The following is a 57,395-nucleotide window of genomic DNA, read 5'->3' as shown; positions in this document are numbered from 1 at the left end:
AACTTTTGTGGCTATGCATTTGTGGAACAGTCCAGTTCAGAACCTTTTGCACTTCAAATTCTCACACTCTTTTGGCATGTATTTTATGCTATTTCAGCAAATCTAGACATAGCTCATTTGTTTGATTTTTGGAGAACGATGGCTCTTTAAGGCGAAATCTCTCGCTTAGGATTAGCCGGATTCTATTAAACTGACTTGGCTTTTCCCACTATTTTTCATAGATGATGAATACGTCAAGTGCTGATTAAGTCAAACAGCAATTTAGACTGAAGGTTGGGTATCTAAACTCTTTTGAACGGCGGAGCAACCGAGGATATCCCTAACGTCGAATTAATAATTTTTTGTACGATGGCTCCAAGCTACTAGATACTCGGTCAAGCAAAATAGTAAAGGTTAGAGATTATCTCTGTAAGAAGAGTATCTCTAACCTTTTAGTTAAAAAGAATTAATTGTACGGAACGGGTAGCCCTCAATAAAATTGGGGTATGAAGCTATGCGTAGTGGTCAACAATCAAAGCTACAACGATTGCAAAACCAGTGATTCCTAGTGCGATCGCAGGGTGCTGGCCTTGGTTAACGGCAAAAGAAGTAATGACCCCTGCACCCAAGCCAGCAGTAACAGCAGCACTAACCCAATCCTTCTTTGATCTATCGTACATGTTCAAAGTTGATTAATGGTTCATGAGACATTAATCAACCTACCATTCCTGTTTTCCCCCTTTAGAGTGGTGTAGGAATTTTGTAATCAAGGTTCAGATTCGGTTAATGTTCTTAACAAGATGGCTGCGATTGATCTCTAGTTCAACCGTTCCGTGTTGCCTGATTTAACCCAACCTTCTAGGTTGCTTCCGGATAGCCGAACTTTTATCCATGCTCCATCAGAGCTTTCTTCCAGCACGACTACCTGCTCGTCATACCCTATACCCCCAATTTGCTCTGCATCCTGATTGGGTTCCTGCCGCACAATCAATCCTATAGGCTGTGTTACCTGAGCCTCGTAAGCACCAGGGGGGATAGCAGGGGTTGCTGATGGTGTAGGAGTAGGTTGAACTGCCTCAGTGAGGGGAGTGGCAGGAGGAGGCTCAGCAGGAGTTGTACTCTGAGGCCGAGCAGCTTCTGGCGGAGCTGGAGAAGGATCGTTAGGAAAGGTTGGTCTGGGTGGTGGTGTTGTAAATCGGGTGATTAAGTAACGCGTCGTGCTAACTCCTGCAAAAAACAGGACAGCGATCGCCAGCACAAACCCAGTGAAAAACTTTACAACTCCGGACCAACTCATCACAACGACTGGTGTTGAATACGACTACCTAAACTGCTTTGCCTGGAGGCCAGACGTGCTTTGCCTGCTGCTGCCCATTCCTGCAAAAGCTGGATTTGGTCTTGAGCGGTTCGGGCTAGAGGAATAATTTGACTGGCTGCCTCTAGCACATCATCGGTAGTAAAGTCCCGATTCTGGCTAAACCCAATATGCATCGCCTCAACCAAAATTTGTTCAATTTCAGCTCCAGAAAAATCTGGCGTTTCATACGCCAGACGGTCTAGATCATAACTCCTTAAATTATGAGGACGCAGGCGAGACAGGTGAACCGAAAAGATTGCTCTGCGCTCTTCCTGGTTTGGTAAGCCAACAAAGAAGATTTCGTCGAATCGCCCACGTCGCAACATTTCTGGTGGCAACATCTGAATGTTGTTAGCAGTGGCAACGACAAACACGGGAGATGATTTTTCAGCTAACCAGGTGATAAAAGTACCAAACACACGGCTCGTGGTGCCAGAGTCACCTCTGCCATCTAAGCCTGAGAAAGCTTTGTCGATTTCATCAATCCAAAGAATGCAGGGAGCCAAAGCCTCTGCAAGCTGAATCATTTGTCGGGTACGCGATTCAGATTCTCCAACGAGTCCAGCAAATAGCCGACCGACATCTAGACGCAGCAGTGGCAGATGCCAGTGGTGGGCGATCGCCTTTGCCGTCAACGATTTACCAGTTCCCTGAATGCCTACCAACAACAGCCCTCTGGGATGAGGTAATCCGTACTGTCTTGCTCGTTCAGAAAAAGCACTGCCTCGGCGCAATAACCAGTCTTTCAGGTTGTCTAAGCCGCCAATATCAGAAATTTGCTCCGTTGCTGGGTAAAAGTCAAGAATCTGGGTTTGGCGAATAGTTTGGCGCTTTTCTTCTAAAATCAGATCCACGTCTTCAGGTTGAAGCTTGCCGTGAGTGGCGATCGCCCGTGCCAAAACTCGGCGAATCCGTTCGATTGATAATCCCTGGCAAGAGCGCACCAAGTCATCTAAGGTCCGCCCGTCTAAAGACTGTCCTGTTGCGGCTGACAGCCGCTCAATCTCCACCTTGATCTCAGCCGTGCCAGGTAGAGGAAACTCCAGTACGGTCAACACTTCACTCAGGTCATCTGGGATGGATACTAGAGGCGAAATGATTACAACATTTTTGGGCTGAGACTTGAGCAAACGCGCTAGGTTTCGCAGCTTACGCGAAATGGCTACATCTTCCAAAAAACGATGGAAATCGCGCAAGATGAAGACTGCTGATGCAGAGGCAGGTAATTTTTCGATCAGTTCTAATGCCTGTAGCGGATTGCGTCGCCCAAAGCCAGCATCGTTTAAGTTGCCCTGATAACCATCCACAAAATCCCAGATGTAAACAGCGCGGTTGCCCTGCTGCTTAGCAGATGCAGTGATCGCCCCTTCTACTCGCTCTTCCTCTCGTGTAGGAATATAAATCAGTGGGTAGCGGGCACGCAACAGAAGTTCAAACTCGTCGCTAAAGCTCATTCAGAGGTGGAAGTTAAGGGTCAGTTGAAGATCGATTGAACGTCTGCCCAATCCTAAAAACCGAATTCTCAATTCAGTGGTTAGTTTGATATTTGCTTTCTCAATGCTTCTAGGGAAGCCCAGCGGCGATCGGTTGGCGGTTCGACATCTTGGGGATCAATTTGAATACCGGCACAGGCAGCATCACAAATTTGGCGCTGTGGAATTTCCAGACAAAGCTGCTCATAGAGCCACTCGTCTGGCTTAAAGTAGCCCTGCGGTGATATCGTCTCCACCAAATCTTCTAGTGGAACTTCGCGCTCAACCAAAAGCTCATCTTCGTCCTCATCTGGCTCTTCTAACCAAATTAGCTCAACCGGATCAATGGAAAGCCGATGGTTATATTGCTGAAGGCAGCGATCGCAAGTCAGGGTGACGATCGTCTCTACATGAGCAGAAACCTCCAGGTAATTTCCTCGATGAGTTACCTGCAAACTTCCCTGGACAGGAGTCAGGGTTTCTAAAGCTGGAAAATATTCCTTAACCTGAACGTGGTCTGTTTGCTCAGGCGCTTTAGCTAATTGTGGAATGTAAATTGTTTCCATGAGTGAGCGATCCTATAAGACCGCCTTTCGCTCAATCAACTATCAATCCTAACAGGTTCAGTCCATTGATGAAATCTAACTCCGCTCATACTTCTAGCAAAATTTCTAGAAAGATCTAAAAACGGAGCTTAACGGAGTTTTACGCTAGTGACTTCGGATTGCTCTATATGAAGTACTGCCTTAGCTTTGCGAACGGCGAACGACTAGGCGACGATCGGGTTCTCGTCCTCGACTGTAAGTTTCTAAATCCTCGAAGGGCTTGAGAAAAGTGTGGACTTGACGGCGCTCAGCAGAAGATAACGCAACCATCTCAAACTCTTCACCTGTTTCACGTACTTTAGCTGCCGCCTGCTCAGCCATTGCCTGTAGCTCGGCTTGCCTCTTAGCACGATAACCATTTAGCTCAACCGTGTAAGCACACTGCTGATCTTCTGGTTGACCTAGATTAAGGGTTGTGTTGGTCAGGTATTGAACTGCATCTAAAACAGATCCATCTGCACCAACCAGAGTTTCAATTTGCTCAGAAGTCAGAGGCGCAGAATCAATGACTAACCAATAGCTGCCCTCCTGCTGAATCTGCTCTGCATCCGTACCAACCGTAGCAGGCAAGCCAGCTAGCCCCAGCAATTTCTCCAACCACTCTTGTCCGCGCCGCAACTGACTCTCATCCATAAGCAATCATCACGCCTTTTTCTTAGAACGCTTTGGCTCAAACGGAAGAGATTCTCTACCATCGTCGCTATCGGAAGATTTGCCTGCTGCTTTTTCCTCAGCATCTACAATCTTCTGAAGGTTTTCAGGCAGAGGTTCTCGCGACAAGATAAACGTTTGCAGCGTTTGAAAAATGTTTGCAATCACCATGTACATCAGTACGCCAGCAGGCAGCGGGAAGAATAGGAACATTCCCGAAAACAGTACGGGCGTGACTTTGTTCACAGCCGTTTGCTGGGGATTGGAGCTAGCTCCTTGTCCAGAAAGCAGCTGGTTGACGTAGAGACTTAATCCAAAGAAGATCACCATACCGACGATATCCCAATGGATTGCTCCATCTTCGTCGAAGGCACCAACTCGACCCAGTGCATCAATAAACAGAAATCCTTTATTTGCAGCTAGACCGGGAACTGTACCTTGAAGGGTTACTTCACCTGGGCTGAGAGCTTCTAAGTTCCCGTTTTTGTCAAACCGAACTAGTTCTTCGCCTTTGGTAACTTTCCAAGCTGGCAAAATTTGCGTTTCAGGGTAATCATCCAAAAGCTGTTTGAGTGGTGTCCCTTCAGCAGTTTGAAATTCAATGCTGGTTTTCTCGCCTATCGCTAACCGGTTTCCTCCCGGAATTACCGCAGACACAGGAGCATGAATGCCGTCAGCAACGTATATGTTTTGTGGTTTAGTGACAAACGCTTGCGGCTGGATCTGCTCAATCTGCTCAGATGGGAAAATTTGCAGATTAACGGAATAGTTAATGTCAGAGAAGGGTGATCCACGCAGGGTTGCAAACAGAGCAAACAGGATGGGCATTTGTAAAAGAACTGGAAAACACCCTGCTAAGGGATTGCCAAATTCCTTGTAGACCTTGCTCATCTCCTCCTGCTGCTTAGCAGGTTCCTCTTTGTAGCGCTCCTGGATTTCTTTGACTCGCTTCTGCATCGCGGGCTGAGCGACACGCATCCGCCTCATGCTACGAATTGAGCCTGCGCTAAGAGGATAAAGGGCAAAACGAATGACTAATGTCAGAGCCACGATGGCTAGACCATAGCTCGGCACAATCCCGTAGAAAAAATCCAGGATCGGCAGCATCACATTGTTGGAAAGAAACCCGACACCAAAATCCATGTGCTCTATGTCAACCTACGTACTCTGAGTTACTTGAGTCTAATCTATCTGATTATTAATCAACCTGTAAGTCAATGGGCATACTGAACAAACACGCTGATTCACTTCAATGGGAGCGTTCAGAGGCAATTTTTGGAAAGGGTAATTGCCGTACATACCATCCCTAAGCGAACGTCTAAACCAACCCAGCTAGCAGGAAGTAAGGATGTGTTGTAAACCTATCTAGATCTACTGCTCTCGACTTACTTTCCTAGTGAACCGCTAACCTGCTGAGCCTTGGTTGACAGATGCTCATTAATGTAATCGTAGAGTTCCCGAAACCGAGGTATAGCTCTGAGTTCTAGGCGGCTACCGTCTTTGAGGGTTACAACCATATCGCCCCAAGCGCCCAGTCCGCGAGGAACAGTAACGACCTTAGTAATTTCGGAGTAGATCACATCAGAGCGATCGCGCCCTAGCCATCCCCCTATTACTGAGATTCGGCGGTCTGTGATCCGATAGCGCAGCCAAAGGGCACGAACAATTGCGCCAACTGTCAGTGGCAAGCATATAACTGTCAAGCCAAGCAGCAGATTAATTATTAGATCACCGATATGGGGACCACCCTCAAAGAACACCTCTTCCTTAATGCCCATCCACGACCTCAGTTTTTTTTAATAACTGTTCTAATTCTTGCAGAAGTTGCCCATAATCGCACTGAGTCGCAGGCGGTTTCACCACGATTACAATCTGCCAACCTTGAAGCATTTCAGGTAAAAGCTGCTGCATCGCTGACCGAATTCGTCGCTTAATTCGGTTACGGACAACGGCGCGCTTGCTAACTTTTTGGCTAATCGAAATACCAATTTGAGTGAATGGCACTTCCTTAGATTGCACAAAAGTCGCTTCGCCTTCGCAGTTTGCTTTGGGCGATCGCCGCTTTAACGCTATCAGGGTGAGGTGAGGAGTAGAACGCCGCAGACCCGATCGATAAACTGCGCCAAAATCTTGGCGATGTCGAAGTCGATGAACCTTGGGCAAAGCCACTTTTACACCACTTACGTTGCTTTAACGCAGGTTTGCACTGGACGCACAAATCCTAGCTGACTGAAAGTCTCAAGCGCCCTTTCCGCCGTCTTGCTTTGATAACGCGCCGCCCAGTTTGAGTGCGCATTCTGGCTCTAAATCCAGAAGTTCTTTTCCGCTTACGGCTAGTGCCGCCCAAGGTTCGCTTAGTCATACGAAACTACTCCAAACTTCTTCACAATCAAAAACTCACAGTCCACCATCATATCACCTCAGGCAACAGTGAAAACCCCTTTAAACTGAATCTAAGCTAGATATTGGAAAGCTAACTAACCCAAACAGCAAGAACCGCTAGAGCAATCTAGCGGTTTAAGGGGTGTCGTTAACGTGAGGCAGAACTGAACTATTAGATGCAATTCGTATGCTTGAAGAGACGTAACGAATTGCCTTTACACGAGCAGTACCCACAGCAGGTTAATTACGATCTGCCAATAGTCACGATCCAGGTGCCAACATAACGCAGTAGTGGTAGATCTCCGGGAGAACGAACTAGACAGTTGAAATAGTGAGTGCCAGAAAAATTAGGGTTTCGGACGTTAGAGAAGACTAACTCAACCCGTGTTCGAGAAGGAACAGGCTCTTCTGGATAAATCTCGATGACGCGATTTTCCTCATCCCAGGTGACTTCGCTGAGGGGAATGCTATCGCCGTCAATGCGAATCTCAATTTCGTCTGGATCAAATGTGCCCCTGTAGGTGTCGGGGTAGGTGATGGCGAATTGGGCCACCGCTAGCTCCATTTTGTCAGCAGGAACCCGAAGACGGTAACGATCAAAGCGGTTAGGTTCGCCATCATAATCAAGGCGATAGCCTAGCTGGTACTCTCGGTCAACTCCGCTAAAAATGGTCAGCCCTTGCGTACCTTGAGCTAGACCAACAGCAGAAACCCCCGCCACTAGACAGCTTGTGGCTGCAAAAACCGAGAGTAGACGACGGATGGATGAGCCTTTGGAAGACATGAACCTTACACCTGAATAATAATATTTAACGATCTGGATCACAGAACTTCACCAACTCTGACTTTAGCAGGCTTGGCATAGTATTTGGATAATTCACTAGCTGATCGACGCAATCGGGCAGAAAAAGTGCCGCGATCTAAACTTTGTCTAGCTACATCTAGTATGTCTCAATTTTTATGCTTAGCTTCTGTGCTCAAGCATGAGTAGTTCGGGTAATAGGAGCGATTGCCAGCGTATGACGAAATGTAGTCGAACGTAAATATTCTCATCAAGAAGTAATGCTGAAATGGTCAAAAGAATTTGATATTTTAATCCACTCTTGTTTCGGTCGAATTGTTTCTTGTTTGAGCACTTTTATAAAAAATTGAAGTATCAGCTTCCTTCAGAATTACCAAGGTTCCGTTAAACACGGGCTTACAGGGTATTTAGTGAAGACTCTCAGACTAAGTTAGGTTTAAAGGCAGCTTTTAGAGAATGAGGGCAGCAGTACAAAAGCCTGGAAGGCCCTGAAACGCTGGCTCCACAATTCTCCGGTTCGAAGAGTCTAGTCCTTCTATGAGTAGGAACTAAGGGCTATAGACACAAGAATTTACGTGATCTATAAGACAAGTTGAAGATATAGATTGACTTCAAAGAATCCATCTAAGATGCATAACGATCTGTACACATTATCCGCAACGGACATTGTTCAGATCTAAAAATCTACTTGGATCTCCATGAACAAAGTTCTCAGCTTAAATATTCGCCAGGTATTAATAAGTTGCGCTTACGAAACCGACTACATCTAGCTAGATCAATTACATTTAGATCAAGTAGAGCAGACAAGTTCGCAGGACTGGGAACAAAACGTTAAAGATGTGAGCGAGTCAATTAGTGCGAGTCAGTCAGTGTAATTCACAGCTACATCTCTTTTAAGTGAGAACTTCTAGCCAACGAGGTTGCTTAAGACTTTGCAAGTGAGCAAACAGAGGCAGCAGAGAGGCTTCAGGGGTAATTTGGCTCTGCTCCCTACTAGCTCTAAGGCATGAACTTTTTAAGAAGCATAAATTTAGGGCTATTTCGATAGCTCGTGCTTCTGGCAGCAGAGGCGGTCAGTTTCAGCCGCATAGTGCAGTGCGTTGAACAACAAAAATAACTGCTTCTGTTGATTGTTTGAATTCACAACATGATTAAGGAGAATTCATGAAGATAGCGATCGCTAAAGAAATTGAGGTTGGAGAGCGTCGGGTCGCTGTGATCCCCGATACGGTTGCTCGTTTGGTGAAGCAGGGCTTAGAGGTTTTGGTAGAGGCTGGGGCAGGAGAGCGAGCCTATTTTCCCGACGCTGACTATGAGGCGGCAGGCGCAAGAATTGTCCAAGATGCAGCTCAACTTTGGGGTGAAGCCGACATTTTGCTAAAAGTTGGACCACCCCAAGAGCGGGAGAACGGACAGCTTGAGGTTAATTTGTTGCGAGAAGGGGCTATTCTGATCAGTTTCCTAAATCCCTTGGGAACGCCCGAAGTAATTCAACACTTAGCCGAGCGCAAAGTAACAGCTTTCAGCATGGAGATGATCCCCCGTACCAGTCGGGCCCAAAGTATGGATGCCCTCTCTTCTCAGGCTGGGGTGGCAGGTTACAAAGCGACTTTGATCGCAGCAGCGGCCCTACCCAAGTTCTTCCCAATGCTGACAACCGCAGCCGGAACGATCGCTCCAGCAAAGGTGTTTGTCATGGGGGCTGGAGTCGCCGGATTGCAGGCGATCGCCACTGCCCGTCGTTTGGGCGCAGTGGTCGAAGCCTTTGATATTCGTCCTGCGGTGAAGGAAGAGGTGCAAAGTCTAGGTGCCAAATTTGTCGAGGTGAAGCTAGAGGAAGACACCGTTGCAGCAGGTGGCTATGCCAAAGAAGTTTCGGAAGCAGCTAAGCAGCGATCGCGCGAAGTCGTTACCGAACACGTTCGCCAATCTGATGTCGTAATCACAACAGCTCAGGTACCTGGGAAAAAAGCACCTCTGCTCGTCACCGAAGAAATGGTCAACCAGATGAAACCTGGCTCTGTAATCGTGGACCTGGCAGCAGATCAAGGTGGCAACTGCGCCTGCACTGAACCGGGCAAAGACGTAGTGCATCACAGCGTAACCATCATCGGGACGATCAACTTGCCTGCATCCATGCCGATTCATGCTAGCCAGATGTACGCCAAAAACTTGCTGACGTTGGTGCAGTACCTCGTCAAAGATGGCGCACTGCAACTCAACTTTGACGACGACATTGTAAACAGCGCTTGCGTTGTCCACGCTGGAGAAATTCGTAATCAACGGGTACGTGAAGCTCTGGGGGTCCCTAGTCCTCAACCTTCAGCGCTGTAAGAAGTTTGCGAGAAATGTGTTTGTAAGTAGGAATTTTTGACTTTATGGCAGCAGGATTACTGACTGGTCTGGTTGTATTTGTCTTAGCCTCGTTCGTTGGGTTTGAAGTGATCAATAAGGTGCCGCCAACCCTGCACACACCCCTGATGTCGGGTGCGAACGCGATCTCTGGAATTGCTGTAATTGGCGCAGTGCTAATTGCTGGAGCTCAAGAGTGGAACGTCACCGTCATTTTGGGCTTGATCGCAGTGGTTTTGGCAACCGTCAACGTTGTGGGCGGTTTTCTGGTGACCGATCGGATGTTGCAAATGTTTAAGAAGAAAGAGGTGAAGGCATGAACAGCGGGTTTACAGAGTTTTTGCCAACTGGAATTGAAATTACTTACTTGGTTGCAGCTTCCCTATTTATTGTTGGGTTAAAACAATTGGGTTCACCTGCCACTGCGCGTCGGGGAAACCTGATTGCAGCGATCGGGATGTTTCTAGCAGTTGTTGCCACCCTGCTGAATCAGTCGGTGTTGAATTACCAGATGATTTTGCTGGGTGTGGTGATTGGATCATTGGTCGGGGCGATCGCCGCTCAAAGAGTCGAAATGACCGCCATGCCTCAAATGGTGGGCTTGCTCAACGGCTTAGGCGGTGCAGCTTCTACCCTGATCGCAGTCGGTGAATATTGGCGGCTGATGGGTATCGGCGAAACCATTCCACTAGATGCCACCATCACGATTATTCTCAGCGTTTTGATCGGCAACATTACCCTCACGGGCAGCTTCCTGGCGTTCGCCAAATTGCAAGGTCTGGTCAGCGGTTCCCCAGTTACCTATCCGCTTCAGCAACCAATCAACGTTCTCTTGCTGATTGGCTTCCTGGCAGGTAGTGCCTACTTAGTTGCGACAGCCCCCGACCCAACTGTCTTCCTGGTCATTAATGGAATCTCTCTGCTTTTGGGAGTACTGTTTGTGCTGCCTATCGGTGGCGCAGATATGCCAGTCGTTATCTCGCTGTTGAACTCCTTCTCCGGCTTGGCAGCCAGTGCCGCAGGCTTTGTCCTGATGAACAACATGCTGATCATTGCAGGGGCACTGGTTGGCGCTTCAGGTATCATCCTGACGCAAATTATGTGTAAAGCGATGAACCGCTCCATTGCTAGCGTTTTGTTTGGCGCATTTGGTGGCGCTACCAAGGCGACTGGAGGAGCCAGCGGCACTCAGCAAGACAAAATTGTTCGTTCAATTGGAGCTGAGGAAGGCGCAATGATGTTGGGCTATGCCCGATCGGTAGTAATTGTGCCTGGATATGGCATGGCAGTTGCTCAGGCCCAGCACACCGTTAGAGAACTGGCAGACCAGCTAGAAAAGATGGGGGTCGAGGTCAAGTATGCAATTCACCCAGTTGCCGGACGAATGCCCGGTCATATGAACGTACTGTTAGCCGAGGCAAATGTTCCTTATCCTCAGCTTCATGACATGGATGACATCAACCCAGAATTTGAGCGTACTGATGTCGCCCTTGTAATTGGGGCAAACGATGTGGTGAATCCTGCTGCACGAAGTGATGCCAACAGCCCAATCTATGGAATGCCAATTCTAGAGGTAGACAAAGCTCAGCACACCATCGTAATTAAGCGGGGCATGAGCGCTGGTTTTGCGGGTGTTGAAAACGAGCTGTTTTATAAAGACAAAACCATGATGCTGTTTGGCGGTGCCAAAGACGTGGTGGCTCAGCTTGTGTCTGAGGTAAAGCAACTGTAAGCAAAAGCGCTTATGGAAGCTGAGACTCCTGAAGCAAATCGCTCTTAAAAGCGTGGCGTTCGGATTAAAACTAACGGCAGATAGCGCGTGAAGTTTGCCGGACGCCGCGCCTTTACGGTTTCGTTCAAATCAGACTTAACCTATGGAGCAGAAATAGGGAAGAACTTATAGTAAATAGCTAAATGTCGAGGGTTTAGTTATGAAGCTGGAACTCTCAGCGATGGGATATTTTGGGCGATCGCCATATTTATGATCATTTACTAATCTCGTTTGCTAAATAACGTTACGAGTCCTGTACTCGGTACTTCATTTTTGCCGGTTAGACTGCTGAGATGACTACAATCAAAAACAACCTGGAGGAGTAGTCTAGGGAAAATCTAGAGGAGTTCGCGGGTGAGATGATCCCGAAGCGAATGAATCTATGATGCGATCTGTTAGTGGCTGGTTGCGCGAGGAGTTGTCAATGTTGAGCTTTTGGGTTCGATTTGTCCACCGAGATTCACCTCGGGTCCGTTCCCTCGTTGGAACTTATCAGGCTATTAGCTCAGCATCAGTCGATGCGTTGTGGCAGAAAGTCGTCAATCTGGCGGATGTGTCTTGGCACCCGCTCCTCGCTAGCACCAATGCGCCTAAAGGATTGATCCCCAAACCAGGGCTAATTTATCAGGCGGTGACTCGGCGATTTCCAATTCCGATTCAGATTTTTGTGGAGCGAGTATCGCCCAGAGAGCTTTTGAGCGTCAGGATTTTAGCAATTCCTGGAGTTGAGGAACGGGTGACTTATAAGGTCGAATCTACCGTCTGTGGAACTCGTGTATCCTACTCTGTTACGCTCAAAGGCTGGCTCTCTCCAGTTGTATGGTCATTTATTCGCCCTTACGCTTCTAGAGTCGCGGCGGAACTGGCCCATGCAGTAGAGCAAGAAATTCAAGCGATGCGAAGCAGTTCCCCATCTGGGGTAATTGTTCCCTCTACCGCTCCTAAGCCAATCAACAACGGTTTTCAAGATCTTTTGAGCGTTGTGGCGTTAATTTGCGGAACTGGCTATTTAATGCACTAAGCAGGGGAAAGGGAAAAAGCAGCCAGATGTGAGTCTGTTTTTGCTGATTTGACTGCGTCAGCGCTGAATGGTGTTTTAGTGTTTGATGGCGATCGCTTACCTAGCCCAACCGTAAGTTGTCAGACAGCCCAGTTAACCTACACCTGCTAACGGTAAGATCAACTCGTAGGAAGAAATTACTAAACGACCCTGCACTTGAGACGGGTGGAGAATACGATGGCTAAAGTTCTTGATTCCAGTGCAGTGTTAGAAGTCCTCAAACCTGTGCAAGACCCTGAACTCCGCAAGAGTTTAGTAGAGCTAAATATGATTCGCAACGTCGAGATCGACAATGGCAATGTCAGCTTTACGCTGGTGCTGACTACGCCTGCTTGCCCGTTGCGTCAATTCATCGTCGAAGAATGTGAGCAAGCGATCAAGACGCTTCCTGGAGTAGAAAATATTTCCGTTGAAGTCACTGCGGAGACACCGCAGCAAAAATCTTTGCCCGATCGCACTGGAATTGAGGGAGTGAAAAACATTCTGGCAATCTCCAGCGGCAAGGGTGGCGTGGGCAAAAGTACCGTTGCAGTTAACGTCGCGGTTGCCCTGTCGCAAGCGGGCGCAAAGGTTGGATTAATTGACGCAGATATTTATGGACCAAACGCACCCACCATGCTAGGGCTAGCAGATGCCAAAATTGTGGTACAGCAGGGAGCACAGGGAGAAGTGCTGGAACCCGCTTTCAACTACGGAGTAAAGCTGGTTTCGATGGGCTTTTTGATTGATCCCGACCAGCCTGTAATCTGGCGTGGGCCAATGCTGAATGGAATTATTCGGCAGTTTCTCTATCAAGTCCGCTGGGGCGAATTGGACTATTTGATTGTAGATATGCCACCTGGAACGGGGGATGCTCAGTTGACGATGGCTCAAGCGGTGCCAATGGCAGGCGCAGTCATTGTTACGACTCCGCAGACGGTGGCGCTGCTCGATTCCCGTCGAGGCTTGCGGATGTTCCAGCAAATGCAGGTGCCCGTTTTAGGAATTGTTGAAAATATGAGCTACTTCATTCCACCCGATGCACCAGACAAGCAATATGACATTTTTGGATCAGGTGGTGGTGAAAAAACCTCTAAAGAGCTAAATCTGCCCCTGCTGGGCTGCATCCCCTTGGAAATGTCTTTGCGGCAAGGGGGCGATCGCGGCGTTCCAATCGTGGTTGAATCCCCGGATTCTGCTTCGGCACAGGCGTTGAAGGCGATCGCCCAACAAATTGCAGCACGAGTCTCCGTCGCTGCTCTCGCCTAACCCCTATATCCCACACCCCATACCCTATACCGTCCCGTATGCTGCAACGCTCCGTAGTCCGTTTAAGCTGGAGAACTCTCCTCCAACCCTGGCAAGAAGTAGACTGGCTGATGTTTTTCGTGCCCGTCGCACTCACCGTCATTGGCGGCATTTTTATTCGTAGTACGGAACTCAATCGGGGAGCCAGCGATTTTTGGTGGCAGCACTGGTTAGTGGGTGGCATTGGGCTAGTAATGGCGCTGGTAATTGCCCGCTCTCGCTACGAAATTTTAGTGCAGTGGCGCTGGATTATCTACGGTATCACCAACCTCTCTTTGCTAATAGTGATCCTGGCTGGTACAGATGCCAACGGTGCTCAAAGCTGGCTAGAGATTGGCAGTTTCAACGTGCAGCCCTCTGAGTTTGCCAAAGTTGGACTGATTGTTACCCTGGCAGCCATAATGCAGGAGCGAACTGCCTCCACGATTTCCGCAATGCTAAAAGTGTTGCTGATTACAGCTGTTCCTTGGATTCTGATTTTGCTTCAGCCAGACTTAGGAACTTCTCTCGTATTTGGGGCAATTACATTAGGGATGCTCTACTGGGGCAATGCCAATCCGGGCTGGCTGATTTTGCTAGTTTCCCCGCTAGTTTCTGCCATTCTGTTTGGTGTGTACCTGCCTGCCTGGTTAGGTTGGGTTGCACTGATGATTGTGATTGCATGGCGCACCCTTCCCTGGAGTTGGTATGGAGCGTTGGGTGCAGCAGCAGTCAACCTGCTTTCTGGCGGATTAGGTCACGTTCTGTGGGGGTTGCTGCAGGACTATCAGAAGGACAGACTAATTCTTTTCCTAGATCCGGACAAAGACCCTACAGGAGGCGGATATCACCTGATTCAATCAAGAATTGCGATCGGAGCAGGTCAACTTTGGGGACGCGGGCTCAATCACGGCACCCAAACTCAACTTAACTTCATTCCAGAACAGCATACTGACTTTATTTTTTCAGCCATTGGAGAAGAGCTCGGGTTCGTTGGCTGTATCGCAATTATTCTTGCATTTTGGCTGATTTGTCTGCGGCTAGTGATTATTGCTCAGAACGCTAAAGATAATTTTGGGTCTTTGCTGGCGATCGGCGTTCTATCGATGATTGTGTTTCAAGTTTTAGTCAACATCGGCATGACTATTGGTCTGGCACCAATTACAGGAATCCCTTTACCCTGGCTTAGTCATGGGAAAGCAGCGCTGTTGACTAATTTCGTTGCGATCGGACTGGTTGAGTCAGTCGCCAACCATCGCCATCGATTGAGGTTTTAGACAGCAGAGAGTTAGACAACAGAGAAACAGGATAAGCTTCAATATCCGTTTAAGGGGAAAGGGAGAAAAGGGAAACACTGAGGTATTTCTTTTTTCTCCCTTTCCCTTTTGTCTCCTAAAAAGGATTGAGATAAACTTCTAAATAAAGTTACTGTTCGTTAGCCAAAGACAAGCCATGATTTTGCCAGGTTCAGCCGTTCGAGTCAAAAATGTGGATGATATCTACTATGCCTTTCAGGGTTTAGTGCAGCGAGTCAGCGACGGCAAAGCAGCCGTTTTATTTGAGGGTGGTAACTGGGATAAGCTAATTACCTTTCGCTTATCAGAGTTAGAGCTTGTTGATGCAACTGCTGGGCGTAGCAAAAAATAGCCCAAATTGTGTCTTAAGCAAGGCATTTTTGGGTTATGTATAGATCAGCACAGATCCATTAACACCACACTCTGTCTATAGGGTGTGGTGTTTGAGTAAATTCAGTCCTTCAATTGACTTGATTGATTAGTTCAGCCAGAGCTGGTGCCTCTGTCTTCAAGTAGAGATTCCCATTCAACTTCAAACAGATTTAAAGCTGCCCCTATGCGCCTTCCTCTGCCTCAGTTCTCTAGCCAAAACCGCCATCCTAGCTACATTGCAGAGGTAATTGAAACTGCAACTACAGAGTTTTTGGCGCAATGTTTGGAGCCTGAGGATTTAAGCTTTGCGGCGATGCCACCCTTTGGCAGTTGGGTGAAGGCGGTCGACGAAGAGTCAGGAAATCAAATTTATGGGGTGGTTTATCATGTGACGACCAGCCCGATTGATTCGGTGCATCGGGCTAGAGCTTTGGGCTTGTCTCTGCAAGATTTGCGAGAGCAGCAACCGCAAATTTTTGCCATGCTCAAGACTGAGTTTCGGGCGGCGATCGCTGGCTTTCAACCGCGTCGCACATCTACCAATGGCTACCGGAATGGCAATCAGTTGAGTGACACCATTCACCAACACTTGCCGCCCCGCCCACCCCAAATTCATCAAGCGGTCTACTACTGTGACCCGGAAGAGGTGATTCGTTTTAGTGAAAAGCTAGATTTTTTGCGAACGCTGCTTCAGGTTAGAAATGCTCCAGTTGAGAGCCTTGCTGCCGCAGCCATACGAGAAATTTACCAGTTGCGACAGGGCGATCGCACTTGGCTAGTGCAGGCAGGGCGATCGCTCAGCATTTTGCTTAAAGATGACTACGATCGGCTACGCGTCATCCTTGACCAAATCTACCTCTAAGCCTCAACCTCACTATCCATACATGACTCGGTTATTCTGGTGTGGATTGTTATCCCCCTGTTCGTCATCTACCTTAGAGGACTTGTCCCAAGCCTATGCATATAGAACCAGTTGTTTCCTTTGCCATCCTGCTGGCAGTGATTTTGATTGTCCCCATCTTTTTCGAGCGGCTGCGGCTGCCCGGACTTGTGGGTTTGCTAGCCGCAGGAGTCGTGTTGGGTCCAAATGGCTTGAACCTGTTTCAGACAGATTCTGAAACCATCCGATTACTCTCTGACATTGGGTTAATTTACCTGCTGTTTATGTCAGGGTTAGAGGTTGACATTGAGCAGTTTCAAGCGACCAAACATCGTTCGGCTGGCTTTGGTTTTTTCACCTTCATCGTGCCTTTGATCTTTGGCACGATCGTGGGACGTTTTTTTGACTTTGGATGGAATCCGGCAATTTTAATTGGTTCTTTATTTGCCTCTCACACGCTGCTGGCTTACCCTATCGTCAGCCGCATGGGAGTAGTCACGAACGAAGCCGTGACTGTGACCATTGGGGCGACTATTTTCACTGATATTGGGGCGCTGCTGGTTTTGGCAGTTTGTATTGGTATTCATGGGGGCGATTTTGACACCTTTAGCCTGGTTAGGTTGCTGCTGTCGATTGCGATTTATTCTGCCCTCGTCCTGTTTGGATTTAACTGGTTGGGTAAAGAGTTCTTCCGTCGGTCTGGCGATGAAGAAGGCAACCAATTTCTATTTATTCTCCTGGCAGTCTTTGTTGCCGCAGTTGGTGCAGAGGTGATTGGGGTTGAAAAAATCGTTGGAGCGTTTTTGGCAGGTTTAGCCGTCAATAGTGCAGTTGGGGAAGGCCCGGTCAAAGAAAAAGTACTGTTTGTCGGCACAGTGCTATTTGTACCGATTTTCTTTATTGACTTGGGTTTATTGGTTGATATTCCTGCTTTTATCAGCAGTCTAGGTGCAATTCGGCTGACCATAGCGATTGTGGTGGGGTTGATTAGCAGCAAGTTTCTAGCTGCCTTTTTCGCCAAGCTAGCTTATCGCTATACTACCCGCGAAATGATCACGATGTGGTCGCTGTCGATGCCTCAAGTGGCTGCAACGCTGGCAGCTACGTTAGTGGGAGTGCGGGCAGGGCTGCTAACAGACGATGTGTTGAATTCAGTTATTGTTTTAATGCTGGTAACAGCGACTCTAGGTCCGCTGATTACCGCTCGTAGTGCTGCCGGACTAATTCCAACAGAGAGCAACTTAGAACCTGGCTCTACTGCTGCTGTCTGGGGAGAAAATTCGCCTAGTCGGGCTTTAACTGTGGTTGTGCCAGTTTACAACCCCCAAACTGAGCGTTACTTAATTGAGATGGCAGCTTTGCTGGTTAAGCATGAGTCAGGTAAAGTTGTGCCGCTCTCGATCACGGCTGCTCACGCTCACATGGATGCACCTGAGCTAAGGAAAGCGTTGCAGGGAAGCGATTTGTTGCTGGATCGAGCCACCGAAATGAGTCGGGGGTTTGGAGTAGAGGCTGAATCTCTGCTGCGGATTGATGACAGCATTGCTCAAGGAATTAGTCGAGCCAGCCGGGAGGAAGACGCCAACCTGATCATCATGGGTTGGGGAAGAACAACCGGATTGCGGGCGCGATTGTTTGGCAATGTGATTGATAGCGTCCTTTGGGCTTCTCACTGTCCGGTTGCGGTGACTCGTTTACTCGATTCACCCACTAATATTCGACGCATCCTGGTACCGATTGAAAACCTGACTCAGCAAGCAGTGAGAATGGTGCGGTTTGCTGAAATTTTGGCGGACGAAAATCAGGCCCAGGTGACACTGCTGCATGTGTGCGATCGCCATGCTTCTCCCAATCGAGTTACCTGGATGGAGTCACAGTTAAGGCTGCTATTGGCTAAATGCTCTCCGAATAGCAATTCTGAAATTCGCATTGTCCCCAACGACGATGTTGTTGGCGCAATTTTGCAGGAGTCCAAATCTTATGATCTGGTGGTGATCCGATCGCTGCGTCGACGGATTAGCGTGGGTGAACTTGCAATCAGCGATGTCACAACTCAAGTTGTGAAGCAACTGACCTGTTCTCTAGTGATGTTAGGGGAACCTCAGCGTCAGAGCAGTACTGTGTTGTTTGGTAGCAACTCTGGTATTCCAGTAGCTAACCTTTCTGGTCCGCCGGAGCCTGCAATTGAGGGATAGATAGTTTTTCTGTAATCTTTTGGTTGTTGAAATAATACCAATTTCAAGAATTAGGGCTACAGATGGAAGGACACTCCGCGACGCGGAGTGTCCTTCCATCTGTAGCCCTCTGTTAGAGAGAAATGGAACTAGCACTCTAACTGGGAACTGCGACAAATGCGTTGACGGACGCTTTCAACTGCTGCAATTTTGCGTGGGCTTGTCCAGACGTGAGGAGCAGTTCTGCTTGAGCCAAACCGGACTGCAGATCAAGGCTAGCGCCACAGCGCCAGAGATAAAAGCCGCCATTCCAGATCGCAGACTGCATCATCTCGCCGGGTTGTCCTTGCAAAACGGATTGAATGTCCTCAAGCAGTTGCGTGGTGGTGGTTAGAGGAACGTCTTTGCCAGCCAGGTCATAGTCCCGACAGGATAGCAGCAGACGCTCTAGAGGAACTTGACCGCCAGGTTGACCGATGCCAATGATGGCAGTGCGATCGCGAGGCAGGTCGCAGCTTCCTTCTAACCCTTTGACGGTGGCGAATTGGCTGACTCCTCGCAATACAAAGGTTTCTGTAAACATGGTTTCGGTAGGCGGATGGACAAATCCCGCAACAACGTGAGCATTTCCGGCATAGGGCGACCAGATTAGCTCAACGGTTGCCAGAGGGGGACGTTTGCCAATTTGATCACGATAGGGAACTAAGCCCTGCGCTAGCGGAAAGTGATAGGGCAGGTAAACAAACCCCAGTCCGGTTTGTTCTAAAACGGTTTGAACCTGGTCAAGCGGCAGCGCCCAGTTAACCCCCAGCCCTCGCCAAACCTCAATCAGGGGAATGCCGTGTTTGGTCGGCATTCGATCGCCCCCATGCATAATTACCGGACAATCTGCTGCAGCCAATATTAGAGCTGTGATGGGGCTGAGCGGTGCGGTGCGCGATCGCCCATCATAAGGAATTCCCAGAACCGTCACCGGGTGGGTAGAGGCGATCGGTTGCAGCTTGGGCCCAAGCTGATCGTAGGCATCTAGAATACCGGCTAGCTCTTCGCCCGTGGGTCGCTTAATCCGATGAGAGATCATAAATGCGCCAATCTGAGCGGGAGTCGCTTCTTGGGTCAACATCATCCGGGTTGCCTCAGCTGCTTCCCAACGTGTCAAATTCCTGCTTGTGTGGGTACCGCTGCCGACTCTTTTCAATAACTCCCTGAACGCATCGCTCATCGTCCTAGCCCTGGTAAAAATATAAGGTTATCTCATTGATCAGGAGTGCCGAATCTGGCAATGGGCAGCGGATGGTGAGGTATCGGCATTCATCTGAGGCAGTTTTGCCGCATCGTTCTCTGGAGCAAATAACTGATGCACCAGTTCCCGAAAGCGCTGAATAGGAGGAATTTGCAACCGATCTTGAGTTGTCACCAAAACGACCTGCCGAATTAAAACTGGAGCCTCAGTTGGGCGAACTGCTAATGTCGTGTCTAGCTGGGCATCTAGGATAGCAGCTTTAGGCAGCAGGGCAATCAGTTCTCCCTGACGCACTATTCCCCGAAAAGCATCCAGTGTGTTCAGTTCTAATACAGCATTTAACACTGCACCCTGGCGCTGAAACTGCTCCTGCACCAACCGCTGCATTCCATAGCCATCCTTAAATACGACCTGGGGATAGCGTACTAGCTCAGTCCAGGGCACCTGTTCGTACTGAGTTAGGGGATGCTCAGCCGCCATCAAAATCTCGACTGGCTCATTATAAAGAACATCCGTGACCATCTCTGGCGTTGCGGTCAAGAAACGATTGTTCATCACGATCGCCACGTCTACCAGTCCATCTTTTAAGACTTTAAGGGCGCGATCGCTGCCCAGAGAGGTAACGCGCAACTGCACATCTGGATAATCCTGACAAAAGCGCTGAAGCACAGGTGGCAAGTAGTAAGCACAGACGGAATGGATTGCGGCAATGCATAGTTCTGGCTGTTTGCCTTCGCGCAGGTCTGCTAACTCTTGAGTCGCATTTTGCCACTCTTGACAGATTTTGCGGGCGCGAGGGAGGAAGCGATCGCCTGCCAGCGTTAACTTTGCCTGAGCAGTCCGATGAAATAGCGGCAGACCCAAATCTGCTTCCAGGCTTTGAACCTGACGGCTAATCGTAGACTGAGTTACACCACAGAGACGGGCAGCCTGCTGAAAGTTGCCCGTCTCTGCTACTGCTAAAAAAGCCTTCAACTGCTCTAGACGCATGGAGATGTAGCTAAGATCACACTTTATTCTCGATAGGACGACCTTAGCGGATCTCAGAATCCTGTTTGGTAGGCTAATGCACATTATCGCGATTCCCCTAGCAAGGAGTACTAGTGGATGAGGAGATGCGATCGCCCCTACCCATCCACCAGTGCTCCTCGTGATCAGATGGGCAAGTATAGCTTTGCCCATCTGATGCTTGGGGATTGATCAGCCTTCAAGACTAAACCGGAACAAAAGTGGACTCGCTCAAGGCACTTGCACTGACTTGATTAAGAACGGCAAACACATCATCGCCGTACTTGATCAAGGTGTTCTTGCGCTCTTGGGTGACAGACAACTGACCAAAGCTGAGTGTGCCAACTAGACCAATCAGGTCTTTGCCAACCTCAAAGCCTTGAATGTAGTCTGTGCCACCTCCTACACCGATCGCAAAGGTATCGCTGCCTGCACCACCGTATAGGCGATCGCTGCCTGCACCGCTCCAGAGGAGGTCGTCTCCGGCATCGCCGTACAGCACATCATCGCCTGCATCGCCATACAGCTTGTCGTTGCCACGTTTGCCGCTAATGCGATCGTTTCCTCTGCCGCCGTAAATGACATCATCGCCTCCCTGACTGCCACCAGAGGACGAGGTGTTGGCATCACCGCGCAGCAAATCATCACCATTGCCGCCAATGATCAGGTCATCACCCCGACCACCCGCGATCAGATCATTGCCACCCCGACCGTAGATTGTGTCACTGCCGTTGCCCCCTACATATTGGTTAGCCTCTGCATCTCCGTCAAAGACAGTGGTATTGGCACCAGGAGCTTCTAATACGTCCAGGAAGACCGCCGTAGGAACGCCATAGTTGCCGTCCGCATCAGCACTTTCCACAAAGATCGTGAGACGGCCCACCCCTAAACCAGTCGTATCGATAGTGCCTTTTAGTTCTTCGACTGCTTCGTCAAATGCGCCGTCTGCTGCAAATAACTCAAACGTCTCCGTTTCTTTTGTCCAGGAAGGTAAACCAATCGAATAACGGGCACCACCAACGATTTCAGGTTCTGGAATCTCGAGATCATCGGGTGTGGTTCCGGTAACCCCGTCTCCTTTACGAGTTGAATCCGCTGTTGCAGAAAGCTCTACTGCTGCTCCTGCAAGCACCTGACTGAGATCAAGCTGTATGCCAGTCACATCTGGGCTTCCCGCAGTTTTGTAAGGTGATCGGGCTGATTTTGCAGCGTAGAAAAAGGCAGGAATGACCTCTTTAACAATGACGTTCTCGAATTCTTCGGTATTTTGGAAGAAAGCGGAGCCTAATTCAAAGGTGTAGCCCGGAACTCCGAGGGTGCTGTAAACCCAGTCGTCCGTTGTTCCCGTTGTGGGATAAAGTCCGATCGCCTGCGAAACGTCATAAGCCTGATCAACCAGCCCTGTGAAATAGCCAAACTTCAACCCCAGATTTCGTAGTCCCTCCTGGTTAGGGGCGGGTTCGTCTGTCCAACCAAACGGATAGAGAATCAGATCGCCAAAGCTGTGAACATCGATGTAAACACCTGACGTGTCTTCTGAGGCTGGGTCAAAGTCACCAGGGCCTTTGGTATCTTGAAAAGTTTCCAGTAGATAATCCCGTAGCGCCTGACTCTCTGGTTCTGAGAAAGGTGCAGGGCCTTGGTAGGTCAGATCAGCCGGATCGGTACTCGCTGCTTCCTCTCCCAACTCTCCCCACTTAGAGTCGTAGTTGCGGTTTAGGTCAACGCCGTAGTTGGGAAATTCTGCTGTACCGTCACCGGGGTTGGTGTTTTTGCGCCAGGAGTAACCCTGTTCGGCAAATTTGCGTCCGTCGGGGTTGACGATGGGCACCACACGAACTTCAAAGTTGTCTAGAATCCAGGTGGTGTCAGGATCGGTGCCGTAGTTAGCGATGAGCTGCTCGGCAAAGCGAGTGACAGATTCTGTGGTGGAGTATTCCCGCGCATGGATCGCCCCCTGAACAAAGAAGACGGGTTTTTCTTCTTGTAGCTCGCTGTTTTTGTTGGTGATTTCTAGAGAGAAGATATCGTAACCTGCTGAGCCGCCGGGAGTAACTTTATCGTAACTATCGCCGATGTCTACCCAACTCGCGAGGTCTGGATTCAGCGTTGCTAGTTCTGACAGGTCAGCATAGGTTTTCTCAACGGTGCGATAGCTGGTATAGCCCGGAATCGTCGTTTCTGTGATTTCTACCGGAACGTCTTCTACCACTAACCCGTTGTAGTTGGGGTCGTCACTGGTGAGGGTGACGCTGACGGTGGTTGATTGGTCTTCACCCTCGATAAGGTCGTCGGCGATCGCCTCCACAACGGAAGTCTGGGGAACAAACCAGTTGTCTTCTGTAAACGTGATCGACCGGATCGGCTGAAGCTGATCGCCATCTACCGTGAAGCTCAAAGTCACATCCGAAGTCGGGCGGCTCTGCAAGGCAAATTGAAAATCAAGCGGATCGGGAACATTGCTCTCGCTCACGGCTACCAGTCCGCTAGGCGTGGTTACACCCGCTGCCAGGTTGTCGGTAATTCTGACATTGTCTACAGCCCACAGATAAGACCAGTTGCCATCAAACCGAAAGCGCACCTGTGCTTCTGATGAACCGCCTAGCGCCTCGGTCAAATCGACGGTCGGCGTGTTGATGTCGTAATCGCCCGTGTTAGAGGAATAAACGGATTGCCACTCTGTGCCGTTGTAAGCTTCAACAAACACTTCACTAGCATTGATCCCGGCAGCGATTCCGCCATACACCTGGTCAAACCGCAGAATGACAGCCTCAGCATCGGAGACATCAAAAACAGGAGATTCGAGCGTAATATTTTCGGCTACGTCATCATCGGAGAGAAAATCGCTGTCATAGACTGCGACTGGATTGTCAAAATTTGGGTTCAAAGGCTCATTAATTTCATTGCGATTACCAGGGTTATCAAAGCGCCAGAGATCTGTTTCGGGATTCCCCTCAATCACATTGACTGTCCAGCCTGGAGGTGGAGTTGCGCCACTTGCGCCTGAGAAATCCTCGGCAAAATAGGTTTCAGGTTCTTCTAAAATCGCGGGATAGGTGGCGATCGCCTCACTCGAAAAAGCCAGAGCAGCCGACATTCCACCTGTCTTTACGTCCAGATCCCAGTTTCCACCGTGAGCAAAATGTCCAACCGGGGTAGTAGAAGCAGCAACTTCAACGCCAATCAAAGACTTTAGTGCTTGAGTGAACGCAACTCCCACTGCGGTATCGGCAACCCGACAGCCGTAGATCAGCAGTTCGGCGCGATCGCTCAACACATTGCGCCACTGCTGCAACTGGGCTTGGTATTGCGCCAAGGTTTCGTGGCTGAGCTTGGCGTTACCGAGCTGCAAGCTGCCAGGACTACCGTGAGCTACAAGGTGAATGCTGGAGATCTGAGTCCGCCCTGCCAAAGCGAGACTGATTTGTGTCACCCCATCTTCATAGGGGTGAAGAACAATCACTTCTGCACTTGGGGTTACCCCTGCTCCAAGGTCTCCATAATCTTGTACAGCCGCATCAATAAAGATAAGTTGCTGGCTAGATGCAACTGAAACGGAACTGCTCAGGGGAGCTAAGGTTGAATTTTTGGCAGTAGAAACAGTGTGAGCAAGAATTAAATTTTGCACGGTAGAAAAAATATTTAATAGGAACGTGAACGACTGAGCGAGTGTGAATGAGTCACTTACCTAGCAGAGTTTTGCCTAGCCTGGATGATTAGGTGATTGAGACGAGGCGGCTTGATGTGAAAGCTTATGGGATTTGGGGCTAAACGGGAATGAATACAATTAAGTAACTGTAAGCAACTGCTCTTGATAGCTTGCGGATTAGAATAAAGAGCTATTCAGTTGGCGATGAATCCATAAATGACAGAAGGTCAATCTTTAATAGGAAATCATCAACAGATGGCGTGGGCGATCGCCTGAAATAGCTGCTTATCTTAAATAGGATAGGTTCCTGACAAGGCAACGAAGAGCAAACTACTTTTAGCTGTTGCTTTCAAATGACAAGCGTTATACATGTAGTGACGCAGTTATACAAGATCTCTCGAAGCTATATTGCAAAAATGTAGCTTGTGATACATTTTTCTCATTCTTTATGATCTCCACAGATCTTCTGCAGATTCTTTACCTATGAAGATTCCGGTTCGATTCGCTGTATCTCTGTCCCTACTGGTTCCTGTGCTGACAGTTCCTTTAATGAGCAATGCAAACCCTGCTTCATCCCTTGAAAATTTGCCAACGGGTGAATACTACTACGAAGCAATTCACGCTTCTGAAACGTCTAGCCGATCTATCTTGTTTCGCAAAGCCGGACGGACAGTGATTGGTGTCCAAATGGGCGCTAACCGCAGTTGCTTTAGAGGGTTTGCAGAAGGAAATCGAATCGTGAATGCAACCCGCGTTTTTCCACCCTACGATCCGGCTTCAAGACAAGATTTTCAAGAGGAGATGCTTGACCTGAGTCAATACAGTCCCGTTGAACGGGCAGGAAGGGATCGCGATCGCGCCACGCTACGAACCTGCATCCAGTTCTTTTGGCGTTAAGATTTTTGTGATTTTTGGGAAAGGGAAAATTATCTAGCGGGGGCACGTCCTACCAAATCTGCTACGGCTTTGGCTAATTTCTCTGGCTCTACAGGTTTGGGCACATGTAGCTGAAAGCCTGCTGTAAGGGACTGATGTTGATCCTCAGGACGAGCATAGGCAGTAAGGGCGATCGCTGGAATCATGCCGCCTCGATCTGGCTCTAACTCTCTGACTTTGCGAATGAGGGCATAGCCGTCTTCGAGGGGCATTCCAATGTCACTCACTAAAATATCTGGATTAAATTGCTCAACTGCCTCTAACGCTTCGCTCACCGATGCGGTTGCAATCACATGAGTGCCATACCCTTCTAGAATCAGTGTGATGATTTCACGGGTATCGACCTCATCGTCTACTACCACCGCTTGGATGCCCTTGAGATTGATTGCAGAACCAGAAGAACTGCGTTCTTGTGCATCTGGTTGAGCTACCAACAGCGGCAAACGAATCGTAAAAGTGGCACCTTGTCCTTCTCCCAGACTCTCAGCACAGATCGTGCCACCATGTAGCTCGGTCAAGTGGCGCACGATCGCCAACCCCAAACCCAAGCCCCCATACACCCGAGTAATTGAGGCGTCCGCTTGACGAAAATAGTCAAAAATAAAGGGCAAAAATTCAGGCTTAATTCCCTTACCTGTATCGCTGACGGCAATCTCAGCGTATTGGGCATGAACAGAAGCTTTAGACAGTCCGTTCTCGGGGCTGGTTTCAGGTTCAACCAGCGATAGACGAATTTCGACTTGCCCACCTTGAGGCGTGAACTTGATTGCGTTAGACAGCAGGTTCCAGATAATTTGCTGAAGCCGATTGGGGTCGCCTATCGTTTGAAACCGAGCATAGATCGGGTTAGCATCGACCGTCTTCCAGTCGGGTTCAATCGCTGTACCAGTTGAGGGCGCTGAAGGTTCTAGCAATACTTTGAGGGGAATCGACTTGGCTTCAGCCGCAGGACGCATGGTGTCGATCGCCGCTTCAACAATCGAAATCAGATTGACAGGGCTAACTTTTAGCGTCAGCTTGCCCTGAATAATGCGCGAAATGTCTAGCAAGTCTTCGATCAGGTGCGTTTGCAGTTTGGCATTCCGCTCAATCGTTTGCAGGGCACGCGTTAGCGTTGCTTCGTCAAATCGTTTGGTTTGGAGCAGTCTAGACCAGCCCAGGATAGGGTTGAGGGGCGATCGCAACTCATGGGAAAGCGTCGCCAAAAATTCATCCTTAATCCGATTTGTCTCCTGGGATTGCAGGTAAAGTCGGGCATTGTCGATCGCCACTGCCGCGACCTGCGCCAACTGCACCAAGAGCGCTTCATCTTCCTCGGTAAACTCACCTTCATACTTATCCGAAAGCTGAATCAAGCCAATGTTATTGCCCTGACGGCTAATTAAAGGCACAGCCAACCAGCCCCGCAGGGGGGGGTGACGGTCAGACTCCGTGCCAAACCCACGCCAGTTTGGATGGGACTCTAGTTCCGCTTGCGTCATTCGCATCGGATGATTCATGCGGCAAACCCAGGAATAAATCCCAGAGCCGTTCGGTGGTTCTTCGTAGTCCCGCCATTGAGCGTATTTATCAGATAACGACATGGCGCTGATTGCCTGTGTCCAATTGCCGTCTACTGTCATGCTGGTGACAGCCTGGTGCGCTTCAATGATTTCTCTAGCTTGCTCAGTAATTAACTTCAGCGTTTGATCAATCGAAAGGAGGGAATTAATCGCGATTGAGGCTTGTGCTAGCTTCCGCAGGCGACTGGTGTATTGGCGCTGACGAGTCAGCAGTTGCGCCCGTTCTTGCTCAACCCATTTGCGCTCAATTCGCTCTCTGGCTTCTCGGACGGCTCTTTCTGCTACTGGTGCAAGGCGTTCTAGCCGCTGCTTGAGGACGTAATCCGTCGCGCCGTTTCTCAAGGTTTCGATCGCCACTTCTTCACCCAGATTGGCAGACACAAAGATGAAGGGTACCTCTGGGTAGCGATCGCGGACAATTTCTAAGGCGGTGAGTCCATCAAATGTGGGCAGCGAGTAATCTGACAGAATCAGGTCAAATGTGTCATTTTCTAGCACCGTTAGAAAGTCCGTCCGATTTTCCACACGAGTCAGCTTGCATTCCGACCAATTAGTGGTCAAATTTGCCTGGATCAACTCTGCATCCAACAAACTATCTTCCAGAAGAAGAACATGTAGCGGTTGCATCATCGTTATCCTCACGGGCTAATTTTGCAGGTCATTGTCTGTCCGAAGATTTTCATGCCTTAGGTTTTACTTGCCCCAGTGGCGGGTTTAACCCGGTGGCGGTTGATTGACGACTGCCCAAAATAGCCCAACTTCTCGGATTGCATCGACAAATTCATGAAAATCAACGGGTTTTACGACATAGGCATTAACGCCCAAGTTGTAGCTAGAAACCAGATCCTGCTCTTCACGGGAGGAGGTTAACATCACCACCGGAACCATCCGTAAGGCTGAGTCAGACTTTAACTGTGCCAACACCTCTAGTCCATCTACCTTGGGTAGCTTGAGGTCAAGTAACACAACTGCAGGATTACCCTCCATCCTGAGTTTGAATACGCCTCGACGGTAGAGATAGTCCAACGCTTCTTCGCCATCACGCACCACCACAACCTCATTTGCCAGGTGGTTCTCGGCTAGCGCAGAAAGGGTCAGTTCAACATCGTGGTGGCTATCTTCAACTAACAAGATGCGTCTTAGCTCAGTCATTCCTCACCCCTTCGAGGTCGGAGCGGCAGTGAGAAGTAGAAGGTAGACCCTTTATCTAGTTCACTTTCTGCCCAGGTTCGACCGCCGTGTCGGTGAATGATGCGTCGGACGTTTGCTAGCCCAATTCCAGTTCCCTGAATTTCGGGCTCGCTGTGTAATCGCTGAAACACGCCAAAGAGCTTGTGAGCATAGCGCATGTCAAATCCAAGTCCGTTGTCACGGACGAAGATGACTACTTCTTGCTCGTCTCCTATAGTGCCGATTTCGATCTCAGCTTGGGTACGTCCCTGGGTATATTTAATGGCGTTTTCGACCAAGTTGTAGATCACTTGGCGCAGCATGGCTGGGTCACCCTGCACATTAGGAATGGGGTGAATTTGCCAGATAATTTCTCGTTCTGCTGTTTCTGGTTCCAAGTCCTGTCTGACATCTCGAATTAATTCATTGAATTTGACCGTGGTGTAGCGCATTTCTGCTCGACCCATTCGCGAGAAGGTGAGCAAGTCGTCTACCATCGTGCCCGCCCGTTTGGTCGTGTCTGCGATGATATCCAGGTAGCGCTGACTTTCAGGATCTAAGACCGGAGCAGCCTGCTTTTGCAGCAGGCTGACAAAACCGTTGATATGACGCAAAGGTGCGCGTAAATCATGGGAAACAGAGTAGGAGAAGGCTTCTAGCTCCTGATTAGCGGTTTCGAGCTGAGCGGTGCGCTCTCTAACGCGATGTTCTAGCAGGTCGTTAATTTGCTGCATTTCGGCTTCTGCTTGTTTGCGATCGCCAATGTCGATACAGGAGCCGATGTATCCCAAAAACTCTCCATCTGGCGTAAATCGAGGCACACCAATGTCTAGCAGCCAGCGATATTCACTATCAAACCGCCGCAGCCGATATTCCACCTTAAATTCTTGGCGGGCATCAAAGGAAGTGGTGTACGTATGTAGACAGCGTTCAAAATCGTCTGGGTGAATGCTCTCAGTCCAGCCATTGCCTATTTCTTGGGCGAGGGTACGTCCCGTGAAGTCGAGCCAGGGCTGGTTGAAATAGTTGCAGAGTTTATCTGGACCCGACATCCAAATCAAGACGGGAGCGGTGTCTGCCATATAGCGAAAGCGGGCTTCACTTTCCCGGAGGGCGGCTTCTGCTTGTTTGCGATCGCTCACATCTAGCACAAATCCGATCATCGTATCGGGGCTACCGTCCAGCAGAGCAGAACCGATCACGATTGGAACCCTACTGCCATCTTTGCGAATGTATTCCTTCTCAAAGGAGTGACAAAATCCTAGCGTTCTTAATTCATGTTGAGACTGTTCCGTAGCCTGCTGGTACTCTGGCGGAGTCATTTCATTCCAGCGAATCTTGCCCTGATTCAGGTCTTCTCGGGTGTAGCCAATGATTTGCAAAAATGCGTCGTTCGCTTCAAGCACAGAACCATTAAGATTAGCGGTGATCACGCCGATAATGTTGGAGTCTACCAGCCGCTTAATTTTTGCTTCGCGACGGCTGAGTTCGTTTTCCAGACGTTTGCGATCGCTCAGGTCAAGCACGTAGCAAACCGTACCTTCCTCCGGATTAGGCAACAGCGCCGCTCCAACCAGCACCGGAACGCGGCTGCCGTCTTTGTGCAGATATTCTTTCTCAAACGGCGGGCAGGCTCCAGTGGTAGAGATTTGTTCTATCATCTCCTCGTCCTGCGGCAAATATTCAGAGGGCGTGATGTCTAGCCAATTCAGGTTGCCGCTCTGCAAATCTGCCTGGGTGTAGCCCAGCATGTTGAGGAATGCGTCATTTGCCTCAGTGATTTCGCCCTGAAAGTTGGCAAAGATAATGCCAATGATGTTGGAGTCGATCAGGCGGCTAATGCGAGCTTCGCGATCGTGCAGGGTTTCCTTTAACTGTTTGCGATCGCTCACATCGGTTACCATTGCCAGCGTGCCGCGAAATAGTCCCCCATCGCTAAAAATTGGGTTGGCAGAAGTAATTGTCCACACGATTGAGCCGTCTTTGTGCCGAAAGCGCAAGTCATACTGCCCGCGAATGCCCGTTGGATGGTGCTTCATCTCCCACTGAAGTTCGCGTTGGGCAGCTTCATCCATAAATTTAAAGATGGAAGAGTCAATGATTTCCTCGACTCGGTAGCCCAGCATCTCTGCCATTCGAGGATTAACGTACTCCGTGGTGCAGTTAGTATCAATCACCCAAATGCCTTCATAGGCGGTTTCTAGCAGGCGACGATAACGGGCTTCGCTGGCTTGAAGCTTTTTCAGGCTAATCTCGGCTTTGCGACGGGCAGCGTAGACTTTAGCATAGAGTGAACTCACTGCCAAAACGATTAGTCCCAAAGCGATCGCCCCTGCCAACACCTGTAGCGCTATGGGAGCAACGGGCGATCGCAGCATTGACACCAAAATGAGGGAAGCAGCGGTCAGGGCGATCGCAAATCCGTAGGAAATCCAACGAGACAGCTTCATTCTTGGCAAACAATTTTCTGGGTAAGGAAATTGCACCCCTTTGAATAAACCCAATAGAGTCTAAATCAATTTACCCAGTCGCACATTTCACCTGAGACTCATATTCCCGTTCCGCTTAAGGCTGCTTCCCCTTGCGGGAGCATGTCTGGAAGGGGGGCATCTTGGTACACTGCCAGGTCAAACCAAAAGGTCGTACCAACTCCCACTTCGCTAATTAAGCGGACTGAGCTATGGTGCTTTTCAATGATGTTTCTGACGATGGACAGTCCTAATCCAGTGCCTTCGAGGGTATGCACGCGGTTTTCAACTCGGAAAAAGCGATCGAAAATAGCTTCCTGATCTTCTGGGTCAATCCCGATGCCAGTATCAGAAATTTCGATTCGTACAAGCGGTGACGCCGAGCTTTGTTCTGTCGCTAGTGGATAGGCTCGAATCGCAACCCGTCCTCCAGATTTAGTAAATTTGAGTCCGTTGCCAACTAGATTGGCTAACACCTGAAGTAGCAAATCATAGTTGCCCAGAACAGGTGGCAAATTCGGCGCAATCTCCTGGATCAGTTCAATGCCCTTGTCCTTGGCATTTAGCTGATAGGTTCGAAGGGTTTGCTCGATCGGTTGGGTTAGCTCGACCGCTTCAAAGTGATAGCGTTTGTTGGACTCTAGACGCGAGAGGTCTAGCACATCATTGACCAGACGAGTCAGGCGATCGGTTTCCCGGTTAGCGGTTTCCAAGAACTCGCGACGTTCTGGCTCACTCAGATCTTCGCCATACTCATGTAGCGTTTCGATAAAAGATTTGATGTTAAACAGCGGTGTTCGCAGTTCGTGGGAAACGTTGCTGATAAACTGGCTCTTTGCTTCATTTAGCTCTACTTCGCGGGTAATGTCCTGGACAGTGATCGCCAGTCCTCGAACGTTTTCTCGCGCCTGGTCTAGCACGGTCGTAAGCAAAATTCGCACCGTCCGGCTGGTTGCGCCAGGAACGGTAATGCGAAATTCGGTGCCTTCGCGATCGCGAAGGTTTTCAACCAAGGATTCACTTGCGGCAATTTCGTACAGCGGTCGAGCTAATTGAGCTTTGACCGTTTCGGGCAAGTGCTGCAGGACGTTTTCGCCAATCACCTGTTCATTGCCTTCCCAGCCAAAGAGCCGTTGGGCAGTTGGGTTGACGAGAATGACGTGCATGTTGTTGTCAAGTAGAACGGCTCCATCGGCGATCGTGGTAACCAGGGTTTCTAGCTTGGCCTTTTCAGCAGTCAGTTCTTCAATGTTTTGCTCTTCGTAGCTCTCTAGCCGCTCCGCCATCTCGTTGAAGCTGAGGATCAGTTCTCCTAACTCTCCACCCAATGGCAGGTCGATCCGTTGCCTGAAGTTGCCAGCGGCAATATTTTTCACCCCGACCAGCAGTTCTTTGATCGGCTGGGTAATCATCAAAGCGTTGGAAACGGCACCCAAGATCACCATCACCCAGATCGAAACAAAAACGGCAATCGTCACATCTCGTGTCAGGTGAGAAGAAGTGACAATCGTGGGGTTGGGGTTAATGCCGATCGCCAACACGCCCAAGTACTTGCCGTTGTGATTGAGCGGCACAAACACATCAGTGACTTCACCATCGGGAGTGAGGTGCTGTCTCACCATGGGGTAGTCAATGTTTCTGGCATAGTTGTCAGGCAGCTTCATCTGCCGCCGAATAGACAGAGAGTTTTGCACCTCTGACTCAGAGAAGGGAATGCCAAAAAAGATGTTGCCATCCTCATCGGCATAGAGCATGTAGCGCACACTTGAGGTGCTGCTGTAGAAGCGATGGGAAAATCGGGCTAGCTCGGTGCGGTTGTCGTCCCCGATTAGGGGGGACACATTGGCTGCTAGCAGCAGCCCCAAATCACGCCCAAAGCGGGTATCGTTGAGTCGAGCATCTTGCTGGATCGAGTTGACTGCCCAGAAGGTGAGTCCACTCATAATCAGCGACACGACTAGGGTTGCCGCTGCCATGAGACGAGTCTGAAGCGTAAAATCAGACCACCAGCGGGCAATGATTTCTCTGATCTTGATGAGGAAGGCTAGCAAGGTACAACCATCGAAGCGAGGGGTCGGCAAGACATCTAGAGACTTACCATCATAATCTGTTTGTATTGTTTACGTTCTTTATTAGATTGTTACATGTTCTTAAAGGTAAGGATTGGCGGTGAGGACCCGGTGCCCAATGTCGCGGCGGGTGTACATTGCGTCGAATTCAATGCAGTCAACCGCTCGATAGGCTTTGGCGATCGCCTCTTCCAAGCTGTCCCCTACTGCGGTTACGCCTAAGACGCGTCCTCCATCCGCAACAAGCTGCTGCTGTTTGAGCTTAGTGCCCGCATGGAAAACCACTGCCCCAGACTCTTCTGCGGCTTCAATGCCTGTAACGGGGCTACCTTTTTTGTAAGTATCGGGATACCCTTCTGCCGCAATCACGACACAGGCAGAAGCTCCAGGCTTCCAGGTCAGGGGTGGAAGCTGAGCAAGACGCTGTTGGGCGCAGGCTAGCATCAGGGTTTCCAGAGGAGTTTCGAGCAGCGGCAAAACAGCTTGTGTTTCAGGATCACCAAAGCGACAGTTAAATTCAATCACTTTGGGGTCGCCTGCTGGCGTAATGATCAGTCCAGCGTAGAGAACACCTCGGTAGTCGATCCCACGATGGTTAAGGGTGGCGATCGCCGGTTCTAAAATTTCTCGCTGAATTCGGTTCATCAAAGCAGGTGTGACGATTGGGGTAGGGGCATAGGCTCCCATGCCGCCTGTATTTGCACCCGTATCACCTTCACCAATGCGTTTGTGATCTTGAGCGGGTAGTAAAGCCCGAATCGTCAAACCGTCTGTGACGGCCAGGACAGACGCTTCTTGCCCCGTGAGAAATTCCTCAATCACGATGCGCTGACCCGCCTCACCAAACTGTCCGCCAAAGGCTGCCTCAATCGCTTCGACTGCCTCTTGGGTTGTTTCGGCAACGGTCACGCCTTTGCCTGCGGCCAGTCCATCGGCTTTCACGACAATCGGCACAGGTCGAGAAGCGATATAGGCGATCGCACTTCGCACATCTGTGAACACAGCCGACTCAGCCGTTGGAATGCCCGCTTCTCGCATAAGCTCTTTGGCCCAGGCTTTGCTTGACTCAATCTGTGCGCCTGCCTGCGTCGGGCCAAACACCGTTAGCCCTTGCTCTTTCAAGTAGTCCGTGATCCCAGCGGCTAGCGGCACCTCTGGCCCAACCACAATTAGACCAATGTTGTTGACCAGAGCAAAACGCGCGATGCCTTCAAATGCAGTAACTGACATTGCCAGATTACGGCAGCGTTCCATCCGAGCGGTGCCACCATTACCGGGAACACAAAAGATTTCCTGAACCCGTGCAGACTGCAAGAGCTTCCAGGCGAGGGCATGTTCACGCCCTCCATTGCCAACCACCAAAACCTTCACACTATCCCCTGTTGGTATCTAAGTAGTGTCAACGGAATGTCAACAGATTGTTGCTAACAAAACTGTATCGAATTGCATTAAGGTTAGCACCGCTTAACCCATCACTCTGAATACAGTTGAAAACCGCTATAGTAGCGTAGCGCACTTGTGTAAATTCCAAACATGAATGTTTAAACTAATGTGTGATGCGGCTGGATGGTGCGGTAGGTAAGCTATGGTGCGGTGGGTTTCTAACAGGCTTTTTTCGCTGCCAGCAGTTAAATTAAGTCGTTCTCTCAGGAGGGATATGGGGTTGCGTATTGCTCGACGCAAATTTCAGATAGATTCTCTGAAACGGCTTCCTTACAAATATTTGAGTGCCCTACCGCTGGCGATCGCCCTTCTAGGAGCACTGGAATTCCGTTCTTTTGCTCCCCAAGCTGCGATCGCCCAAGAGGAAGAAAACCAGGAACAGGAAGAACAAGAGGAAGAAGAACAAGAGGAAGAAGAACAGTTTCCGCCCAATCCCCTAGAGATTGACGAATCTGATCCCCTGTTTCCCCAACTGATTATCGATCGCCCTCTCAGCCCTCAAGAGCGGCGAGTTTTGGCAACTGCCCTGGACGAATTGCGCGTGCAGGCTGAGCAAGAGCTTGCTGCCGGAAACCCAGCAGGAGCCTTTGAAATCTTGAATCGAGAACTGCGACTGCGGCGGGTCTTGGGAGTCGAGGAAGAAGTAGACTCTCTCAGTCGGGTTGGAGAAATTGCTTGGCGAGAAAACCAGACGACGGAAACTCGGTTAATTACCGAACGCTTGCAACAGATCGAACAAGAAGTGCAGGCTGAAACACCACCCGATTTTGATTTGTTGCTCAGAATTGCCCAGGCTTACCAGACAATGCGGGCAATTGACCCAGCCGTAACGCTATATGACCAGATTTTGATCCGGGCTCGGCAGCAGGGCGATGCAGCTACTGAGCAAGATACCCTGACAGCACTGGGAGAACTGCACCTTGCCTGGTTTGACTATACCTCGGCAGCAGTAGCTTACCAGGAGCTACTGACCCTTGCTCGCGCCAGAGGCGATCGCCCCCGCGAAGTGGAATATTTGCAGCAGTTGGCTTACATCTACCAGGAAAACAACCAGCCCGAGGAAGCGATCGCTGCGCAGGAAGAGTTAGTCAGCGTTTACCAAGGACGTCAGGAATATGCGCTGATTCCGCCTTTGAAAATTGCGATCGCTGACAGCTTCCGGGCACTGAACCGCCCTGACCGAGCCGCAACTAACTATCAGGAAGCGTTTGCGGTGGCACGTTCAGGACAGCAGTATGCCTATGCCAGCGAAGCATTGCAAAAATTAGCCGACCTCTACCGCTCACTCGATCGCCCCGATGATGCGCTGGTGGTTTACCAATTGCTGATTGACGTAGAGCAACAGTCCTACAACAGTTACGGCATCATGCAGGCTTACGATGAGATTGGTCAGCTTCAACTCGAACGAGGCAATACCAATCAGGCGATCGCTGCCTTCCGACGCGGTTTGGAACTAGCACGACAGCTTAGCTACCGAGAAAGTTACTTTACCCAGCAGATTGAAGCCGCCAGCCAACCGCCTGCCCAAGGCAATCCTGAGCCGGCCCAGCCCAACTAGAGCAATTAATCAGGAAAAAGAGTAGGGACTACGACGGTTCACCCGTACATTTTCGGGAGTAATCCTAGCCAAATTTCTTGTAGAGACAAAATGAATTGCGTCTCTGCAAAGCTTGAAAGATTGCAATCAAAAAGCTGAAAATTACTAAAGTTAAAAACTAAGAGTTTAAACTCATCATTTTCAACTCTTAATTCTGTATTCTTAATTGTTCACCTTCTCTAGGAAACTCGGCAGTATGAGGAGTCAGCTCTAACGTTGAAGCTCCTGGTGTTGTCTGAGTTACACGAGGTGCGCTAACCCCCATCAGCAGATGTAACAAGAAAGTGATTGCTGCGGCTTGAATTAGTTTTGTACTCATTGCCTTCCCCTCCTCAACCTATTGGGGCTATTGTCAAATTTAGCCCTTGAAAGCGCATCCGCACCTCACCCTATTGTTTCCTCCACTAGGGTGAATAAACGGGCAATCTTTCCGTATTTTCAAACTTGACAGCTTTACCAAAATATACTTTCTGCATATGGGCGATCGCTGCTAAAACCGCCCGGTTTTACTAAATCGATATCTTCTTGTGAAATATGTTCGAAGCTACAAACCCTGAAGCTGCATTTCAGATTGTGTAAAGCCGAAATAACTAATTCTGCAGTTCACCAAATTCAAGACAACGGGTCAAGAAGCGAGCCGGAATCTCGAGATGCGCTCCCCAATGCAGGTGAATGTAAGAAGCATGAAGCTGGTGCGATTGCCACCCTTCTAGATACATCAAGCTGTCGGAATCATACCCTCGAAGCTGATATAAAGGCAATGCTGATTTGGCACTTAAGGCTGAACGATGAAATTCGTGTCCCCAAGTTTCTGATCCTGCTGGCAGTAGGGGGCTGTCGTGCAGCGCAATCGCCCGTCGATAACCCAAGGTTAACCGTCCTGTCATGTTGGCTGTCGCTGACAAGATGCCCACCATCTCCCAGGACTGTCCTGCAAAATCAGTAATTTGCTCACACAAATACATCAAACCCCCACACTCGGCATAGGTTGGCATTCCAGCTTGAATGGCTTGCCTGACACTTTGCTGAGCAGCTTGATTGTTTGCTAACTCTGCGGCAAATACTTCTGGGAAACCGCCCCCCAGGTAAAGCCCTTGCACCCCTGCTGGCAAACCGGGATCAGCCAGTGGGCTCCAGAATACTAGCTCTGCACCTAGTTGCTTTAGCAGGTCAAAATTGTCGGCGTAGTAGAAGCTGAAAGCGCGATCGTAGGCGATCGCGATACGGGTTGGAGGCTGAGGATTGGAGGTTGAAAGCCCTTTTCTCTGAGGAGAAGAATTTAGGGTGAGGGTAATAGGGCTTTGGCTGGAAACTGTGGTGCTTTCCGGAGGTGGGGAATTGCTTTGAGCTTTGAGGAGGGGAAGGAGGCGCGACCAGTCGAAGCAGGTTTCTCCTAAGTTTGCTAAACGTTTGATTAGGCTATCCAGGACTGGCAGTTCGGCAGTAGGAACTAGTCCCAGGTGGCGATCGGGGATGGTGATGTCATCGTGGCGACGAAAAACACCAAGAATAGGAAGGTTTAGCGGTTCTAGAGCGGCTTTGAGCAGTTCCAAGTGGCGATCGCTACCGACTCGATTCAACACGAGTCCAGCAAATTGAAGCCGGGGATCAAAGGAGCAATATCCCAGGGCGATCGCTGCGGCAGAGCGCGACAAGCGGCTGCAATCGATTACCAATAGCACGGGTAAGTTGAGTAAACGGGCAATGTGAGCAGTACTGGCAGTGTCATCCACTCCCGTTGCACCGTCAAACAGTCCCATCACGCCTTCTACCAGCGCATAATCCACAGTCTGGGTATGTTGGGCAAAACACTGCTGCACATAAACCTCGGAGGTTAAAACGGGATCTAAGTTCCGACATGCTCGCCCAGTCACGTAGCGGTGAAACATGGGATCAATGTAATCCGGTCCAACCTTAAAAGACTGCACGCTTAACTGTCGTTGCCGTAGAACTGCCAGCAAAGACAGCGTAATCGTTGTTTTGCCGACTCCACTGCGCTCTCCGGCGATCGCTAAAGCCATAGATAATTCACTTTGCTAGAGATCAAGCTGTTATGAACTTGCCAAAAAATAACCAGCCCAACCAGGCGATGTAGTGAAGTGCAACAATCACCCAAAACTCAAACTGATAAGACTCCTTGCTACTTTTGTGGTGGAGTCTTCGCTGGGCTACAAATCCTCCCAACCATCCACCTGCTAGTTCACATAAATGTAACGTCTTCTCTGGTGTTCTCCAGCTTCTTCGCTTTGCCCGAGATTTATCGTCAGCGTATAAAGCGAAAGTTAACAGACTCATCATAGGGTAGAGAATGAGTGGAAGCGGATTGGCGGTTGCCCAAGTAAAGTGCAATGACCCGACGAGGGGCAAAATCGACAGCAGCAATGTCTCTAATACTGGAAATGGAGAGAGAGATACATCGCTAGATAAAGCCTTATTTCTCGAAGCGGTCAAAGTTGGCTTACGTCTTGCTCCTAAGATAAAAGCTTTGTGAGCGCGAAATTTACCATCTTCAGCTACAGCATAGTAGTAAATCGTGTCACCTACTTTCGGGCGGCGAGTGGAGTCTTTTATTTCGGAAATGTGCAAGAAAATTTCTTGACTTCCATCAGCCGGTTGAATGAAACCAAAACCTTTAGCATCTTTCCAGGTTATCAGTTGCCCTTTAACAAGAACAGGTTCCATACAACAGCCTCATTTCATGACTATTTCAGAGTCTTCCCAGCTCAAGATCCAGATGACAACAAATTTCAATTACTGTTATAAGTCCTGACCTCAGATATAGAGTCTTTCACCCACCTGGTAGACCCAAAGATAACTCCAGTTTGGGATCCTAAGGCTTATCTATACGAATTTTTCAACGTGAATCAGGTGAAGTATGTTTGGAAATCAAATTAAGACAGCGGCTCTGTTGGGACTGCTGAGCGGACTAATTGTTTTAGTTGCTTATTATTTAGTTGGTGACGAGCAAGGACTGTTTTTGGGGTTGGCGATCGCCGCTTTCACCAGCTTAAGTTCCTGGTATTTTTCTGACCAGGCAGCCCTAGCTTCTTATCAAGCTCAGCCCATTACCCGTGAGCAAGCGCCTGATTTGTACGACATGATTGCTAAGTTGAGCGATCGTGCAGAGATTCCCATGCCAAAGGTGTTTCTGGTGCCAACGGAGTCGCCTAACGCCTTTGCTACAGGCCGCGATCCCAATCATGCTGCTGTTGCTGTCACACAAGGGATTCTCAACTTACTATCTCCTGAGGAGCTAGAGGGCGTTTTGGCGCACGAGCTAACTCATATTCGCAACCGCGATACCCTCACCCAAGCCGTTGCAGGGACATTGGGAGGCGCTGTCACGTTTGTCGGACGCATCCTCACCCTTGGTGCATTGTATGGTCCCGTGACGCGCGATACCCGTCGGGGCGCAAACCCAATTGGGCTGCTATTCCTGATTGTGCTGGCTCCTCTTTCTGCTGCTCTGATTCAGATGGCGATTTCGCGCACCCGTGAATTTGCCGCAGATTTAGGTTCAGCTCAAATTACCCAAAATCCGACGGCTTTGGCTAGTGCGTTAGAAAAGTTGGAGCAAGTCGGACACCAAATCCCGATGCACGGCAATCCGGCCATGTCGCCTTTGCTGATCGTCAATCCCCTATCAGCAGAGGGACTGCAAACGCTATTTCGGACTCATCCTCCCACCGAAGAGCGAATTCGCCGTTTGATTGAGATGGCGCAGCAAACCCAATCTGCGGGGACACCTGCTACGGTCTAGGAATATTAGTCGCAGGGCTGGCAGGTGGGACAGTAATAATATCGCCGCCCACCTGAAAATTCTTTAACGATCGCTGTTCCACAGATGTAGCAGGGCTCGTCGGCTCGGTTAAACACGTAATGGCGGTATTCGTTGCGCTTTTGCCCCTGAGCTTTGAGTTGGGCAACACGCTTAAGTCCATTCGTAATTCCGCCTGTTTGGTAAGACTGACGGCTGACGGAGAGGACAGCTTCTGCCAGGGCAGCAATCTGTTCAGAAGAACAGTCGGTAGGACGGCGAGTAGGATGGATTTTAGCGACAAACAGTACCTCACTGCGAAGGTAGTTGCCCAAGCCACAGAAAAAGCCCTGATCGAGCAATAGAGAAATAAAGCTGCGACGGTAGAAGCGTTTGTCGTGGAGGCGGGCGATCGCCTGCTCAACCGTAGTCGCTTCATCCAGGACATCGAGTCCCAATTTGCTCAGAAACGGATGAATCAGGATCTCAGGCTCGGTCAAGACTTCGATATCAGAAGCACTGTAAAGCAGGGCTGACTTCTTCTCGTTGTGGATGGCAAGCCGAAGTTGGCGGTTTGTCGCGGGATAGGCATGGGCGGCTCTGATTACCCATTTGCCATAAAGCTGATTGTGGCTGTAGATGCTCAGTTGGTTGTCAAAGCCAATTAGCATAGCTTTGCCTTTGGCAGTCACCGATACAACCCTTCGGTCCACTAGCTTTGGTTCGTAAGGCTTGAGTCGCTCAAAGGCAAAGAAGATCTCGGTAACGGGGCGATCGCCAATTGCTTTTGCAATCTGGTCAGCCGCCTGCTTGATTTCTGGACCCTCCGGCATCTACAGCACGCCTTTAGAACTGGGAATGGTATGCGCTCGACGGGGATCAACTTCGACTGCCATTCGCACCGCCCGTGCAAACGCCTTAAAGGTCGCCTCAATGATGTGATGAGAATTAATCCCATCCAATTGGCGAATGTGTAACGTCATTTGAGAATGGTTGACGATCGCCACAAAAAATTCGCGCACCAGTTGCGTATCGTAAGTGCCAACTCGCTCTGTGGGAATTTCCAACCCGTAGCTGAGGTGGGGGCGTCCAGAGAAATCTAGCGTGACCTGAACTAGCGCTTCATCAAGGGGAGCAAGGAAATGCCCGAAGCGGACAATGCCTTTGCGATCGCCCAACGCCTTTGCTAAAGCTTGCCCCAGCGTGATTCCCACGTCTTCGTTGGTGTGGTGGTCGTCAATTTCCAGGTCGCCTGTTGCCTGCACATCCAGATCAATCAAACCGTGTGAGGAAATCTGGTGCAACATGTGATCCAGAAATGAGATTCCCGTTGCTGCCGAGCAGTTTCCCTGTCCATCCAGGTTCAGGCTTACGTGTACGTCCGTTTCACCCGTTGTTCGGCTAACGGAGGCTGTCCGAGCAGGTAACTCTAAATTAAAGGAAGGACGCTTTTCTGAGGAAGTCGCTGCGGGGTCGCGGGTTTGCATGAACCTGAATCCAAATTGCTGGTGAAAAAACTATTTCTATTATCTCTTCAAGATCTTAGGAAATTTGTGGCAGGAAATTTAAACCCTTGGTAGGGGCAGATTTTGCCGAAGTTTTTGCATCGAAATAACAGAACTGTTGCTAAACCTGCCCCTACAGACATCCTGTTTGCTGGAAATTTCCTTACATTCCCATGATGGCGTAGCCCGAATCGACGTAGAGAACCTGCCCTGTAATGCCGCTAGAGAGGTCACTTGCAAGGAAAGCAGCCGTGTTACCGACTTCGATTTGGGTGACAGTGCGGCGTAGGGGGGCAATTTCTTCAACGTGGTGAATCATGTCTAGAATCCCACCAACGGCTGAAGAAGCCAGGGTGCGGATTGGGCCAGCAGAGATGGCATTCACGCGAATATTTTGAGGTCCGAGTTCTGCGGCGAGATAGCGGACATTCATTTCCAGAGCTGCTTTGGCGATTCCCATAACGTTGTAGTTAGGAATGACGCGAACACCGCCCAAATAGGTCAACGTGATGATGCTGCCGCCTTCGGTCATAAGGGGGCTAGCGGCGCGGCTAAGCTGCACCAGTGAGTAGGCGCTAACGTCCATCGCCAGGTTGAATCCATCGCGGCTAGTTTTGCTGAAGCCGCCGGTCAGGTCATCTTTGTGGGCAAAGGCGAGGCAGTGAATCAGAATGTCGAGCTTGCCCCATTTCTCCCCAACGGTTTTAAAGGTCGACTCGATCTGCTCATCGTTCTGCACGTCGCAAGGCAAGAACAAGCTGGGTTGGAGCGGCTCTACCAGTTCTGCCACTTTCTTTTCATACCGTCCCTTTTCGTCGGGCAGAAAGGTCACGCCCAGGTTGGCTCCAGCTTGATGAAGCTGTTGGGCGATTCCCCAGGCGATCGAGCGGTTGTTGGCGATGCCTGTGACGAGAGCGTTTTTGCCAGTCAAGTTCAGCATGAGAATCTGTGAAAAATCTTTATTTAGGCGCAACTAGGAGAATACTGGAAAACTAGGATCTAAGGATAGAGGATTCGTTTTGGTGTGGTCGTTTCACTTTAGGGCGATCGCCTTGTATCGTAGATAACACAAGCCTTTCGAGTCCCTTCATCAAAGCTCAAACCTGGCTTAATTTTGAACAAGTTCAGCGCTACCGACGCAAAGTTATGTGGATTTACTGAGGGACTTTCGATACAGGTTGGCAGATTTTGTATCGTCGTGTACAAAAAACAGTCTCGCAGTTAAGTTTTAGTGTTCTAAAGTCAGAGATCTCTCACAGGAAGCAGGGGATCTATGCATGACCTGATTCAGTCTATACGACAGTGGGTAGGGCGAGGGTATGGTAGTGACGCAAGATAGACCACCGCTAGCGAATGTATTTCGGCAGCTGAGTGGCGGGGCTTTTCCGCCTGTGGTGGAGTCGTTTGATCGAAGTAAGACTATTTTCTTTCCGGGTGATCCCGCTGAGCGCGTCTATTTTTTGCTCAAAGGAGCCGTGAAACTGTCCAGAGTCTACGAGGCTGGAGAGGAAATTACGGTTGCTCTGCTGCGAGAAAACAGCGTGTTTGGCGTATTGTCTCTAATCACGGGACATCGCTCTGATCGGTTTTACCACGCCGTTGCTTTTACACCTGTTGATTTGCTCTCGGTTCCAATTGAGCAGGTTGAGAAGGCGCTGAAAGATAACCCTGAGCTGTCGATGCTGATGCTCCAGGGACTTTCATCTCGGATTCTGCAAACCGAGATGATGATCGAAACGCTGGCACACCGAGATATGGGTTCTCGGCTGGTGAGTTTCCTGCTGATTCTTTGCCGCGACTTTGGCATGCCCAGCCCGGATGGAATCACGATTGACCTGAAGTTGTCGCATCAGGCGATCGCCGAGGCAATTGGTTCTACCCGCGTGACAGTAACTCGTCTGCTAGGTGACCTGCGGCAAGATAAGATGATATCTATCCACAAAAAGAAAATTACCGTTCATAATCCTGTTGCCCTTAGCCAGCAATTTACTTAAGTCAACGCATCGACTCGTTCACCTCGTTCAGAATGCAGTAGGCTGTATCTGGACTGTTTCTAACCAGCGATGACCGCTCAGTTAGTCCTGATTGCAGCAATTTTAGTACTGGGGGGGGTGATCGCCACGGTGGGCGATCGCCTTGGGATGCGGGTGGGTAAAGCTCGGCTGACCCTGTTTAACCTGCGCCCCCGACAGACTGCAACGATTGTTACCGTTCTCACGGGTAGCGTTATTTCTGCTTCTACTTTTGCGCTCCTGTTTGCCTTAAGTGAGCAGCTTCGTCGCGGTATTTTCGACTATGAAGAAATTCAAGAGAACTTAACTACTGCCCGCCAAGACCTGGAAGAGGTGAGCGAGGAAAAGCAGCAAATTGAGACTCAACGAGATCAGGCGATTGAGCAACAAATGGCTGCCCGGAGGCGACTGCGACAGATTAACCGGGATTTGGAAGCGGCGATTGCCCGTCAAGCCGGAACTGCTGCCCAACTTAACCAGGCTCAAAACCAACTTAACCAAACTCAGCGCCAACTGGGTCAGATCCGTTCTAGTTTTGAGCAGGCCCGTGCTCAACTGGGTCGGGTCACACAGCAGGCAAATAGCCTCCGGTCAGAAATTCGGGAGCTTCAGGTTGGGCGGCAGCAGTTAATTCGACAGCGAGAAGAAGAATTAGCGCTGCGGGATCAGGCGATCGCCGAACGAGAAGAACTGCTGCGTCAACTCGAAGCTCAAAGAACATTCCTCGTTCGAGAGGTGCAATCTCTTGAGCGAGAGTTTCAAGGCTTACGCCAGGGCAACGTTGCTCTCCTGCGAAATCAAGCTCTTGTATCTCGTGCCTTTCGCATTGTTGATCCGGCTGTCGCGCCTCAGGTAATTTATCAACTATTACTAGAGGCTAATCGAGTCGCAGTCCAAGAAATCTTACCTGATGCAGATAACTTAGATCAGCAAGTCATCGATATTACAAATGCTGAGGTTGAGCGTTTAGTCAGTCAAATTCGGGATGGACAGGAATATGTTGTGCGGATTCTTTCGGCAGGCAACTATGTCGTGGGAGAACCGTGTGTCGTAGCTGGGGAATCCTGTATTCAGGTGTTTGCGGCTGCCACCCCCAATCAGGTTGTATTTTTAGATGGAGAAATTGTAGCGTCCGTTTCTGTCAATCCATCCGCTGCCACGGACGAAGAACTGCTTGACCGAATTAGGCTATTGGCAGCGGCCTCCCAGTTTCGGTCCAGACAGGCAGGCATATTGCTCGATATACCTCAAATTGCAGATGGTCGAACTCAAACTTTGATCAACTTTCTGCGGCAGGTAAAGCAATACAATCAACCTGTTGAAATCCAGGCGATCGCCTCAGACATCACCTATACTGCGGGTCCAGTTAGGTTAGAGCTAGTTGCAGTTCGAGACGGTCAGGTTTTATTTGGGACAGAGCAATCATCGCCCTTATTTGTTCCACAACAACCCGACTCGCAGCCGCCCAGACTGGAACAGCCTGCCCCTAACCCAAGCAATTCAGACCGGAACAATTCAGATCGGAATAATTAGGAACAGTTCAACTGAATGAATTCTCGCAGGTTTTATTCTTCAAACCGCATGGTATCCCCGTTCTTTGACTCCAGTCAGCCAGCTATTTTGGGTTTTGATCCCGGTCGCCAAAAGTGTGGTGTAGCAGTCATGGGGCTAGACCGCAGCCTCTTTTATTGTGAGGTGATCCCCGCAGAGGAGGCGATCGCCACCATCCAATCGTTACGCCAACAGTTTCCGATTTCGATTCTAGTGATGGGTGACCAAACCAGCTCTAAGGAATGGAAGCAAAAGCTCGGTAGCAGTTTGTCAGAACCACTGCGAATCGTCATGGTAGATGAGCGGTTTAGCACCCTGGAAGCTCGCGATCGCTACTGGCAGATGTATCCACCCAAAGGTTTATCTCGCCTTCTACCACAGGGTATTCGTACCCTCCCCCGCCCAATCGACGACATTGTAGCGATTCTCTTAATCGAGCGCTATTTGGGCAGGTTGACGGCTTAGGCGGTTAAATCTCTGCCCGAATCGTAAACGAATAATCCCCACCTGGCTCAAGCTGGTAGTCACATTTTTCTAGGAAGCGACCTAGTGGTTCTTGAATCAGCGCTCTGCCCAGAGAAGGCTCAACCGATAGCTCTCCTCGGTTAAAGCGCCACTGAAACTGCCACTGATAATCACTCGCTGTCACCTCACCTTCAATTCTGCCCTGTTGCCAAGACTGGTGAGTGATGCGGACATAGGCAGTCGTTTCAGGTAGACGCTTGGAACTCACAGTTACTTCTATTTCCTACTTGAGCTATTTCCTACTGAATGGAGGATGTTCCTACCGGTTGCGCTTCAGGTTCGAGTACCCACAGCACCAGTCCTTTTGGAATTCTAGTTAACACAACCGTATTGCCTCGGTCAGTCATGCGTTGAGCTCCTCGCCGAGCCGCTTCCACGGTTGGGAAGAATTTGACAAACACATAAAACTGGTCTTCAAAAATAATGGCGCTGGTTGGTCGGGGCGTGTCAGGCAACAGTACATGACACTTATCAACTACTTTTTGAAACAAGATTGGAGTGGGTTCTGGTGAGCTAGCATGTTGGGATTCTAAACCAAAGTCGTTGAACATAAAGTGCTTTTTCGGCTAATCGAAAACCGGAGAAATTTAGCTCTAGACTTTCCTAGAATCTTTGAATCACAGCATTTTCAGCCTAAGTATCAACGCAGGCTTAGAGTGAATCTAGCGAAGGTCTTAGGATTAAGCTAACAGCCTTAAGGCAGAAATGAGTAAAGTCTTTGGCTTTTAGCAAGTTATGCAAGGCTATTGTCAGCAGCAACAGAGCGACTGTTATAGAGGCTCATCGCTTTGGAAATTCCCTGTTTTAGGCTTAACTCGACAGATGATAAGACCATCTGCAGCACCTCTGACATAATCTGCGCTTCTGCTTTAGAAAATTGCCCTAACACATGAGAAACGGTGTCTTTGTCAGAGGAAGCAAAGTTTTTGGGGCTATCGATGCCAATGCGGAGGCGAGGAAAGTTTTGCGTACCCAAGTGAGCGATCGCTGACTTCATACCCTTTTGCCCACCTGCTGAGCCAGAGAGCCGCAGCCGAATTTTGCCCACTGCTAGATCCATATCATCGTAGATGACCAGCACCGATTCTGGCGGTAGCTTAAACCAATCGGTTGCTGCCCGAATCGACTGCCCTGAAAGATTCATGTAGGTTAGCGGCTTCAGCAATCGAATTTTTTCACCGTGCGGGCCGCGTCCTTCGCCAAAAACTGCCTGAAACTTACGATTTTCAGACATACTGATGCTCCACGATCGCGCCAGCAAGTCGATCGCCTCAAAGCCAATGTTGTGCCGAGTTTTGTCGTACTTTGCTCCCGGATTGCCCAACCCCACAATCAACTGTGGAATCACTAACTCAGGAGCCGCAGAAGTGTCTGTCATTTGAAGTGTCTGTCACTGCTGGCGATCGCCCATTCCCCTCTTACCCAATCCCTAATTTCTAACTTTGAGTAACTTTCTCATCGGCACTTGCTTCAGCTTCAACCGCTTCAGCGACTTCAACTGCTTCAGCAACTTCAGCCTCAGTTTCAGCTTCGGTTGTGGTGGGTGCTAGCGCCTTGCGCGAAGACGGAGTTTCTAGCTTAGCCTCCATCGGCTGACTTACTGTCTTTTCCAGCCGCTCCGCTTCTTTCTTAAATTCGTTTTCAAATTCTTTAGAAGCTTCCTGGAAGCCTCGAATCCCTTTGCCCAAACTACGACCGATCTCTGGTAGCTTCTTGGGACCAAAAACCAGCAGGGCAACGACCATAATCAGCGCCATTTCTGGTAGACCAATTCCAAAAACATTCATGCTGCTTCCTCCTAAAACTGCGGGTGGGCGATCGCCCCTCTAACGACAGACTCAACTTTTTAGTATAGGGCGAACAAAAAACCCCGGACGAGCCGGGGCAGGTATTCATCCAATATCCACAACCAAAGGAAAACTTGTAAGCAATTTGCTGAAAGCTATTTGCCTAGCGTGCTCCAGTCTACGTCCAGACCTTCGAGCAGCAAGGAAGAATTGTAAATTTGCAGAATGATCAGCAAAAACACGAAAAATAAACCCATAAAGACAGCCATCAGTGGTGTCGTTCCCCAACCGGGAGCAACCTTACCGTATTCAGAGTTTAGAGGCTTGAGGAGATTACCCAACCGAGTCTGTTGTGCCATGAGTGACCTGCGATAAATCTCAATATTTTTAACGATCCGTAATATTATAAAAGAATACTACTCATAATTGATCGCTTATGGAACCCGCAACAGTTTTTAGCATTTCTATTGGTGTTTTCTTGCTAGCCGTTACAGGCTTTTCTATTTATACATCGTTTGGGCCCCCTTCCAAAGAACTTGGCGATCCATTTGAAGATCACGAAGATTAGAGAATGCTTAAGTAGGACGGGCGTTTGTAATCAAACGCAAACTTTACTGCAGTCAAATCTACTGGTAGCGTTCAAGTGTGGCTCTTTATTACGGCCGCCTTATCTTGAGTAGGTAAAATTGGCGTATCAAGTCGGTAAGAGGTTTTCAAACCCTTAAACCTCTTACCCAACGATGCCAGTAGGCTGCGGTCTTAGAAGTCTGTTTTAAGATAGTGTCTGGAGACGGAGCGGCTGCCCAGAATTCTAGAGAATAGGAATCTACTGACTCTTCTTCCTCTAACACGGTATCAAGTAAACTGCCACCGGTCATATTGTGAGCGCAGTAACGCACACGATAGGTTCCTAATGAAAGCGGAATGTTGCACACGCACTCGCCATTCCAGTTAAACAAACGAACTTCTTCTCTTCCTACGGTGAAGGGAACCTCCACTATTTCTTCCCAGAACTGATCAATGGGTGGAGGAGAATCAAATATATCGAGGGTGAAATTGACCCTGCCTGTGTGCAGTCCGGTCAGGAGAAAGAGTGAGCCTGGTGAAGCAGCACCGCACAGTCCGTTATTTTGCCCAACAAATGAAGTTTCCAGTTCACTAAAAATTCTATCTCCAGTCTCAATATAAGCTTGTCCGTAATGCACATATAATCGTCCCTCAAAAATTCTTGTCATAGGTTTCATCAGAGTTAATGTCACAACTCTAGCCCTGCCACAATCTCAGCAAGATGGGGAGCAAACTGTTGAGCCGCTTCATCACTGGAGAATGATCCAGCAGGGGAACGGCTAATCACGCCTGTGACGATCGCATAAAGCGTCGTGCCATCTGTCGCAACATATCCTAAAACCTGATCGATCAAAACTCCGTTGGCATGGGTGATGGTGTAGCCGTAGTGTAGTCCGGGCAGGCTACCAACCGTTACCTCTTCCGGTATTTCAGCCACAAAGCTGATGGTGCTGTCATTTGCTGTGCGATCGCGCTCAGTTGAATTGTATTGGGACTCAGTCCATGCTCTAAGTGCAGCTATGGGTTCCCCTTGAGATTCAACCAGCATTGGTTCAAACTCTGAGCCATCAACAGGTTGGCTAAACAGGATGACGGTACCAAGGATTTCGCCATTTTCATAAACGCATAGCAAGGTTGGATTTTCACAAGGAGTGACCTGCCAGCCTTCTGGAGCGGAGGTTTCTCCCAAAACGGCAGACCAACTTAAGGTATCGGATGGAGTGGTCGTTGTTTCGGAAAGTTGGGATTGGGCGATCGCCTCATTAGGCTTTGTAGAAGGAGTTACCTCTAGTGGCAAAGGCTGAGGTTCCATTTGCAGTTCGGTATAGGCAGCCATTCCCAACGCAGCGAAAGACATTGCAGCCAAGGGCAGGAAGAAGGCAAGAATTTTCATCTGGAAAGCTACTTTCCTAATAACAGTACAAAGAGTCCTTAACAATCGAGCAAATTAGTTGGGCTGTCCTTAGAGGTTCTCCATCTAGCCAAAGCGCAATTCCGTCCCCTTTTGCCAGAACCACTTTAAGGATGATGAATGACATGTAACCTAGTCGCTTTTGCGTCATTCACACCTCAAAAGGTGATTCGAGTACAAAATTTATCTTCTACTGTTAAAGAGAACATTGTTTTGTAGTTGCAGAAACTGATACGTTACACCGGGATTAATCTACTGCTCTCTTCCAATAGGTGAAAAGCTTAAAGCGCTTGTATAACTGGCATCGGAGCCGTTCAGTTTGCAGGGTGGTTTAATGAAGTGAACAAGAGATCGAAGTAAGGCAAGTCACGATGACCATTGAGGAAGCACTGGCTATTTTAGATACAGCCTTACAGCAAGAGCGCCTAAACGACGTCCAAGAAATCGTCTTTCGCTGCTGTTGGGAAGGGCAGACCTATGCTGAAATTGCCGATTCAGCGGGGTATGACCCTGGTTATATCAAGGATGTCGGCTCCAAACTATGGCAGCTTCTATCAGAATCTCTAGGCGAAAAAGTCAGCAAAAGCAACCTCCAGTCCGTCCTCCGAAGAAACCTCCATCGCCTTCCAGCCACCCCAGAACTTACCGATTCCACCCCCGTACCCTCAACCCCTCCTCCCTCTAGCCCCCAGTCCCTAACCCCCAGCCCCTTTTCTCCCCATTGCGACTGGGGAGAAGCAATCGACGTTTCCACCTTTTACGGTCGGGCAGAAGAGTTAGATACATTAAAGCAGTGGATTTTGGGCACTCAGACTAACCAACCTTGTCGCCTAATTGCCATGTTGGGAATGGGCGGCATTGGCAAAACGTCCCTGTCAGTGAAGCTGGCACAAGAGATCGTTGAGGGTGTAGGGGTGACAGAGACGTCTCCTCATAACCCGTTCGAGTTTGTGATTTGGCGATCGCTCCGAAACGCTCCCTCAATAGAAGATATCCTCGCCGACCTAATCCGTATTCTCTCCAACGATCAGGAAACTGAGGCTAATTTATCCAAAGAACTCAGCGCTAGAATTACTCGGCTGATTCACTATTTCCGCACTCACCGTTGCTTGCTGGTATTGGATAATGCCGAAACGATCTTGCGTGGTGGTGACTATGCCGGATATTACCGTGAAGGCTATGAGGGCTATGGCGACTTGCTGCGGCGAGTGGGAGAGGTGACTCACCAGAGCTGTCTGGTGATCACCAGTCGAGAAAAGCCGAGGGAATTTGTCTCTCTGGAAGGCGATACATTACCCGTGCGATCGCTGAACCTGATTGGCTTACGGGGAACTGACGGACAGGAAATCCTCAAGGCAAAAGGTGAGTTTGTTGGTTCTGAAGCTGAATTAGAAGCACTCACCAATCGCTACGCTGGGAATCCACTGGCGCTGAAGATTGTCGCTACCACGATTCAAGACTTATTTGATGGCAGCATTGCCGAATTTTTGGCCCAGGGTACTGCTGTCTTTGATGACATTCGCACCCTGCTAGACCAGCAATTTAACCGCTTGTCAGACTTAGAGCGAGAAATGATGTATTGGCTAGCGATCGACCGGGAGCCCGTTGCTTTCGCCGATTTGCAGGAAGACCTGCTGGTACCTGTAACTAAAACTCAGCTGATTGAGGCAATTGGCTCGCTGCGGCGGCGATCGCTAATTGAAAAAGCAACCTCTACACCGGGCGATCGCCAGTCCAACAGCTACACGCAACAGCCCGTTGTCATGGAGTATGTGACTGAAAATCTAGTGGAGCAAATTTGCCAGGAAATTCTCACTGAAAAGCTCTCACTGTTTATCACTCATGCGCTGCTCAAAGCTTCAACTAAAGACTACATTCGGGAAAGCCAGATTCGGATTGTTCTAGAGCCGATCATCAATCAACTTACGTCCCGATTGCGGACGAAACCAGACGTTGAGCAAAAGCTAAATCGGGTCTTGGAAAAGCTGCAAGAGTTGGCTGACCAGAGCGGCTATGGTGGCGGCAACCTGATTAACCTGTATCGGCAGCTTAAGACCGATCTGACGGACTACGATTTTGCTCAAGTCAAAGTGTGGCACGCCTATCTAGCGGATATGAGCCTGCATCGGGTTGATTTTACCGACGCGGATTTGGCGAAATCTGTATTTGCTCAAACGTTGGGCAGCATTCTATCCGTTGCCTTTAGCCCCGATGGAACTCTCCTGGCTACCAGCGATGAAGATGGCGAAATTCGGGTTTGGCAGGTGGCAGACGGCAGACAGCTTTATACCTGTCGGGAGCACACCGAGTGGGTCTGGTCGATTACCTTTAGCCCGGATGGAGAGGCGATCGCCAGCAGCAGCAAAGACAAAACCGTGCGGCTGTGGGATTCTGTTACGGGACAGTGTTTTCAGGACTTACAGGGGCACACGGGTTGGGTCTGGTCGTCCGCTTTCAGCCCTGATGGTCAAACCCTGATCAGCGGCAGTGAAGATCAGACGGTAAAACTGTGGGACGTTAACACAGGCGACTGTCTCAACACCTTTGAGGGGCACTTGGGCGGGGTCTGGTCAGTTGCTTTTAGCCCAGATAGTCAACACTTTGCTAGCGGCGGCGTAGACCAAATCGTGCGGTTGTGGGATGTAAACACAGAGAAATGTCTCCTCTTGGAAGGACATACAAACCGTATCCGATCCGTTGTGTTTAGCCCTGATGGTCAGCTTTTGGTGACGGCTGGCGATGACCAGTCGGTGCGGTTTTGGCAGGTCAGCACGGGGGAATGTTTGCACGTTGCGCCCCATGATAGCCGCATTTGGTCAGTAGCATTTAGTCCTGATGGAGAGCTGGTGGCGATCGCCAGTGACGATCAGACCATTCGCCTTTGGGAGGCTCACACCCGCCAGTTTCTCAGAACCTTTCAAGGACATAGCAGTCGGGTTTGGTCAGTGGCATTTAGTCCTGATAGCCAGACACTTGCTAGCGGCAGTGATGACCAGACCATTCGCCTCTGGGAAGTTCACAGCGGGCAGTGCCTTCGCAGCTTTCAGGGACACAATAACTGGATCTGGTCAGTCGCCTTTAGCCCCGACGGAAATTCCCTTGCCAGCGGCGGCGAGGATCGGGCAGTGCGATTGTGGGATTTGCAAACTGAGAAATGCTTTAAGGAATTGCGGGGACACACTGGACGCATCTGGTCGGTCGCCTTCAGTCCGAATGGTCAGCTGATTGCCAGCGGCAGTGATGACCAAACCATTAAACTGTGGCAGGTGAGAACCGGACGCTGTCGTGCTACGCAGCGTGGACACACGCGCCAGGTGCGCCTGATTGCCTTTAGCCCCGATGGTCAGCTTTTAGCCAGTGCTAGCGGCGATCGCACGGTCAAACTTTGGGAAACCAGCACCGGACAATGCCTTAAGACGTTACGGGGACACACAAGCTGGCTCTTTTCTGTTGCCTTTAGTCCCGACGGTAAGCTTCTGGTAACCGGCAGCGATGACCAAACCGTTCGGCTATGGGATGTGAATACAGGCGAATGTCTAACCGTGCTGGAGGGACACACCAAAATTGTTCTATCGGTTGCCTTTAGCCCGGACGGCAACACCGTCGCCAGCAGCAGCGACGATCAAACTATTCGACTGTGGGATGTCAGCACGGGGGAATGCACTCGCACCATTTCCCAGGAAGCGGGTTGGGTACAGGTTGTCGCCTTCAGCCCTAATTCTGAGCCCCCCATTCTCGCTAGCAGTGGCAATGACCAAATGATTAAGCTGTGGGATATTAGTCAGACTGAATGCCTGAACCAGTTGCAGGGGCATAGAAAGGCCGTGAATGCGATCGCCTTCAGTCCCGACGGACAGTATCTTGTCTCCGGCAGCGAAGACGAAACAATCAAACTTTGGCAAGTCAAAACCGGAGACTGTCTTAAAACGCTCAGGGCCGAACGTCCCTATGAAGGTATGAATATCACAGGCACAACTGGACTAACCGCTGCCCAGAGAGCGACTTTGAGAGCATTAGGGGCAGTAGAGTTTTGATTGCTGGTCGTTATGTAAATTAGAACTAACATCGTGTCACCAGGAAGGGGTATGTCCATTCTCGATAACCTAACGGCTGAAGGTCGGGCAAGACGAGTTGAGCAAACTGACCCGCCGCGATCGCCCCGCGAAACCCTGCCCACCATGTATGATTTGCCCAGCGAAGATCCAGAGGAGCCTGGTTTGCCCGACGAGTTTCACGACCTGCAACCGCAACTGCTCAGCCGCACTCTACGCCTCAGTCGCTACGGCCGCGAAAACTGCTTCACCGCCTCCGACCTTAACCTCTATTACGATGTCGCTCACCCCCTGTGGCAAAAACGCCCAGACTGGTTTTTGGTGGTTGGTGTGTCTCGTCTTTATGAAGGCCAGGACTTGCGCCGCAGCTATGTAGTGTGGCAAGAAGGCAGGTTTCCCTCTGTCATCGTTGAGTTTTTGTCTCCTGGCACCGAGGCTGACGATCTAGGTCAGTTTCATAGTGCCGTTACAACTGCAACCTCACCTGAATTGAACGGAGAGTCCTCCCAAAACATAAGACCTCCTGGCAAGCTAGAGGTATACGAGCAGTATTTGCGAGTCCCGCACTACATCGTCTACAGTCGTTACACTAGACAATTGCGTTACTTCAAGCTAGAGGGTGGACAGTACCAGGAGCAACCCGTTGGTGAAGTGGCTCCATTCATCTGGCTAGATGATCTGGAGATTGGCTTAGGAATTTGGCAAGGTGAGTTTGAGGGTGTGCCGGACTCCTGGTTGCGCTGGTGCGATCGCGAAGGCAACTGGTTGCTGACCGACACCGAACAGGAACAGTTTGAGAAAGAACAGGAACGGCTTGAAAAAGAACGGGAACGTGCTGCTAGAGAGCAGGAACGGCTTGAAAAAGAACAGGAACGCGCCGCTAAGGAACAAGTTCAGTCCCAATTACTCCAGACTGCCCGCAATCTGCTAGCAACCGGCATGGAACTTGAGCAAGTGATTGCTATTGCAGGATTAACAGAGGAACAAGTGCAGGCGCTTGATAATCCTGAGCCTTAAAATTCCTTAAAATCTCAAAGCTTGGTGCAACAGGTCTTGGTGCATTAAGGCTCTGTCTCGAAGGGAGTGGAGTTGGTCAGCAGAGAGTGGGTCACCGTTGGCGTACAGTTCTAGCCAGGTTTGGCAGATTTGACTCGGATCGTTGGGAATTTGGTCAAGTGTCCAGCCAGGAAGGTCTAAGTCCTGCATAAGCTGGCTCACTTTGGGGTCATAGCTAATTGCGAAACAGCGACACTCAGCTGCCGCTGCCATGATGAGTCCATGAAAGCGCATGGCGATCGCCATTTCCACTCCCTCAAACACGCCTCGCAACTGCTGTGGATCTTCGAGCGTCAGAATGTGACTGGAGCCAGGAAGCTGGGGTTGAATTGCTTGGGCGATCGCCAAGTCTTGCTCAGGCTGAAACGGAATCAGCAGCAAACAGGTTTGAGTCGCCTTTTGAAAATCAGCCAGAGCACGAGTCAACACCTGGAGTCGAGCCGGAGTTAACTCTGGATGCGGACGCAACACTACTGCAACTCTAGGAGCAGGCAAATCCCATAAACCCGGAACGGACTTAGGCTCCAGTGCCCAAACCGGATCAGGCGCTAGCGTACAGGGAATCTTCCAGTCCATCAGCAATCTAGCAGAAGCGCGATCGCGCACACTTACCGCCGCACAACCCGTAAAAGCCTTTTCTGCCAAGCAACGTGTTGAAGCACGATTTAACGGGCCTATTCCCTGGGCCCAGGCGATCGTCTTGAGTCCCATCCGTCGTGCCAAACCCATCAGTCCTGCATAGTAAACCGGACTGAGGGCACTGGTCGCATCCTGCATCAGACTTCCGCCGCCCCAGATGAAGGCATCCGATCGCCTTAAAACTTGAAAGACTGAGGAAGACATGCGATCGCCCGCTGCTACTCCATAGCGTCGTGTCGTTTCAGTCGGATTGCCCGACAGCACAAACGGCTCTATGTGGGCAGGTAACATTTGCAGCAAAGCCGCTAAAAGTGCCTCATCTCCCCCATTGCCCTTGCCATAGTAACCGCATAAAACCGCCCGCATTCGCCGTTCCAACCATCCTGAACAACATACCCTTTACAATACCTGATTGAAAGGGTTGATTTTTCGTACTCTGAGCTGACGACCAATCAACTTCTAAAACAGCCTCTCAACCCTAATATGCACGCTCTCTCTATCCCCACCTGGATTATTCACATCTCAAGTGTGATTGAATGGATCGCCGCAATTTGGCTGATCTGGACGTATGCAGAAGTCACGCAAAATCAGGCGTGGCGGGCCTTGTCGTTTGGAATGCTGCCTGCGTTAGTTAGCGCCATGTGTGCCTGCACCTGGCACTTGTTTGACAATGCGCCTGAGCTAGAGTGGATAGTCACTCTGCAAGCCGCTATGACCGTCGTGGGCAACATTACACTCTGCCTTGCTGCCTGGTGGATCTGGCGATTAGCGCCCCGCGCAACTCCGCAGGAACCGCCTCTTCAAACAAAAGACAAATAACCTTAGCCCCTAACCCCTAATCTCCCCTATCCCTCCCATGCCTTCTAAAGAAACCCTCTTCGCCCTCTCGCTCTTTCCTTACCTTGGCTTCCTCTGGTTTCTGACCCGTTCTGGTCAAACGCCACGCCTTGCCCTAATTGGGTTTTACATGACGCTTGTGTTTGTTGCGGTGACTATTCCGATTGGCATTTATGCTCAAGTTGCCTATGGAGAATCTCTGGCAAATGTAGACTTTTTGCATGGTGGGGCAGAAGTTTTCCTAACACTCTCAAATGTGTTGGTTCTGCTAGGATTTCGGCAAGCAATTCAGCAAAGACAGCAGACTATCGAGAATCAATCCAAAAAGGATTCCGAGAATCAAGCAGACACCGGTATTGCTGATATGGGATAAGTGTAATTTCAGTTTTTAGGAGCTAGCTCTGTGAAATTGGGTCAGTGGCTTGGCTTTCTATGTTTGGCGATCGCCCTCATGATCCTCTGGCAAATCCGTCAAATACTGCTGCTGGTGTTTACAGCCGTGGTGCTGGCAACTGCACTCAATAGTCTAGTGCAGCGATTCCGAAGAGCTGGAATGCGACGTAGCGTTGCAGTAGTGCTGACCCTAGGGTTATTGTTGCTGGTCAACATCCTGTTTGTTGTTTTAATTGTGCCCCCCTTCCTGAATCAGTTTTTGCGACTGGTCGATTTGTTGCCTAGAGCCCTGACCGAAGCGCTGGAATGGATAGAAGGGATGGAAGGATTGATCAATCAGCAGCCCACTTGGCTGCCAGAATTAGAGCTACCCACGCCCTCCAACCTGACGCGAGAACTGCAGCCGCTGTTCAGGAATCTGCTCGAAAACTTCTTTGCATTCTTCTCAAACTCACTTACAGCAGTACTGCAATTTTTGCTGGTGATCGTTCTGACGATCATGTTTCTGGCAGACCCGATCTCTTATCGACAGGCGTTTTTGCAGCTTTTTCCCTCATTTTATCGGCGACGGGCAGACGAAATTTTGGTGAAATGTGAAGTTTGCTTAGGAAACTGGCTGGCTGGAATTTTGATTAATTCTCTCTTCATTGCTGCCCTTAGCGGCGTTGGACTGTGGATACTACAAATTCAACTGGTGCTAGCCCATGCCCTGTTAGCGGGACTTCTCAATTTCATTCCCAATATTGGACCAACGCTGAGCGTAGTCTTTCCACTGACGATCGCCCTGCTCGATGCACCCTGGAAGGCTATTGCTGTGCTCATTCTTTATCTGGTGATTCAGCAGATTGAGAGCTATTGGCTCACCCCTACTGTAATGGCGCAGCAAGTCTCACTTTTGCCTGCCGCCACTCTGGTCGCTCAAATTTTCTTTGCTAGCTTCTTTGGCTTTTTGGGGCTGTTACTCGCTTTACCGCTAACGGTTGTAGTCAAAACTTGGATTGAGGAAGTATTAATCAAAGACGTCTTAGACAAATGGGATAAGAAACCCCAGTGGATACCTGTGGGAGCAACAGAAGGTTTAGCGACATTGCCGCTCGTAGACCCCGTTAAGAGAGATTTCCCCTTTACAGATTCCTCGGAAGGTTCTGTTGCATCCAAAGATGGGCAGGCGGACCCCAACCGTCCTGAGAACGCTCCACCCAAACCCCCCATCTAGGTAATTTTGAGAAAGGTATTTGTCCTACCTGTAGGGGCGTTTCGCGAAACGCCCCTACCAGTCCGGCTGAGCTTATTGAAGTGCCTGACGCTGCAACTCCAACAGTTCCTGAATGCCTTTTTCGGCTAAGTCCATCATCTGGTTAAGCTGAACACGAGTAAAGCTACCTTCTTCTGCGGTTCCCTGTAACTCGATGAGGCTCAGATCTTGATTTAAAACAACATTAAAATCAACAGTTGCGGCGACATCTTCGGGGTAGTTGAGGTCTAGGAGAGGAACTTCTTCGATCAGACCAATGGAAACAGCAGCAATCTGATGATGCAGGGGCGATCGCTCCAATTCTCCCCGCTCTATCAGTTTTTGCAACGCATCACTCACTGCGACATAGCCACCCGTAATTGCAGTTGTGCGCGTCCCGGCATCCGCCTGCAATACGTCAGCATCCACAATCAGCGTGCGTTCACCCAATGCCTTCATGTCGATCGCCGATCGCAAACTGCGCCCAATCAAGCGCTGAATTTCCT

55 protein-coding genes (2 of these 55 cut by a window edge) are annotated in these 57,395 nt (G+C 49.7%); 21 read left to right on the top strand and 34 right to left on the bottom strand.

Features of this window, described 5'->3' with window-relative positions; all coding sequences use genetic code 11:
• The 11 genes from H6F88_RS31260 to H6F88_RS31210 form a co-directional block, all read right to left on the bottom strand.
• On the bottom strand, positions 1-52 hold the start of the coding sequence (locus H6F88_RS31260) for a peptidoglycan-binding protein (RefSeq protein WP_190646723.1). The gene continues 1,136 nt to the left of window position 1, outside the view; the window shows 52 of its 1,188 coding nt (coding positions 1-52); it begins with the start codon at positions 50-52; the stop codon falls past the left edge of the window.
• 439 nt (positions 53-491) lie between these two features.
• The gene (locus H6F88_RS31255) at positions 492-659 is read right to left on the bottom strand and encodes a hypothetical protein (RefSeq protein ID WP_190646722.1); all 168 of its coding nucleotides are present in this window, start codon (positions 657-659) and stop codon (positions 492-494) included.
• A 137-nt stretch (positions 660-796) separates the two neighbouring features.
• Positions 797-1,276: an SH3 domain-containing protein gene (locus tag H6F88_RS31250; RefSeq protein ID WP_190646721.1), complete on the bottom strand. Its 480-nt coding sequence runs from the start codon at positions 1,274-1,276 to the stop codon at positions 797-799.
• Positions 1,276-2,790, bottom strand: a complete 1,515-nt coding sequence (locus H6F88_RS31245; protein WP_190646720.1) for an AAA family ATPase — start codon at positions 2,788-2,790, stop codon at positions 1,276-1,278. The genes H6F88_RS31250 and H6F88_RS31245 overlap by 1 nt, the downstream gene beginning before the upstream one ends.
• A gap of 80 nt (positions 2,791-2,870) precedes the next feature.
• Entirely contained in the window at positions 2,871-3,374 is a 504-nt protein-coding gene (locus H6F88_RS31240; RefSeq protein WP_190646719.1) for a YceD family protein, read from the bottom strand.
• 180 nt (positions 3,375-3,554) lie between these two features.
• Positions 3,555-4,046: a R3H domain-containing nucleic acid-binding protein gene (locus tag H6F88_RS31235; protein WP_190646718.1), complete on the bottom strand. Its 492-nt coding sequence runs from the start codon at positions 4,044-4,046 to the stop codon at positions 3,555-3,557.
• Positions 4,047-4,055: 9 nt separating this feature from the next.
• Positions 4,056-5,207 (bottom strand): membrane protein insertase YidC, encoded by a 1,152-nt coding sequence (gene yidC / locus H6F88_RS31230; protein WP_190646717.1) that lies wholly within the window; start codon positions 5,205-5,207, stop codon positions 4,056-4,058.
• Positions 5,208-5,449: 242 nt separating this feature from the next.
• Complete coding sequence (locus H6F88_RS31225; RefSeq protein WP_190646716.1) at positions 5,450-5,842, bottom strand: PH domain-containing protein; 393 nt, start codon at positions 5,840-5,842, stop codon at positions 5,450-5,452.
• Positions 5,832-6,233 (bottom strand): ribonuclease P protein component, encoded by a 402-nt coding sequence (gene rnpA / locus H6F88_RS31220; RefSeq protein WP_190646715.1) that lies wholly within the window; start codon positions 6,231-6,233, stop codon positions 5,832-5,834. The genes H6F88_RS31225 and rnpA overlap by 11 nt, the downstream gene beginning before the upstream one ends.
• A gap of 52 nt (positions 6,234-6,285) precedes the next feature.
• Entirely contained in the window at positions 6,286-6,426 is a 141-nt protein-coding gene (rpmH, locus tag H6F88_RS31215) for a 50S ribosomal protein L34 (protein ID WP_190646714.1), read from the bottom strand.
• A gap of 264 nt (positions 6,427-6,690) precedes the next feature.
• The gene (locus H6F88_RS31210) at positions 6,691-7,230 is read right to left on the bottom strand and encodes a DUF2808 domain-containing protein (RefSeq protein ID WP_199313501.1); all 540 of its coding nucleotides are present in this window, start codon (positions 7,228-7,230) and stop codon (positions 6,691-6,693) included.
• 1,182 nt (positions 7,231-8,412) lie between these two features.
• Between H6F88_RS31210 and H6F88_RS31205 the strand changes: the two genes are divergently transcribed.
• From H6F88_RS31205 to H6F88_RS31165, 9 genes are all read left to right on the top strand, one after another.
• Positions 8,413-9,582 carry a Re/Si-specific NAD(P)(+) transhydrogenase subunit alpha gene (locus H6F88_RS31205; protein WP_190646713.1) on the top strand — a complete coding sequence of 390 codons (1,170 nt, stop codon included), beginning with the start codon at positions 8,413-8,415 and terminating at the stop codon, positions 9,580-9,582.
• A 44-nt stretch (positions 9,583-9,626) separates the two neighbouring features.
• Complete coding sequence (locus H6F88_RS31200) at positions 9,627-9,920, top strand: NAD(P) transhydrogenase subunit alpha (protein ID WP_190646712.1); 294 nt, start codon at positions 9,627-9,629, stop codon at positions 9,918-9,920.
• Complete coding sequence (locus tag H6F88_RS31195; protein ID WP_190646711.1) at positions 9,917-11,332, top strand: NAD(P)(+) transhydrogenase (Re/Si-specific) subunit beta; 1,416 nt, start codon at positions 9,917-9,919, stop codon at positions 11,330-11,332. Before H6F88_RS31200 ends, H6F88_RS31195 begins: the two co-directional genes overlap by 4 nt.
• Positions 11,333-11,795: 463 nt before the next feature.
• Complete coding sequence (locus H6F88_RS31190; protein WP_347277769.1) at positions 11,796-12,392, top strand: SRPBCC family protein; 597 nt, start codon at positions 11,796-11,798, stop codon at positions 12,390-12,392.
• Between the two features lie 216 nt (positions 12,393-12,608).
• Positions 12,609-13,679 carry an Mrp/NBP35 family ATP-binding protein gene (locus H6F88_RS31185; RefSeq protein WP_190646710.1) on the top strand — a complete coding sequence of 357 codons (1,071 nt, stop codon included), beginning with the start codon at positions 12,609-12,611 and terminating at the stop codon, positions 13,677-13,679.
• Positions 13,680-13,717: 38 nt separating this feature from the next.
• Positions 13,718-14,974 carry a rod shape-determining protein RodA gene (gene rodA / locus H6F88_RS31180; protein ID WP_190646709.1) on the top strand — a complete coding sequence of 419 codons (1,257 nt, stop codon included), beginning with the start codon at positions 13,718-13,720 and terminating at the stop codon, positions 14,972-14,974.
• 175 nt (positions 14,975-15,149) lie between these two features.
• Positions 15,150-15,344 (top strand): NAD(P)H dehydrogenase subunit NdhS, encoded by a 195-nt coding sequence (locus H6F88_RS31175; protein WP_190646708.1) that lies wholly within the window; start codon positions 15,150-15,152, stop codon positions 15,342-15,344.
• Positions 15,345-15,548: 204 nt separating this feature from the next.
• Positions 15,549-16,226 (top strand): HAS-barrel domain-containing protein, encoded by a 678-nt coding sequence (locus H6F88_RS31170; protein ID WP_190646707.1) that lies wholly within the window; start codon positions 15,549-15,551, stop codon positions 16,224-16,226.
• 95 nt (positions 16,227-16,321) lie between these two features.
• Positions 16,322-18,439: a cation:proton antiporter gene (locus tag H6F88_RS31165; RefSeq protein WP_190646706.1), complete on the top strand. Its 2,118-nt coding sequence runs from the start codon at positions 16,322-16,324 to the stop codon at positions 18,437-18,439.
• Between the two features lie 136 nt (positions 18,440-18,575).
• On the opposite strand, the gene H6F88_RS31160 is transcribed toward H6F88_RS31165, so the two are convergent.
• From H6F88_RS31160 to H6F88_RS31150, 3 genes are all read right to left on the bottom strand, one after another.
• On the bottom strand, positions 18,576-19,640 hold the full coding sequence (locus H6F88_RS31160; protein WP_190646705.1) for an anthranilate phosphoribosyltransferase family protein: 1,065 nt from the start codon (positions 19,638-19,640) through the stop codon (positions 18,576-18,578).
• A 39-nt stretch (positions 19,641-19,679) separates the two neighbouring features.
• A complete protein-coding gene (locus H6F88_RS31155; RefSeq protein ID WP_190646704.1) occupies positions 19,680-20,651 on the bottom strand; it encodes a LysR family transcriptional regulator in 972 nt (323 codons plus the stop codon).
• Positions 20,652-20,874: 223 nt separating this feature from the next.
• Entirely contained in the window at positions 20,875-24,297 is a 3,423-nt protein-coding gene (locus H6F88_RS31150; RefSeq protein ID WP_190646703.1) for a M14 family zinc carboxypeptidase, read from the bottom strand.
• A 504-nt stretch (positions 24,298-24,801) separates the two neighbouring features.
• Between H6F88_RS31150 and H6F88_RS31145 the strand changes: the two genes are divergently transcribed.
• Positions 24,802-25,215, top strand: a complete 414-nt coding sequence (locus H6F88_RS31145; protein ID WP_190646702.1) for a hypothetical protein — start codon at positions 24,802-24,804, stop codon at positions 25,213-25,215.
• A gap of 29 nt (positions 25,216-25,244) precedes the next feature.
• Here the strand turns inward: H6F88_RS31145 and H6F88_RS31140 are convergent, their stop codons facing one another.
• The 5 genes from H6F88_RS31140 to purD form a co-directional block, all read right to left on the bottom strand.
• A complete protein-coding gene (locus tag H6F88_RS31140; protein WP_190646701.1) occupies positions 25,245-27,446 on the bottom strand; it encodes a response regulator in 2,202 nt (733 codons plus the stop codon).
• Positions 27,447-27,530: 84 nt separating this feature from the next.
• On the bottom strand, positions 27,531-27,968 hold the full coding sequence (locus H6F88_RS31135) for a response regulator (protein ID WP_190646700.1): 438 nt from the start codon (positions 27,966-27,968) through the stop codon (positions 27,531-27,533).
• Complete coding sequence (locus H6F88_RS31130; protein WP_199333874.1) at positions 27,965-30,436, bottom strand: PAS domain S-box protein; 2,472 nt, start codon at positions 30,434-30,436, stop codon at positions 27,965-27,967. Before H6F88_RS31130 ends, H6F88_RS31135 begins: the two co-directional genes overlap by 4 nt.
• 98 nt (positions 30,437-30,534) lie before the next feature.
• Positions 30,535-32,505, bottom strand: a complete 1,971-nt coding sequence (gene nblS / locus H6F88_RS31125) for a two-component system sensor histidine kinase NblS (RefSeq protein ID WP_190646758.1) — start codon at positions 32,503-32,505, stop codon at positions 30,535-30,537.
• A gap of 99 nt (positions 32,506-32,604) precedes the next feature.
• Complete coding sequence (gene purD / locus H6F88_RS31120) at positions 32,605-33,894, bottom strand: phosphoribosylamine--glycine ligase (protein WP_190646699.1); 1,290 nt, start codon at positions 33,892-33,894, stop codon at positions 32,605-32,607.
• Positions 33,895-34,180: 286 nt separating this feature from the next.
• Between purD and H6F88_RS31115 the strand changes: the two genes are divergently transcribed.
• Positions 34,181-35,524, top strand: a complete 1,344-nt coding sequence (locus H6F88_RS31115) for a tetratricopeptide repeat protein (protein ID WP_190646698.1) — start codon at positions 34,181-34,183, stop codon at positions 35,522-35,524.
• Between the two features lie 187 nt (positions 35,525-35,711).
• Here the strand turns inward: H6F88_RS31115 and H6F88_RS31110 are convergent, their stop codons facing one another.
• The 3 genes from H6F88_RS31110 to H6F88_RS31100 form a co-directional block, all read right to left on the bottom strand.
• Entirely contained in the window at positions 35,712-35,882 is a 171-nt protein-coding gene (locus H6F88_RS31110; protein WP_190646697.1) for a hypothetical protein, read from the bottom strand.
• A gap of 271 nt (positions 35,883-36,153) precedes the next feature.
• On the bottom strand, positions 36,154-37,584 hold the full coding sequence (locus H6F88_RS31105; protein WP_190646696.1) for a cobyrinate a,c-diamide synthase: 1,431 nt from the start codon (positions 37,582-37,584) through the stop codon (positions 36,154-36,156).
• 22 nt (positions 37,585-37,606) lie between these two features.
• Positions 37,607-38,245, bottom strand: a complete 639-nt coding sequence (locus tag H6F88_RS31100; protein ID WP_190646695.1) for a cold shock and DUF1294 domain-containing protein — start codon at positions 38,243-38,245, stop codon at positions 37,607-37,609.
• Positions 38,246-38,438: 193 nt separating this feature from the next.
• Between H6F88_RS31100 and H6F88_RS31095 the strand changes: the two genes are divergently transcribed.
• The gene (locus H6F88_RS31095; RefSeq protein ID WP_190646694.1) at positions 38,439-39,323 is read left to right on the top strand and encodes a M48 family metalloprotease; all 885 of its coding nucleotides are present in this window, start codon (positions 38,439-38,441) and stop codon (positions 39,321-39,323) included.
• A 5-nt stretch (positions 39,324-39,328) separates the two neighbouring features.
• On the opposite strand, the gene nei is transcribed toward H6F88_RS31095, so the two are convergent.
• The 3 genes from nei to fabI form a co-directional block, all read right to left on the bottom strand.
• A complete protein-coding gene (nei, locus tag H6F88_RS31090) occupies positions 39,329-40,153 on the bottom strand; it encodes an endonuclease VIII (RefSeq protein ID WP_190646693.1) in 825 nt (274 codons plus the stop codon).
• On the bottom strand, positions 40,154-40,807 hold the full coding sequence (gene hisB, locus H6F88_RS31085; RefSeq protein WP_190646692.1) for an imidazoleglycerol-phosphate dehydratase HisB: 654 nt from the start codon (positions 40,805-40,807) through the stop codon (positions 40,154-40,156).
• A 181-nt stretch (positions 40,808-40,988) separates the two neighbouring features.
• A complete protein-coding gene (fabI, locus tag H6F88_RS31080; protein WP_190646691.1) occupies positions 40,989-41,765 on the bottom strand; it encodes an enoyl-ACP reductase FabI in 777 nt (258 codons plus the stop codon).
• Positions 41,766-42,144: 379 nt separating this feature from the next.
• On the opposite strand from fabI, the gene ntcA reads away from it, so the two are divergent.
• From ntcA to H6F88_RS31065, 3 genes are all read left to right on the top strand, one after another.
• Positions 42,145-42,819, top strand: coding sequence for a global nitrogen regulator NtcA (gene ntcA, locus H6F88_RS31075; protein WP_190646690.1), 675 nt, complete (start codon positions 42,145-42,147; stop codon positions 42,817-42,819).
• A 69-nt stretch (positions 42,820-42,888) separates the two neighbouring features.
• On the top strand, positions 42,889-44,370 hold the full coding sequence (locus H6F88_RS31070; RefSeq protein WP_190646689.1) for a DUF3084 domain-containing protein: 1,482 nt from the start codon (positions 42,889-42,891) through the stop codon (positions 44,368-44,370).
• 48 nt (positions 44,371-44,418) lie between these two features.
• Positions 44,419-44,853, top strand: coding sequence for a pre-16S rRNA-processing nuclease YqgF (locus tag H6F88_RS31065; RefSeq protein WP_190646688.1), 435 nt, complete (start codon positions 44,419-44,421; stop codon positions 44,851-44,853).
• Positions 44,854-44,857: 4 nt separating this feature from the next.
• On the opposite strand, the gene H6F88_RS31060 is transcribed toward H6F88_RS31065, so the two are convergent.
• The 5 genes from H6F88_RS31060 to psbH form a co-directional block, all read right to left on the bottom strand.
• Positions 44,858-45,121, bottom strand: a complete 264-nt coding sequence (locus tag H6F88_RS31060; RefSeq protein WP_190646687.1) for a DUF3146 family protein — start codon at positions 45,119-45,121, stop codon at positions 44,858-44,860.
• Positions 45,122-45,152: 31 nt separating this feature from the next.
• Positions 45,153-45,464, bottom strand: a complete 312-nt coding sequence (locus tag H6F88_RS31055) for a hypothetical protein (protein WP_190646686.1) — start codon at positions 45,462-45,464, stop codon at positions 45,153-45,155.
• Positions 45,465-45,646: 182 nt separating this feature from the next.
• Positions 45,647-46,291: an aminoacyl-tRNA hydrolase gene (gene pth, locus H6F88_RS31050; protein ID WP_190646685.1), complete on the bottom strand. Its 645-nt coding sequence runs from the start codon at positions 46,289-46,291 to the stop codon at positions 45,647-45,649.
• 58 nt (positions 46,292-46,349) lie between these two features.
• Positions 46,350-46,700 (bottom strand): TatA/E family twin arginine-targeting protein translocase, encoded by a 351-nt coding sequence (locus tag H6F88_RS31045; protein ID WP_190646684.1) that lies wholly within the window; start codon positions 46,698-46,700, stop codon positions 46,350-46,352.
• A 155-nt stretch (positions 46,701-46,855) separates the two neighbouring features.
• Positions 46,856-47,059, bottom strand: coding sequence for a photosystem II reaction center protein PsbH (gene psbH, locus H6F88_RS31040; RefSeq protein ID WP_190646683.1), 204 nt, complete (start codon positions 47,057-47,059; stop codon positions 46,856-46,858).
• A 77-nt stretch (positions 47,060-47,136) separates the two neighbouring features.
• Here psbH and psbN point away from each other — a divergent pair, with 77 nt between their 5' ends.
• The gene (psbN, locus tag H6F88_RS31035; protein ID WP_190646682.1) at positions 47,137-47,268 is read left to right on the top strand and encodes a photosystem II reaction center protein PsbN; all 132 of its coding nucleotides are present in this window, start codon (positions 47,137-47,139) and stop codon (positions 47,266-47,268) included.
• A 145-nt stretch (positions 47,269-47,413) separates the two neighbouring features.
• Here psbN and H6F88_RS31030 read toward each other — a convergent pair whose 3' ends face one another.
• Together H6F88_RS31030 and H6F88_RS31025 are read right to left on the bottom strand one after the other, a co-directional pair.
• Entirely contained in the window at positions 47,414-47,935 is a 522-nt protein-coding gene (locus H6F88_RS31030; protein WP_190646681.1) for a hypothetical protein, read from the bottom strand.
• Positions 47,936-47,955: 20 nt separating this feature from the next.
• Positions 47,956-48,660, bottom strand: a complete 705-nt coding sequence (locus H6F88_RS31025) for a hypothetical protein (RefSeq protein WP_190646680.1) — start codon at positions 48,658-48,660, stop codon at positions 47,956-47,958.
• Between the two features lie 389 nt (positions 48,661-49,049).
• On the opposite strand from H6F88_RS31025, the gene H6F88_RS31020 reads away from it, so the two are divergent.
• Complete coding sequence (locus H6F88_RS31020) at positions 49,050-52,712, top strand: AAA family ATPase (RefSeq protein WP_190646679.1); 3,663 nt, start codon at positions 49,050-49,052, stop codon at positions 52,710-52,712.
• A gap of 51 nt (positions 52,713-52,763) precedes the next feature.
• Positions 52,764-53,747 carry a Uma2 family endonuclease gene (locus tag H6F88_RS31015; RefSeq protein ID WP_199333873.1) on the top strand — a complete coding sequence of 328 codons (984 nt, stop codon included), beginning with the start codon at positions 52,764-52,766 and terminating at the stop codon, positions 53,745-53,747.
• Positions 53,748-53,753: 6 nt separating this feature from the next.
• On the opposite strand, the gene csaB is transcribed toward H6F88_RS31015, so the two are convergent.
• On the bottom strand, positions 53,754-54,791 hold the full coding sequence (gene csaB, locus H6F88_RS31010; protein ID WP_190646678.1) for a polysaccharide pyruvyl transferase CsaB: 1,038 nt from the start codon (positions 54,789-54,791) through the stop codon (positions 53,754-53,756).
• A 117-nt stretch (positions 54,792-54,908) separates the two neighbouring features.
• Between csaB and H6F88_RS31005 the strand changes: the two genes are divergently transcribed.
• The 3 genes from H6F88_RS31005 to H6F88_RS30995 are packed head-to-tail and all read left to right on the top strand — an operon-like array spanning position 54,909 to position 56,871.
• The gene (locus H6F88_RS31005; RefSeq protein ID WP_190646677.1) at positions 54,909-55,244 is read left to right on the top strand and encodes a DUF2499 domain-containing protein; all 336 of its coding nucleotides are present in this window, start codon (positions 54,909-54,911) and stop codon (positions 55,242-55,244) included.
• A gap of 37 nt (positions 55,245-55,281) precedes the next feature.
• On the top strand, positions 55,282-55,635 hold the full coding sequence (locus tag H6F88_RS31000; RefSeq protein WP_190646676.1) for a DUF3593 domain-containing protein: 354 nt from the start codon (positions 55,282-55,284) through the stop codon (positions 55,633-55,635).
• A gap of 30 nt (positions 55,636-55,665) precedes the next feature.
• On the top strand, positions 55,666-56,871 hold the full coding sequence (locus H6F88_RS30995) for an AI-2E family transporter (RefSeq protein ID WP_190646675.1): 1,206 nt from the start codon (positions 55,666-55,668) through the stop codon (positions 56,869-56,871).
• A 72-nt stretch (positions 56,872-56,943) separates the two neighbouring features.
• Here the strand turns inward: H6F88_RS30995 and rph are convergent, their stop codons facing one another.
• Positions 56,944-57,395, bottom strand: the 3' portion of a protein-coding gene (gene rph, locus H6F88_RS30990; protein WP_190646674.1) for a ribonuclease PH. It continues 262 nt past the right edge of the window; the window shows 452 of its 714 coding nt (coding positions 263-714); the start codon falls outside the window, past its right edge; it ends in the stop codon at positions 56,944-56,946.

Origin of the sequence: Oculatella sp. FACHB-28 (assembly GCF_014696015.1) — a bacterium.
GTDB lineage: Bacteria > Cyanobacteriota > Cyanobacteriia > Elainellales > Elainellaceae > JAAUTN01.
The sequence above is the reverse complement of the archived record's forward strand: the minus strand, read 5'-3'. Positions and strand labels throughout refer to the sequence as shown.

Bases quoted from the DNA above. Each gene is read 5' to 3' on its own strand.
- H6F88_RS31255 (WP_190646722.1), bottom strand. From the start codon at position 659: ATGTACGATAGATCAAAGAAGGATTGGGTTAGTGCTGCTGTTACTGCT.
- H6F88_RS31250 (WP_190646721.1), bottom strand. From the start codon at position 1,276: ATGAGTTGGTCCGGAGTTGTAAAGTTTTTCACTGGGTTTGTGCTGGCG.
- H6F88_RS31245 (WP_190646720.1), bottom strand. From the start codon at position 2,790: ATGAGCTTTAGCGACGAGTTTGAACTTCTGTTGCGTGCCCGCTACCCA.
- H6F88_RS31240 (WP_190646719.1), bottom strand. From the start codon at position 3,374: ATGGAAACAATTTACATTCCACAATTAGCTAAAGCGCCTGAGCAAACA.
- H6F88_RS31235 (WP_190646718.1), bottom strand. From the start codon at position 4,046: ATGGATGAGAGTCAGTTGCGGCGCGGACAAGAGTGGTTGGAGAAATTG.
- yidC (WP_190646717.1), bottom strand. From the start codon at position 5,207: ATGGATTTTGGTGTCGGGTTTCTTTCCAACAATGTGATGCTGCCGATC.
- H6F88_RS31225 (WP_190646716.1), bottom strand. From the start codon at position 5,842: ATGGGCATTAAGGAAGAGGTGTTCTTTGAGGGTGGTCCCCATATCGGT.
- rpmH (WP_190646714.1), bottom strand. From the start codon at position 6,426: ATGACTAAGCGAACCTTGGGCGGCACTAGCCGTAAGCGGAAAAGAACT.
- H6F88_RS31210 (WP_199313501.1), bottom strand. From the start codon at position 7,230: ATGTCTTCCAAAGGCTCATCCATCCGTCGTCTACTCTCGGTTTTTGCA.
- H6F88_RS31205 (WP_190646713.1), top strand. From the start codon at position 8,413: ATGAAGATAGCGATCGCTAAAGAAATTGAGGTTGGAGAGCGTCGGGTC.
- H6F88_RS31200 (WP_190646712.1), top strand. From the start codon at position 9,627: ATGGCAGCAGGATTACTGACTGGTCTGGTTGTATTTGTCTTAGCCTCG.
- H6F88_RS31195 (WP_190646711.1), top strand. From the start codon at position 9,917: ATGAACAGCGGGTTTACAGAGTTTTTGCCAACTGGAATTGAAATTACT.
- H6F88_RS31190 (WP_347277769.1), top strand. From the start codon at position 11,796: ATGTTGAGCTTTTGGGTTCGATTTGTCCACCGAGATTCACCTCGGGTC.
- H6F88_RS31185 (WP_190646710.1), top strand. From the start codon at position 12,609: ATGGCTAAAGTTCTTGATTCCAGTGCAGTGTTAGAAGTCCTCAAACCT.
- rodA (WP_190646709.1), top strand. From the start codon at position 13,718: ATGCTGCAACGCTCCGTAGTCCGTTTAAGCTGGAGAACTCTCCTCCAA.
- H6F88_RS31175 (WP_190646708.1), top strand. From the start codon at position 15,150: ATGATTTTGCCAGGTTCAGCCGTTCGAGTCAAAAATGTGGATGATATC.
- H6F88_RS31170 (WP_190646707.1), top strand. From the start codon at position 15,549: ATGCGCCTTCCTCTGCCTCAGTTCTCTAGCCAAAACCGCCATCCTAGC.
- H6F88_RS31165 (WP_190646706.1), top strand. From the start codon at position 16,322: ATGCATATAGAACCAGTTGTTTCCTTTGCCATCCTGCTGGCAGTGATT.
- H6F88_RS31160 (WP_190646705.1), bottom strand. From the start codon at position 19,640: ATGAGCGATGCGTTCAGGGAGTTATTGAAAAGAGTCGGCAGCGGTACC.
- H6F88_RS31155 (WP_190646704.1), bottom strand. From the start codon at position 20,651: ATGCGTCTAGAGCAGTTGAAGGCTTTTTTAGCAGTAGCAGAGACGGGC.
- H6F88_RS31145 (WP_190646702.1), top strand. From the start codon at position 24,802: ATGAAGATTCCGGTTCGATTCGCTGTATCTCTGTCCCTACTGGTTCCT.
- H6F88_RS31140 (WP_190646701.1), bottom strand. From the start codon at position 27,446: ATGATGCAACCGCTACATGTTCTTCTTCTGGAAGATAGTTTGTTGGAT.
- H6F88_RS31135 (WP_190646700.1), bottom strand. From the start codon at position 27,968: ATGACTGAGCTAAGACGCATCTTGTTAGTTGAAGATAGCCACCACGAT.
- H6F88_RS31130 (WP_199333874.1), bottom strand. From the start codon at position 30,436: ATGAAGCTGTCTCGTTGGATTTCCTACGGATTTGCGATCGCCCTGACC.
- H6F88_RS31115 (WP_190646698.1), top strand. From the start codon at position 34,181: ATGGGGTTGCGTATTGCTCGACGCAAATTTCAGATAGATTCTCTGAAA.
- H6F88_RS31110 (WP_190646697.1), bottom strand. From the start codon at position 35,882: ATGAGTACAAAACTAATTCAAGCCGCAGCAATCACTTTCTTGTTACAT.
- H6F88_RS31105 (WP_190646696.1), bottom strand. From the start codon at position 37,584: ATGGCTTTAGCGATCGCCGGAGAGCGCAGTGGAGTCGGCAAAACAACG.
- H6F88_RS31100 (WP_190646695.1), bottom strand. From the start codon at position 38,245: ATGGAACCTGTTCTTGTTAAAGGGCAACTGATAACCTGGAAAGATGCT.
- H6F88_RS31095 (WP_190646694.1), top strand. From the start codon at position 38,439: ATGTTTGGAAATCAAATTAAGACAGCGGCTCTGTTGGGACTGCTGAGC.
- nei (WP_190646693.1), bottom strand. From the start codon at position 40,153: ATGCCGGAGGGTCCAGAAATCAAGCAGGCGGCTGACCAGATTGCAAAA.
- hisB (WP_190646692.1), bottom strand. From the start codon at position 40,807: ATGCAAACCCGCGACCCCGCAGCGACTTCCTCAGAAAAGCGTCCTTCC.
- fabI (WP_190646691.1), bottom strand. From the start codon at position 41,765: ATGCTGAACTTGACTGGCAAAAACGCTCTCGTCACAGGCATCGCCAAC.
- ntcA (WP_190646690.1), top strand. From the start codon at position 42,145: ATGGTAGTGACGCAAGATAGACCACCGCTAGCGAATGTATTTCGGCAG.
- H6F88_RS31070 (WP_190646689.1), top strand. From the start codon at position 42,889: ATGACCGCTCAGTTAGTCCTGATTGCAGCAATTTTAGTACTGGGGGGG.
- H6F88_RS31065 (WP_190646688.1), top strand. From the start codon at position 44,419: ATGGTATCCCCGTTCTTTGACTCCAGTCAGCCAGCTATTTTGGGTTTT.
- H6F88_RS31055 (WP_190646686.1), bottom strand. From the start codon at position 45,464: ATGTTCAACGACTTTGGTTTAGAATCCCAACATGCTAGCTCACCAGAA.
- pth (WP_190646685.1), bottom strand. From the start codon at position 46,291: ATGACAGACACTTCTGCGGCTCCTGAGTTAGTGATTCCACAGTTGATT.
- H6F88_RS31045 (WP_190646684.1), bottom strand. From the start codon at position 46,700: ATGAATGTTTTTGGAATTGGTCTACCAGAAATGGCGCTGATTATGGTC.
- psbH (WP_190646683.1), bottom strand. From the start codon at position 47,059: ATGGCACAACAGACTCGGTTGGGTAATCTCCTCAAGCCTCTAAACTCT.
- psbN (WP_190646682.1), top strand. From the start codon at position 47,137: ATGGAACCCGCAACAGTTTTTAGCATTTCTATTGGTGTTTTCTTGCTA.
- H6F88_RS31030 (WP_190646681.1), bottom strand. From the start codon at position 47,935: ATGACAAGAATTTTTGAGGGACGATTATATGTGCATTACGGACAAGCT.
- H6F88_RS31025 (WP_190646680.1), bottom strand. From the start codon at position 48,660: ATGAAAATTCTTGCCTTCTTCCTGCCCTTGGCTGCAATGTCTTTCGCT.
- H6F88_RS31020 (WP_190646679.1), top strand. From the start codon at position 49,050: ATGACCATTGAGGAAGCACTGGCTATTTTAGATACAGCCTTACAGCAA.
- H6F88_RS31015 (WP_199333873.1), top strand. From the start codon at position 52,764: ATGTCCATTCTCGATAACCTAACGGCTGAAGGTCGGGCAAGACGAGTT.
- csaB (WP_190646678.1), bottom strand. From the start codon at position 54,791: ATGCGGGCGGTTTTATGCGGTTACTATGGCAAGGGCAATGGGGGAGAT.
- H6F88_RS31005 (WP_190646677.1), top strand. From the start codon at position 54,909: ATGCACGCTCTCTCTATCCCCACCTGGATTATTCACATCTCAAGTGTG.
- H6F88_RS31000 (WP_190646676.1), top strand. From the start codon at position 55,282: ATGCCTTCTAAAGAAACCCTCTTCGCCCTCTCGCTCTTTCCTTACCTT.